Source organism: Tardiphaga sp. 813_E8_N1_3 (genome assembly GCF_051811025.1).
GTDB lineage: Bacteria > Pseudomonadota > Alphaproteobacteria > Rhizobiales > Xanthobacteraceae > Tardiphaga.
Window position 1 is genome coordinate 4,884,022 of sequence record NZ_JBPWQE010000001.1, and the last position, 57,188, is coordinate 4,941,209.

Annotated in this window: 53 protein-coding genes and 1 pseudogene (2 of these 54 only partly in view); 21 read left to right on the forward strand and 33 right to left on the reverse strand. The window is 61.8% G+C overall.

Going from position 1 to position 57,188, the window contains the following annotated elements:
- From AB8A33_RS23175 to AB8A33_RS23195, 5 genes are all read left to right on the forward strand, one after another.
- Positions 1–338 carry the end of a lytic murein transglycosylase gene (locus AB8A33_RS23175; protein ID WP_439094902.1) on the forward strand. 895 nt of this gene lie to the left of the window's left edge, so the window shows 338 of its 1,233 coding nt (coding positions 896–1,233); the start codon falls outside the window, past its left edge; the stop codon is at positions 336–338.
- 122 nt (positions 339–460) lie between these two features.
- Positions 461–964, forward strand: a complete 504-nt coding sequence (locus tag AB8A33_RS23180; RefSeq protein WP_439094903.1) for a DUF1993 domain-containing protein — start codon at positions 461–463, stop codon at positions 962–964.
- A 179-nt stretch (positions 965–1,143) separates the two neighbouring features.
- Entirely contained in the window at positions 1,144–2,235 is a 1,092-nt protein-coding gene (locus AB8A33_RS23185; RefSeq protein ID WP_439094904.1) for an alkene reductase, read from the forward strand.
- A gap of 64 nt (positions 2,236–2,299) precedes the next feature.
- Positions 2,300–3,481, forward strand: a complete 1,182-nt coding sequence (locus tag AB8A33_RS23190; protein ID WP_439094905.1) for an NAD(P)H-quinone oxidoreductase — start codon at positions 2,300–2,302, stop codon at positions 3,479–3,481.
- Positions 3,482–3,711: 230 nt separating this feature from the next.
- Complete coding sequence (locus tag AB8A33_RS23195) at positions 3,712–4,251, forward strand: hypothetical protein (RefSeq protein WP_439094906.1); 540 nt, start codon at positions 3,712–3,714, stop codon at positions 4,249–4,251.
- 219 nt (positions 4,252–4,470) lie between these two features.
- Here AB8A33_RS23195 and AB8A33_RS23200 read toward each other — a convergent pair whose 3' ends face one another.
- The 20 genes from AB8A33_RS23200 to AB8A33_RS23295 form a co-directional block, all read right to left on the reverse strand.
- Complete coding sequence (locus tag AB8A33_RS23200; protein WP_439094907.1) at positions 4,471–6,261, reverse strand: ABC transporter substrate-binding protein; 1,791 nt, start codon at positions 6,259–6,261, stop codon at positions 4,471–4,473.
- Positions 6,262–6,322: 61 nt separating this feature from the next.
- The gene (locus AB8A33_RS23205) at positions 6,323–6,652 is read right to left on the reverse strand and encodes a DUF2160 domain-containing protein (RefSeq protein WP_089262582.1); all 330 of its coding nucleotides are present in this window, start codon (positions 6,650–6,652) and stop codon (positions 6,323–6,325) included.
- Positions 6,653–6,661: 9 nt separating this feature from the next.
- Entirely contained in the window at positions 6,662–7,468 is an 807-nt protein-coding gene (locus AB8A33_RS23210) for a carbohydrate ABC transporter permease (protein WP_120288339.1), read from the reverse strand.
- The gene (locus AB8A33_RS23215) at positions 7,468–8,370 is read right to left on the reverse strand and encodes a carbohydrate ABC transporter permease (protein WP_439094908.1); all 903 of its coding nucleotides are present in this window, start codon (positions 8,368–8,370) and stop codon (positions 7,468–7,470) included. Before AB8A33_RS23215 ends, AB8A33_RS23210 begins: the two co-directional genes overlap by 1 nt.
- A complete protein-coding gene (locus tag AB8A33_RS23220; protein WP_439094909.1) occupies positions 8,370–9,455 on the reverse strand; it encodes an ABC transporter ATP-binding protein in 1,086 nt (361 codons plus the stop codon). Before AB8A33_RS23220 ends, AB8A33_RS23215 begins: the two co-directional genes overlap by 1 nt.
- A 1-nt stretch (position 9,456) precedes the next feature.
- Positions 9,457–10,545, reverse strand: a complete 1,089-nt coding sequence (locus AB8A33_RS23225; protein WP_439094910.1) for an ABC transporter ATP-binding protein — start codon at positions 10,543–10,545, stop codon at positions 9,457–9,459.
- Complete coding sequence (gene glpD, locus AB8A33_RS23230) at positions 10,542–12,086, reverse strand: glycerol-3-phosphate dehydrogenase (protein WP_439094911.1); 1,545 nt, start codon at positions 12,084–12,086, stop codon at positions 10,542–10,544. Before glpD ends, AB8A33_RS23225 begins: the two co-directional genes overlap by 4 nt.
- Positions 12,087–12,224: 138 nt before the next feature.
- Positions 12,225–13,043 carry a DeoR/GlpR family DNA-binding transcription regulator gene (locus AB8A33_RS23235; RefSeq protein ID WP_439094912.1) on the reverse strand — a complete coding sequence of 273 codons (819 nt, stop codon included), beginning with the start codon at positions 13,041–13,043 and terminating at the stop codon, positions 12,225–12,227.
- A gap of 115 nt (positions 13,044–13,158) precedes the next feature.
- Positions 13,159–13,353 (reverse strand): hypothetical protein, encoded by a 195-nt coding sequence (locus tag AB8A33_RS23240; protein ID WP_093759633.1) that lies wholly within the window; start codon positions 13,351–13,353, stop codon positions 13,159–13,161.
- A gap of 86 nt (positions 13,354–13,439) precedes the next feature.
- Complete coding sequence (locus AB8A33_RS23245) at positions 13,440–13,871, reverse strand: acyl-CoA thioesterase (RefSeq protein WP_439094913.1); 432 nt, start codon at positions 13,869–13,871, stop codon at positions 13,440–13,442.
- 27 nt (positions 13,872–13,898) lie between these two features.
- Positions 13,899–15,995: a 3-hydroxyacyl-CoA dehydrogenase NAD-binding domain-containing protein gene (locus AB8A33_RS23250; RefSeq protein WP_439094914.1), complete on the reverse strand. Its 2,097-nt coding sequence runs from the start codon at positions 15,993–15,995 to the stop codon at positions 13,899–13,901.
- A gap of 7 nt (positions 15,996–16,002) precedes the next feature.
- A complete protein-coding gene (locus AB8A33_RS23255) occupies positions 16,003–17,286 on the reverse strand; it encodes an acetyl-CoA C-acetyltransferase (protein WP_439094915.1) in 1,284 nt (427 codons plus the stop codon).
- A gap of 13 nt (positions 17,287–17,299) precedes the next feature.
- Complete coding sequence (locus AB8A33_RS23260) at positions 17,300–19,576, reverse strand: acyl-CoA dehydrogenase (RefSeq protein ID WP_439094916.1); 2,277 nt, start codon at positions 19,574–19,576, stop codon at positions 17,300–17,302.
- Positions 19,577–19,812: 236 nt separating this feature from the next.
- Positions 19,813–20,436 (reverse strand): flavin reductase family protein, encoded by a 624-nt coding sequence (locus AB8A33_RS23265; protein WP_439094917.1) that lies wholly within the window; start codon positions 20,434–20,436, stop codon positions 19,813–19,815.
- A gap of 36 nt (positions 20,437–20,472) precedes the next feature.
- Complete coding sequence (locus AB8A33_RS23270; RefSeq protein WP_092139748.1) at positions 20,473–21,072, reverse strand: TetR/AcrR family transcriptional regulator; 600 nt, start codon at positions 21,070–21,072, stop codon at positions 20,473–20,475.
- A gap of 19 nt (positions 21,073–21,091) precedes the next feature.
- A complete protein-coding gene (locus tag AB8A33_RS23275) occupies positions 21,092–24,232 on the reverse strand; it encodes an efflux RND transporter permease subunit (RefSeq protein WP_439094918.1) in 3,141 nt (1,046 codons plus the stop codon).
- Between the two features lie 27 nt (positions 24,233–24,259).
- Positions 24,260–25,366: an efflux RND transporter periplasmic adaptor subunit gene (locus AB8A33_RS23280; RefSeq protein ID WP_439094919.1), complete on the reverse strand. Its 1,107-nt coding sequence runs from the start codon at positions 25,364–25,366 to the stop codon at positions 24,260–24,262.
- Positions 25,367–25,479: 113 nt separating this feature from the next.
- On the reverse strand, positions 25,480–26,826 hold the full coding sequence (locus AB8A33_RS23285) for an MFS transporter (protein WP_439094920.1): 1,347 nt from the start codon (positions 26,824–26,826) through the stop codon (positions 25,480–25,482).
- A gap of 115 nt (positions 26,827–26,941) precedes the next feature.
- Complete coding sequence (locus tag AB8A33_RS23290) at positions 26,942–27,523, reverse strand: TetR family transcriptional regulator C-terminal domain-containing protein (protein ID WP_439094921.1); 582 nt, start codon at positions 27,521–27,523, stop codon at positions 26,942–26,944.
- A gap of 80 nt (positions 27,524–27,603) precedes the next feature.
- Entirely contained in the window at positions 27,604–28,854 is a 1,251-nt protein-coding gene (locus AB8A33_RS23295; RefSeq protein WP_439094922.1) for an Hsp70 family protein, read from the reverse strand.
- A 247-nt stretch (positions 28,855–29,101) separates the two neighbouring features.
- On the opposite strand from AB8A33_RS23295, the gene AB8A33_RS23300 reads away from it, so the two are divergent.
- The gene (locus AB8A33_RS23300; RefSeq protein ID WP_439094923.1) at positions 29,102–31,444 is read left to right on the forward strand and encodes a Tex family protein; all 2,343 of its coding nucleotides are present in this window, start codon (positions 29,102–29,104) and stop codon (positions 31,442–31,444) included.
- Between the two features lie 54 nt (positions 31,445–31,498).
- Here AB8A33_RS23300 and AB8A33_RS23305 read toward each other — a convergent pair whose 3' ends face one another.
- Positions 31,499–32,674, reverse strand: coding sequence for an amidase (locus tag AB8A33_RS23305; RefSeq protein WP_439094924.1), 1,176 nt, complete (start codon positions 32,672–32,674; stop codon positions 31,499–31,501).
- 33 nt (positions 32,675–32,707) lie between these two features.
- A complete protein-coding gene (locus tag AB8A33_RS23310) occupies positions 32,708–33,943 on the reverse strand; it encodes an amidohydrolase family protein (RefSeq protein ID WP_439094925.1) in 1,236 nt (411 codons plus the stop codon).
- A 261-nt stretch (positions 33,944–34,204) separates the two neighbouring features.
- On the opposite strand from AB8A33_RS23310, the gene AB8A33_RS23315 reads away from it, so the two are divergent.
- The 6 genes from AB8A33_RS23315 (at position 34,205) to AB8A33_RS23340 (ending at position 39,193) form a co-directional block, all read left to right on the forward strand.
- A complete protein-coding gene (locus AB8A33_RS23315; protein WP_439094926.1) occupies positions 34,205–34,636 on the forward strand; it encodes a nuclear transport factor 2 family protein in 432 nt (143 codons plus the stop codon).
- 109 nt (positions 34,637–34,745) lie between these two features.
- Entirely contained in the window at positions 34,746–35,906 is a 1,161-nt protein-coding gene (locus AB8A33_RS23320) for an ABC transporter substrate-binding protein (RefSeq protein ID WP_439094927.1), read from the forward strand.
- A 6-nt stretch (positions 35,907–35,912) separates the two neighbouring features.
- A complete protein-coding gene (locus tag AB8A33_RS23325; RefSeq protein WP_439094928.1) occupies positions 35,913–36,779 on the forward strand; it encodes a branched-chain amino acid ABC transporter permease in 867 nt (288 codons plus the stop codon).
- Complete coding sequence (locus AB8A33_RS23330; RefSeq protein WP_439094929.1) at positions 36,776–37,714, forward strand: branched-chain amino acid ABC transporter permease; 939 nt, start codon at positions 36,776–36,778, stop codon at positions 37,712–37,714. Before AB8A33_RS23325 ends, AB8A33_RS23330 begins: the two co-directional genes overlap by 4 nt.
- A complete protein-coding gene (locus tag AB8A33_RS23335; protein ID WP_439094930.1) occupies positions 37,711–38,490 on the forward strand; it encodes an ABC transporter ATP-binding protein in 780 nt (259 codons plus the stop codon). The genes AB8A33_RS23330 and AB8A33_RS23335 overlap by 4 nt, the downstream gene beginning before the upstream one ends.
- Positions 38,483–39,193 (forward strand): ABC transporter ATP-binding protein, encoded by a 711-nt coding sequence (locus tag AB8A33_RS23340; protein ID WP_439094931.1) that lies wholly within the window; start codon positions 38,483–38,485, stop codon positions 39,191–39,193. Before AB8A33_RS23335 ends, AB8A33_RS23340 begins: the two co-directional genes overlap by 8 nt.
- A 42-nt stretch (positions 39,194–39,235) precedes the next feature.
- Here AB8A33_RS23340 and AB8A33_RS23345 read toward each other — a convergent pair whose 3' ends face one another.
- The 5 genes from AB8A33_RS23345 to AB8A33_RS23365 form a co-directional block, all read right to left on the reverse strand.
- Positions 39,236–40,192 (reverse strand): Bug family tripartite tricarboxylate transporter substrate binding protein, encoded by a 957-nt coding sequence (locus tag AB8A33_RS23345; RefSeq protein WP_439094932.1) that lies wholly within the window; start codon positions 40,190–40,192, stop codon positions 39,236–39,238.
- 139 nt (positions 40,193–40,331) lie between these two features.
- Positions 40,332–41,294: a Bug family tripartite tricarboxylate transporter substrate binding protein gene (locus tag AB8A33_RS23350; protein WP_439094933.1), complete on the reverse strand. Its 963-nt coding sequence runs from the start codon at positions 41,292–41,294 to the stop codon at positions 40,332–40,334.
- An 80-nt stretch (positions 41,295–41,374) separates the two neighbouring features.
- Positions 41,375–42,724: a hemolysin family protein gene (locus AB8A33_RS23355; RefSeq protein ID WP_439094934.1), complete on the reverse strand. Its 1,350-nt coding sequence runs from the start codon at positions 42,722–42,724 to the stop codon at positions 41,375–41,377.
- 55 nt (positions 42,725–42,779) lie between these two features.
- Positions 42,780–43,922 carry a 3-dehydroquinate synthase gene (aroB, locus tag AB8A33_RS23360; RefSeq protein ID WP_439094935.1) on the reverse strand — a complete coding sequence of 381 codons (1,143 nt, stop codon included), beginning with the start codon at positions 43,920–43,922 and terminating at the stop codon, positions 42,780–42,782.
- Positions 43,919–44,560: a shikimate kinase gene (locus AB8A33_RS23365; protein WP_439094936.1), complete on the reverse strand. Its 642-nt coding sequence runs from the start codon at positions 44,558–44,560 to the stop codon at positions 43,919–43,921. The genes aroB and AB8A33_RS23365 overlap by 4 nt, the downstream gene beginning before the upstream one ends.
- A 175-nt stretch (positions 44,561–44,735) precedes the next feature.
- Here AB8A33_RS23365 and AB8A33_RS23370 point away from each other — a divergent pair, with 175 nt between their 5' ends.
- Positions 44,736–44,882, forward strand: a complete 147-nt coding sequence (locus AB8A33_RS23370; RefSeq protein WP_089262632.1) for a histidine kinase — start codon at positions 44,736–44,738, stop codon at positions 44,880–44,882.
- Here AB8A33_RS23370 and AB8A33_RS23375 read toward each other — a convergent pair.
- Complete coding sequence (locus tag AB8A33_RS23375) at positions 44,872–45,450, reverse strand: TetR/AcrR family transcriptional regulator (protein WP_439094937.1); 579 nt, start codon at positions 45,448–45,450, stop codon at positions 44,872–44,874. The two genes, AB8A33_RS23370 and AB8A33_RS23375, sit on opposite strands and share 11 nt — an antisense overlap.
- A 100-nt stretch (positions 45,451–45,550) precedes the next feature.
- On the opposite strand from AB8A33_RS23375, the gene AB8A33_RS23380 reads away from it, so the two are divergent.
- From AB8A33_RS23380 to xerD, 3 genes are all read left to right on the forward strand, one after another.
- Complete coding sequence (locus tag AB8A33_RS23380) at positions 45,551–46,591, forward strand: SDR family oxidoreductase (protein WP_439094938.1); 1,041 nt, start codon at positions 45,551–45,553, stop codon at positions 46,589–46,591.
- A 32-nt stretch (positions 46,592–46,623) separates the two neighbouring features.
- The gene (locus AB8A33_RS23385) at positions 46,624–47,034 is read left to right on the forward strand and encodes a nuclear transport factor 2 family protein (protein ID WP_439094939.1); all 411 of its coding nucleotides are present in this window, start codon (positions 46,624–46,626) and stop codon (positions 47,032–47,034) included.
- Positions 47,035–47,118: 84 nt separating this feature from the next.
- Positions 47,119–48,072 carry a site-specific tyrosine recombinase XerD gene (gene xerD / locus AB8A33_RS23390; RefSeq protein ID WP_439094940.1) on the forward strand — a complete coding sequence of 318 codons (954 nt, stop codon included), beginning with the start codon at positions 47,119–47,121 and terminating at the stop codon, positions 48,070–48,072.
- A gap of 3 nt (positions 48,073–48,075) precedes the next feature.
- Here xerD and AB8A33_RS23395 read toward each other — a convergent pair whose 3' ends face one another.
- Positions 48,076–48,858, reverse strand: a complete 783-nt coding sequence (locus AB8A33_RS23395) for a class I SAM-dependent methyltransferase (RefSeq protein ID WP_439057078.1) — start codon at positions 48,856–48,858, stop codon at positions 48,076–48,078.
- Between the two features lie 180 nt (positions 48,859–49,038).
- On the opposite strand from AB8A33_RS23395, the gene AB8A33_RS23400 reads away from it, so the two are divergent.
- The 3 genes from AB8A33_RS23400 (at position 49,039) to AB8A33_RS23410 (ending at position 50,675) form a co-directional block, all read left to right on the forward strand.
- Positions 49,039–49,389 (forward strand): MliC family protein, encoded by a 351-nt coding sequence (locus tag AB8A33_RS23400; RefSeq protein ID WP_439094941.1) that lies wholly within the window; start codon positions 49,039–49,041, stop codon positions 49,387–49,389.
- A gap of 84 nt (positions 49,390–49,473) precedes the next feature.
- Positions 49,474–50,241 (forward strand): hydroxyacylglutathione hydrolase, encoded by a 768-nt coding sequence (gene gloB / locus AB8A33_RS23405; RefSeq protein WP_439094942.1) that lies wholly within the window; start codon positions 49,474–49,476, stop codon positions 50,239–50,241.
- Positions 50,241–50,675 carry a cupin domain-containing protein gene (locus AB8A33_RS23410; protein WP_439094943.1) on the forward strand — a complete coding sequence of 145 codons (435 nt, stop codon included), beginning with the start codon at positions 50,241–50,243 and terminating at the stop codon, positions 50,673–50,675. The genes gloB and AB8A33_RS23410 overlap by 1 nt, the downstream gene beginning before the upstream one ends.
- On the opposite strand, the pseudogene AB8A33_RS23415 reads toward AB8A33_RS23410, so the two are convergent.
- The 3 genes and pseudogenes from AB8A33_RS23415 to AB8A33_RS23425 form a co-directional block, all read right to left on the reverse strand.
- A pseudogene (locus AB8A33_RS23415) lies at positions 50,672–50,896 on the reverse strand (EamA family transporter); the annotation flags it as partial. The gene AB8A33_RS23410 and the pseudogene AB8A33_RS23415 sit on opposite strands and share 4 nt — an antisense overlap.
- A 44-nt stretch (positions 50,897–50,940) precedes the next feature.
- A complete protein-coding gene (phbB, locus tag AB8A33_RS23420) occupies positions 50,941–51,666 on the reverse strand; it encodes an acetoacetyl-CoA reductase (protein ID WP_439094944.1) in 726 nt (241 codons plus the stop codon).
- A 182-nt stretch (positions 51,667–51,848) separates the two neighbouring features.
- Positions 51,849–53,027 carry an acetyl-CoA C-acetyltransferase gene (locus tag AB8A33_RS23425; RefSeq protein ID WP_068732966.1) on the reverse strand — a complete coding sequence of 393 codons (1,179 nt, stop codon included), beginning with the start codon at positions 53,025–53,027 and terminating at the stop codon, positions 51,849–51,851.
- 307 nt (positions 53,028–53,334) lie between these two features.
- Between AB8A33_RS23425 and phaR the strand changes: the two genes are divergently transcribed.
- Together phaR and AB8A33_RS23435 are read left to right on the forward strand one after the other, a co-directional pair.
- Positions 53,335–53,934 (forward strand): polyhydroxyalkanoate synthesis repressor PhaR, encoded by a 600-nt coding sequence (phaR, locus tag AB8A33_RS23430; protein WP_089262652.1) that lies wholly within the window; start codon positions 53,335–53,337, stop codon positions 53,932–53,934.
- A gap of 88 nt (positions 53,935–54,022) precedes the next feature.
- On the forward strand, positions 54,023–54,544 hold the full coding sequence (locus tag AB8A33_RS23435; RefSeq protein WP_439094945.1) for a methylated-DNA--[protein]-cysteine S-methyltransferase: 522 nt from the start codon (positions 54,023–54,025) through the stop codon (positions 54,542–54,544).
- Here AB8A33_RS23435 and AB8A33_RS23440 read toward each other — a convergent pair whose 3' ends face one another.
- A protein-coding gene (locus AB8A33_RS23440; RefSeq protein WP_439094946.1) for a [protein-PII] uridylyltransferase crosses the window boundary here: on the reverse strand, positions 54,545–57,188 show its 3' portion. 152 nt of this gene lie beyond the right edge of the window; 2,644 of the gene's 2,796 nt are visible here — the last part of the coding sequence; its start codon lies off the right edge, out of view — the gene reads right to left on this strand; its stop codon occupies positions 54,545–54,547. It abuts the gene before it with no gap.

Below are 57,188 nucleotides of genomic sequence, written 5' to 3' on the forward strand. Positions count from 1 at the left end.
GGCACGGCCCCGCGTTCCTCGCTTACGCGAATTTCGCCGCCTATACCGAATGGAATAATTCGCTGATCTATTCGACCACCGCGGCCTATCTCGCCACCCGCATCAATGGCGCGTCCAAGATGCGGCAGCCCTCCGCCCCTGTCGCGCAGCTGTCACATCCTGAATTGCGCGAGCTGCAGCAACTGCTGGTGAAGCGCGGCTTCAATGTCGGCAAGATCGATGGCATCCTCGGTCAGCAGAGCCGCACGGCGGTGAAGGCCATGCAGGTCAAGTTCGGCCTGCCCGCGGATTCCTGGCCGACGGCCGAATTATTCGCAGCATTGAAATCCGGGCGCTAAATTTCTTCTCTTTTGTACCGTTGGGGCGGTTGAATTCGGCCAGCCGCGCCCCAAGTCCATGCAACAGCATCTTTCTCCGCCTCGCCGCTGTGCTTTGACCCGCATCACAAAAGAGCATCCTTATGCCGTTCTATGATTCCGTCGTACCCGCTTATCTGCAAATGCTTGGCAGTCTGTCCGCCGGCCTGAAAAAGGCCGAAGCCTATGCTGCCGCAAAGAAGATCGAGCCCGGCATCCTGCTCGGCACACGGCTGTTTCCCGACATGCTGCCGCTGAGCCGGCAGGTCCAGCTCGCCTGCGATTTCGCCACCAAGGGCAGCGCGCGCCTGTCCGGCAGCGAAGTGCCGGCGGTGCCGGATACCGAAACCAATTTCGAGGAATTGCAGGCGCGCATCACAAAGACCGTCGAGTACCTGAAGACCTACAAGCCCGCCCAATTCGACGGCGGCGAGACCCGGGAGATCACCTTCCCCACCGGCCCGGGCAAGACCACGACCATGTCAGGCCAGGAATTCCTCACCAGCTTCTCGCTGCCGAGTTTCTATTTCCACGTCACCACCGCCCACGGCATCCTGCGGATGTGCGGCCTCGATGTCGGCAAGCGCGACTTCCTCGGCGCGCAGTAATCCCCGCGGTCACCAAAGGATATTCAACTGCACGCAGGCCGATGGAGAGATCATGATCATTCTATTCGCCATCGCTGCGACTGCTTTATCCTGAACAAAAGACACGCAGCGCAAAGGCATTGCCAAGGTGCTGCGTGATGCCCAACTCGATCTCATCCTTTATCGAATGGAACATTCCCATGAGCACGTCCAAACTCTTCGAACCCTATAAGCTTGGTGCCATCACCCTGACGAATCGCACGGTGATGGCACCGCTGACGCGCAACCGCGCATTGCCGGGCAATGTGCCGAACCCGCTGGCGGTCGAATATTATGGCCAGCGTGCCAGCGCTGGCCTTCTGGTGACCGAAGGCACACCCGTCTCGCAGCAGGGCCAAGGCTATCAGGACGTCCCGGGCATCTATACCAATGAGCAGATCGCCGGCTGGAAGAAGGTGACCGAGGCCGTGCATGCCAAGGGCGGTCATATCTATATGCAGATCTGGCACGTCGGCCGCATCTCGCATGTCAGCCTGCAGCCGAATGGCGGCGCGCCGGTGGCGCCTTCCGCGATCCGCGCTAACACCAAGACATTCGTCAGCAATACCTTCACGGACGTCTCGGAGCCGCGCGCGCTGGAGCTTGGTGAAATTCCGGGCATCATCGACAGCTTCGCGCGCGGCGCCGCCAATGCCGTCGAAGCCGGCTTCGACGGCGTCGAGATCCATGGCGCCAATGGTTATCTGCTCGAGCAATTCGCGCGTGATAGCACCAACAAGCGCACCGACGCATATGGCGGGTCGCTCGAGAACCGCGCCAAGCTGATGCTGGAAGTGGCCGCGGCAGTTGCCAAGGAAATCGGCGGCGACAGAACCGGCATCCGCATCTCGCCGGTGACGCCGGCCAATGACGCCGCCATCGACAGCGACGCGCAAAAACTGTTCGATTACATCACCGACGGGCTCAGCGCCGAGAAGCTGGTCTATCTCCACGTCGTCGAGGGCGCGACCGGCGGCCCGCGTGACAACGCACCGTTCGATTACGCCGGCCTGCGCAAACGCTTCAAGGGCGCCTATATCGCCAATAATGGCTTCGACCTCGCGCTGGCCAACAAGGTGCTCGCGGCCGATGCCGCCGACTTGATCGCCTTCGGCAAGCCGTTCATCTCGAACCCGGATCTGGTCGAGCGCCTGAAGTCCGGCGCACCGCTGAACGAAGCCGACAAGGCGACGTTCTATGGCGGCGGCGCCAAGGGCTACACGGATTATCCGTCGCTGGCTGCTGCAAAGTAAGCGGCGGAGTAAGTCCTGTCATTCCGGGATGCGCGTTCTTCACGCGCAGACCCGGAATCCCGAAGTGTTCAACCATCCCAAGATTCCGGGTTTGCGCGCTAGGCGCCCCGGAAGGACAGAAAGAAGAAAGGCCGGGATCACTCCCGGCCTTTCTGGTATCTGCGCATTCGCGACACGCTTCGTAATTTTGTTTTCACCCGCTGCAGCACGCGGCGACATCTCAGCCAGGTTCGACATGACGCAAAACAAATATCCCGCTTCCATGAAGGCCGTTGCCTTTGACGACTTCGGTGGGCCGGAGGTCTTGCGATATGTTGAGGCGCCATCACCCTCGGTGAGGCCGAACGATCTGATCGTGCGTGCCGCAGCTGCCGGGATCAACCGGGCAGACATCAATTATCGGCAGGGCAAGTACGGCAAGGAGCCGAACTTCGGCGATTCCGACCTGACAGGTTTTGAAATTGCGGGAACGGTGATCGATGTCGGCGATTCCGTCACACAATTCCAACCGGGCGACCGCGTCATGGGCATCACGGGCGGTGGCGGCTATGCCGAGCTTGCCCGCATGGATGCCGGGCTGGCGATTCCGGTCCCGGCATGGATGACGGATGTCGAAGCTGCAGCCATTCCCGAGGCCTTCGTCACGGCCCACCAGGCACTCTTTCATCTTGGGCAGCTCCAAGAGGGTGAGCGGGTTCTGATTCACGGCGCTGGCGGTGGCGTCGGCTCGGCGGCGGTGCAACTGGCGCTGCTGTCCGGAGCGGGCTTCGTCATCACCACGAGCAGCGCCGAGAAGCGTGCGCGGCTACTGGCGCTGGGCGTTCATCTGGCGATTGATTATCGCGCCGAGCAGTTCGACGAGGTCATCGCACGATTGTCGCCCGAACCGGGAGCCGATGTGATCATCGACTTCGTGGGCGGCCCCTATCTCGAGCGCAATATTCGCTCGCTCCGGCCGGGCGGACGCCTGATCCAAATCGGTATCTCCGGCGGATCTCAGGCGACACTTCCGCTCGATCTCGTTCTCTTCCGAAGGTTGCGGATCGAGGGAACGGTCATGAAATCCGTGTCCCTTGCGGAGAAGCGCAATATGGTCGGGCGCTTTGCGGAGCGATGGATGCCGGCGCTCGCAAAAGGTGAATTGAAACCGATCATCGACCGGACGTTCGCTCTGTGCGATGCCGGTGAGGCGCAGCGGCATTTCGAGCGAGCCGAACACTTCGGCAAGATTCTTTTGACTCCCTAGAGCCTGACGCAGCAATCAACTGCGTCTTGGATATTTCTGCGCTTTTTCATCCAGGACGCACATACGTTCGTTGCTCTTGCGCAAACGCAGGGATGTGCATGGCAAGCTGTCGCGTGATGGAGGCGCGCGCAAAGGACTGCCAGAACAGTGGCGTCGTTCCCGTAACGGAACGTCAGATGCAATGCAGTCCGGATCCTGGATTGCCTGCCTGCCACTGCAAACGACATAGCATGAAGATTCTCCTTGATCAGATACTCTCTCAATCGACCTATTCGAGCGAGATCGACGTTCCCATCGACAAGATCGATATCGCCGACTGGCTGTTCAACCTGCCGGAAGCCGAATATCAGCGCTGCTGCCCGCCCGACCACATCTCGGCCGGAACGACCAGCACAGACGATGGACGCCGGATGTTGATCAATGTCGAGCAGATCGGGCCTGGTCTGGTGATCCAGCACTATGTGGCCGAAGAAGCGACACCGACATATTGCCGGATGAATTCGCTGTCGGACGTTTTCACGCCAAGCGGGCGCACGCAGGTCAATGTTATCTGGGAATTGATCGCGGAACCGCTGGATGCCGGCCGTACGCGCTATACCAATCGCGTCACCTGCCATCCGACCGACGCCTTCATGGCGTTCATCGCCGAGCACGGCCAGACATTCGAGCAGGCGGCCACAGCGCGTCAGGCTGCGGGCGGCGACCATAACAGCCGAGAGACGCCGCTGTTTGCAGCGAGTATCGCGCGCAAGGCGTTGGCCAGAAAGTAAGGTGCATCGAACTCTGACTATCATCGCCGCCTAACGCACCGAGGGTGCGCGCGGAGAGGGGATCCAGTAGATACCAGTCGCCGTGCTTGAGCACAGACACTTGCGTCTACTCGATCACCCGCTTTCGTGGGTGATGACAAGTGAGAGTGAGGCGGTTGGTTCACCACAAATGAAAAGGCCGGGATCGCTCCCGGCCTCCTATTTGATCAGGGAGTTCGCTTAGTTCGACGCGCGCTTCTGCGGCGGGGTTGCGGGCCACGACTTGATCAGCGTGTCGTAGTCCACCGTCTCGCCCTTCGGCTTCTCGTTGGCCAGCTTGCGCTGGGGCGCGATGTTGCCGTCCTTCGCAGACTTGTTGTACCAGAACTCGGCGGTTTCCTTCTTGTTCAGCTTCGGTCCGCATTCGCCCTGAACCTTGGATCGTTCAAGACGTTCGAGCACCGAATCCTGAGCTGCGGCCAGTGAGTCCATCGCCTGCTGCGGAGTCTTCGCACCGGACGACGCATCGCCGATATTCTGCCACCACAACTGTGCCAGCTTCGGATAGTCCGGGATGTTGTTGCCGGTCGGCGACCACTGCACGCGGGCAGGCGAGCGATAGAACTCGACCAGACCGCCAAGCTTCGGCGCGCGTTCGGTGAACGACTTGTCCCAGATATCGCTCTCACGGATGAAGGTGAGACCGACATGGCTCTTCTTCAGCGACACCGTCTTCGAGGTGATGAACTGCAGATAGAGCCAGGCTGCCTTGCGGCGATCGGCGGGCGTCGACTTGAGCAGCGTGCCCGAACCGACGTCCTGATAGCCGAGCTTCATGCCTTCTTTCCAGTAGGAGCCATGCGGCGACGGGGCCATGCGCCACTTCGGCGTTCCGTCGGCATTCATGACCGCGAGACCCGGCTTCACCATGTCGGCGGTGAAGGCGGTGTACCAGAACATCTGCTGGGCGATATTGCCCTGTGCCGGCACGGGCCCCGACTCGGAGAAGGTCATGCCCTGCGCCTGCGGCGGGGCATATTTCTTCATCCAGTCGAGATATTTCGCGATCGAATACACGGCGGCCGGACCGTTGGTATCGCCGCCGCGCTCGACGGAGGAGCCGACCGGACGGCAGCCTTCCATGCGAATGCCCCATTCATCGACGGGCAGACCGTTCGGAAGCCCCCTGTCGCCGTTGCCGGCCATCGACAGCCAGGCGTCGGTGAAACGCCAGCCGAGCGACGGGTCCTTCTTGCCGTAGTCCATGTGGCCATAGACCTTGACGCCGTTGATCTCCTTGATGTCGTTGGTGAAGAACTCGGCGATGTCCTCATAGGCCGACCAGTTCACGGGCACGCCGAGATCGTAGCCATACTTGGCCTTGAACTTGGCCTTGTAGTCGGGATTGGTGAACCAGTCGTACCGGAACCAGTAAAGGTTGGCGAACTGCTGGTCGGGCAGTTGATACATCTTCTTGTCCGGCGCGGTGGTGAAGGACGTGCCGATGAAGTCCTTGACGTCGAGCGTCGGGCTGGTGACGTCCTTGCCTTCCGCGGTCATGTAGTCCGACAGCGCGATGGTCTGGCCGTAGCGGAAATGCGTGCCGATCAGATCCGAGTCGTTGATCCAGCCGTCATAGACGTTCTTGCCGGACTGCATCTGGGTCTGCAGCTTCTCGACCACGTCGCCTTCCTGGATCAGGTCGTGCTTCAACTTGATGCCGGTGATTTCGGAGAATGCCTTCGCCAGCGTGCGCGATTCATATTCGTGCGTGGTGATGGTTTCGGAGACGATGTTGATCTCCATGCCTTTGAACGGCTGAGCAGCCTTCTCGTACCACTGCAGTTCTTTGAGCTGCTCTGCCTTCGACAGCGTTGATGGCTGGAATTCGCCGTCGATCCACTTCTGAATGGTGGCGTCGTCGGCCTTGGCCGGCGCGGCGAGCAATGCAGTCGCCGTGATCAACGCAGCAGCGCTGGTCATCATGATATGGCGCGTCGGGCGACGTGCCTGTGTCGTCAGGTGCCTCATAGCTTCCTCCCTCACTTCTGTTTCAGGCCCGGGTTCATCCCGGGACTGCAGTCCATGCCGGTCAGACGGTGCGAAAAATTGCCACCGCCGAGACCAGCGAAATCAATGTCCCGAACCACAGGTTCGAGATTTCAACTCCCTCCTCGCCGATCGGCAGCGTCGCGATCGGATCGGAACCGACGAAGCCGATCCACAACAGGTGGATGACGGCCGCCGCGATCAGCGACAGGAACAGCCGGTCGCCGCGCGTAGTGGGGATGCGCAGAATGCCGATGCGCTCGGCTTCGGGATAAGCGACTGCGAGCCATGTCATGGTGCCGAGTGTAAGCGCCAGCAGGCCGAAGAAGATCGCCGTCGGCGGCGTCCAGGCCATCCACGCGATATTTTCCATGACGACCTCCTAAACTCGGCCAAGCGCGAAACCGCGCGCGATGTAATTGCGGACGAACCAGATGACGAGGGCGCCGGGGATGATGGTCAGCACGCCGGCTGCGGCGAGCAGGCCCCAATCCATGCCAGAGGCCGATACAGTGCGCGTCATGACCGCCGAGATCGGCTTGGCATTCACTGAGGTCAGCGTGCGCGCGAGCAAAAGTTCGACCCAGGAGAACATGAAACAGAAGAACGCGGCGACGCCGATGCCCGATGCAATCAGCGGCACGAGAATCTTCACGAAGAACTTCGGGAACGAGTAGCCATCGAGAAACGCCGTCTCGTCGATCTCGCGCGGCACACCTGACACAAAGCCTTCGAGGATCCACACCGCCAGCGGCACGTTGAACAGGCAATGTGCCAGTGCCACCGCCCAAGGCGTATCGAACAGGCCGATGGCTGAATAGAGATTGAAGAACGGGAGCGCGAATACCGCAGGCGGCGCCATCCGGTTCGACAGCAGCCAGAAGAACAAGTGCTTGTCGCCGAGAAAACGATAGCGCGAGAACGCGTAAGCTGCCGGCAGCGCGAAGGAGATCGACAGGATGGTGTTGATGATGACGTATTTCAGCGAATTGATATAGCCGGAATACCAGCTCTCATCGGTGAAGATGCGCGTGTAATTCTCCAGCGTCGGCTGGTGCGGCCACAGAGTCATGGTCGAGACGATCTCGCCATTGGTCTTGAAGCTCATATTCACGAGCCAGTAGATCGGCAGCAGCAAGAACACCAAAAACAGTAACAGGATAATGCGACGCCCAGGGATCGTATGCATCAGACCGCTCCCTCGCGCTTGGTGTGATCGACGCCGGCATTGGTCATCACGGTGTAGAATATCCAGCACACGATCAGCACGATGATGTTGTAGACCAGCGACAGCGCCGCGGCTTTGCCGAGATCGAACTGGCCGAGCGCGATCTTGACGAGCTCGATGGAGACGAAGGTGGTCGAATTGCCAGGGCCGCCGCCGGTGACGACGAAGGGCTCGGTATAGATCATGAAACTGTCCATGAAGCGCAGCAGCACGCCGATCAACAGCACGCGATTGAGCTTGGGTAGCTGGATCGCGCGAAACACCGCCCAGCGCGACGCGCCGTCGATTTGCGCAGCCTGATAATAGGCGTCGGGAATCGACTTCAGGCCGGCGTAACACAACAGCGCGACGAGGCTGGTCCAGTGCCAGACATCCATCACGATGACGGTGGCCCACGCATCAAACTCGTTCGACACGTAATTGTAGTCGATGCCCATATGATTGAGCGTGTAGCCGAGCAGGCCAATGTCGGGACGCCCGAAGATCTGCCAGATGGTGCCGACCACGTTCCATGGAATCAGCAACGGCAGCGCGAGGATCACGAGACACACCGCAACGCGCCAGCCGTCGCGCGGCATCGACAATGCGACGAGAATGCCGAGCGGTACTTGAATGGCGAGGATGATCGCCGAGAACGCGAGATTACGCGCGAGCGAGGCGAAGAAGCGCCCGCCAAGATCGCTGGAGGGATCCAGCAGTTCCTTGAACCAGCCGACGCCGTTCCAGAAGAACTGGTTGTTGCCGAAGGTGTCCTGCACCGAATAGTTCACCACCGTCATCAGCGGCAGCACCGCTGAGAACGCCACGATAAGAAACACCGGCAGGACGAGGAACCAGGCTTTTTGATTGACGGTCTTGTCCATCACGCAACCCCTTCGACAAGGCGGCTGTCGGCATAAACGTGCACCCGCGACGGGTCGAACACCAGCCCGACATCGCTACCCGGGACCGAAAATCCATGGGGTACGCGCGCAGCGAATTTGACGCCGCCGATGCGGACGCGCGCAAAACTGACGCGGCCGAGATCGTCGACGCGTTCGACCTGCGCCAGCAGCAAGCCCGGCGCGGGCGTCGCAACATGGACGAATTCGGGGCGAACGCCGATTTCGATTGTGGCACCTGTTGGCAACTTGTCGTAGCTGCGCTGCAACGCGATGACGTGCCCCCCAATGCGCGCTTCGCGACCGCTCACTTCGGCGGGTACAATATTCATGCCGGGCGAGCCGATGAAATAGCCGACGAATGTATGCGCGGGCTTGTCGAACAGCTCTTGCGGCGTACCGGACTGCACGACACGGCCGTCATGCATCACCACCACCGTATCGGCGAAGGTCAGAGCCTCGGTCTGGTCGTGGGTCACGTAGATCATCGTGAGGTCAAGCGCGCGGTGCAGCGCCTTGAGCTTCGAGCGCAATTCCCATTTCAGCGCGGGATCGATCACCGTCAACGGCTCGTCGAACAGCACCGCAGCAACATCGGAACGCACCAAGCCGCGGCCAAGTGAAATCTTCTGCTTGGCATCAGGCGTCAGCCGCGTCGCCTTGCGGTTGAGATAGGGCGTGAGATCGAGCAACTTGCCGATCTCGGCCACGCGTGCGTCGATCTGCGCCTTCGGCACGCCGCGATTCTTCAATGGGAATGCAAGATTCTCGCCCACGGTCATCGTGTCGTAGATGACTGGAAACTGGAACACCTGCGCGATGTTGCGCTTCTGCGTCGACAGCGGCGTGATATCCTTGCCGTCGAACAGGATCTGGCCACGCGTCGGCGTGACAATGCCGGAGATCAGGTTCAGGAGGGTGGTCTTGCCGCAGCCGGATGGTCCGAGCAGCGCATAGGCTCCTCCCTGGCGCCAGGTCATGGAGATGGGCTTGAGCGCGAATGATTCCGGGTCGGCATCATTGCCGCTATAGGACTGCGCGAGATCGACGAGATCAATGCGGGCCATGTTACGCTCCCTGCGTCTGGTTGGGAGCGGCAACCAGACGGTCGCTGCCATCGAAAACGAACAGATTGGCGGGGTCGAGCACAGCGTCGAGCATGTGCCCGGGCAGGAATTCGTGCACGCCCTGCAGAACTGCGACCCAGTTCGACGCATCGCGCTTCAGATGGACGAAGCTTTCCGAACCGGTGATTTCGGTCACAGTCACTTCGGCTGGAAACGCATGCCGTCCGGCGAGGCCATGAGCAACTTCGAGCTGATGCGCGCGGAAGCCAACGCGATAGCTGCCGTCGGCGAGGTCTGCATAGAGCCCGCTGGCGGGCGCCGTCGCGCCGCCGGCATAGTGCACATTGCCGTTCTTCTTCTCGATCGCCACCAGATTGAGCGGCGGATCGGAGAACACTTCGGCGGCCTTGAGAGTCTCGGGATGGCGATAGACTTTGGAGGTCTGGCCGACCTGCAAAACCTGGCCTTCCCACAGACACACGGTGCTGCCGCCCAACAAAAGCGCTTCGGAAGGCTCCGTCGTCGCATAGACGAAGATCGCGCCGGAGGCCTCGAATATCTTCGGCAATTCGGTGCGCAATTCCTCGCGCAGCTTGTAGTCGAGATTGGCGAGCGGCTCGTCGAGCAGCACGAGATCGGCGCCCTTGACCAGCGCGCGGGCAATCGCCGTGCGTTGCTGCTGGCCGCCGGAGAGTTGCAACGGCATGCGCTTCAGATAGGGCTCAAGCTTGAGCAAGGCCGCGGCCTCGTGCACGCGGGTTTCGATCTCCGCTTTCGGCTTGCCCTGCACGCGCAGCGGCGAGGCGATATTCTCATAGACCGTCAGCGAGGGGTAATTGATGAACTGCTGATAGACCATCGCCACCGAGCGCTTGCGGATATCGACGCCGGTGACGTCCTTGCCATCGACCAGCACACGACCTTGCGTCGGCTTGTCGAGACCGGCCAGCAGCCGCATGATCGAGGTCTTGCCGGCCAGCGTTGGTCCGAGCAGCACGTTCAGTGTGCCCCTTTCCAGCGTCAGCGAGACGTCACGGATCGTCGTGACGCCGTCCATCATCTGCGAGACGTGATCGAGCGCAACGCTCATGACCGCGCTCCTGCCTGCTGGACGGCTGGTGCCGGTTGGCTGCGATTGGCGTCGAGCCACGTATCCAGCGCCGCGATCTCACCCTTGGAGAGACGCAGGCCGAGCTTGGAACGGCGCCAGACAATATCTTCCGCACTCACGGCCCATTCATTAGCCATGAGATAGCGCACTTCGCGCTCGGTTAGCGTTGCCCCAAAGGCCTGACCGAGATCGGCCGGCGATTTCGCAGTGCCCAGCATCTTGGCTGCGCGCGTGCCATAGGCATGCGCCAGACGGTTGGCATGGGCCGGCGTCAGGAACGGATAGTCGCGCAACAGCTCTGCGATGAGCGCCTCGACGGCAGAGACGTCGAAATCGCCACCAGGCAGCGTGGCATGGGCCGTCCAGCCTTCCTTCGCCTTGGTGCCCTTCAGATACGGCGCAAGCTTCTGCAAGGCTTCTTCGGCAAGGCGGCGATAAGTCGTGATCTTGCCGCCATAGATCGATAGCAACGGCAGGCCTCCAGGCAGATCGAGTTCGAACACATAATCGCGCGTCGCCGCCTTGGCCTCGTTGGCGCCGTCGTCATAGAGCGGACGCACGCCGGAATAGGTCCACACCACGTCTTCGGCCAGCACAGGCCGTGCGAGATATTCGCTGACAGATTTGCAGAGATAGTTGATTTCGTCGGCCGAGATTTTCACATCGGCGGGATCGCCATGATAATCGATATCGGTGGTGCCGATCAGGGTGAAATCGCCCTGATAGGGAATCGCAAACACGATACGACCATCGGCATTTTGGAAGATGTAGGCACGGTCGTGATTGTAGAGCTTTGGCACCACGATATGCGAGCCCTGCACAAGGCGGACTTTCGCCTTAGCATTCACGCCGGCACCGACCGCCAGAACATTCTCGACCCACGGACCACCGGCATTGACCAGCGTGCGCGCGCTGATGGTCGAGCGGTCGCCTGTCGCCGTATCCTGCACCGTGACCTGCCACATCCCGTCGGCCTGCCTAATCTCGGTTGCGCGCGTGCGCGTGCGGATCTCAGCCCCCCGGTCGGCGGCATCACGCGCGGTGAGCACGACAAGGCGCGCATCATCTACCGAGCAGTCGGAATATTCAAAGCCACGCTTGAACCGGCCGGGCGCCAGCGGCTTGCCGGTCTCGTCGCGGGTGAGGTCGAGCGTGCGCGTCGGGGGCAGAAGTTTACGGCCTCCGATATAGTCGTAGAGGAACAAGCCCAAGCGCAGCAGCCAGGCGGGCCGCAGACCGGCGTGATGCGGCAGCACAAAACGCAGGGGGCGGATGATATGCGGCGCGATCTGCCAGAGAACTTCGCGTTCCAGCAGCGCGTGGCGCACCAGCTTGAAGTCGTAATATTCGAGGTATCGCAACCCGCCATGGATCAGCTTGGTCGACCAGGACGAGGTGCCGCTGGCCAGATCGTTCATCTCGCAAAGGAACACCGAATTGCCGCGGCCGACGGCGTCGCGGGCGATGCCGCAGCCGTTCACACCGCCGCCAATGATTGCGAGGTCGTAGATCTGACCCACCCCGTCTCCCCTCCTGCGCCAATCGTCTGGCGCCTTCCTTCGGACGCGCCATCTTCGCTTTCAGCGATTTTACTTTCGCTTTCGATTAAAGCACAACCAAAAACGAAAGCAACTGGCCTTTTGGGGTCTGAACAGGCTCTAAAGTGGGGGCGGTTCGGGTTCCAGATCGTCAGAATCGTCCGCGGACCCCGGCAAGGCCGCGATGACCTGCACGCCCCGGCTCCGGCAGATCTCCTGCAAAGAGGGCGGCAGAGGGACGTCGGTCACGAAGGTCTGGATCTGGCTGATATGGGCGATGCGGACGGCCGCGCTGCGCCGGAGCTTGGTCGAATCGCAGACCAGCATGACGCTGCGGGCATTGGCGATGATCGCCTGCGCCGCCTGCACCTCGCGATAATCGAAGTCGAGCAGCGCGCCCTCCTCGTCGATCGCCGAGGCGCCGATGATGGCGTAATCGACCTTGAATTGACCGATCAGCTTGATCGCCGTGGAGCCGATCACCGCGCCATCGGAGCGGCGCACGGTGCCACCGGCCACGATCACCTCGATATGCGGATGCCGGTACAGCATCATCGCCACATTGAGGTTGTTGGTGATGACCAGCAGATTCTCGTGATTGATGAGTGCGCTTGCGACTTCTTCCGTAGTGGTGCCGATATTGATGAACAGCGACGAGCCATTGGGAATCTGCGCCGCGGCAGCAACGCCAATCGCCTTCTTCTCCTCGGCGGCCACGAATCGCCGCGCTTCATAAGCGAGGTTTTCAACGCCGGAAGCGACGATGGCGCCGCCGTGGATACGCGTCAGCAGGCGCTGGTCGCAGAGATCGTTGAGATCCTTGCGGATGGTCTGTGCGGACACCTCGAAGCGCCGCACCAGGTCGTCGACCATCACGCGGCCAAAGGCGCGCGCGTGATTCAAGATTTCGGATTGGCGATGGGTCAGGCTAGCAGTCACAACAACACCTCGGATGAAGTGTTTCCATGGTGCGGGTGTTGGCGGCAATGGTCAACGCATCACCAGCGCAGACGCTATGCGCTTCGGCGCCGCCATGTCGTCGGATCATCGCCCGCTAGGGCGTCACAGCGGCCTGGATACCCTGCGCGAACTGGAAAGCCGCGCGTTCAGCTTCGCGCGCATTGCGAAACAACTGGCCTTCCATGGGGTTGAAACGGTGAGACGCGGCGAAGAACCTGTACCCACCGGGATCGCGAACCACGATGCCGGCAGCCTGCGATGAGACTTCGATGATGTAAGTGTCTGACATGGCGGCCCCCTACGCGATAGGCGATGCATATTCCGGGCCACCAACTCGAATGGGAGTATTTCGTTCCAGCCAGTGTTTAGAATCGCTCAGGTCGAGATCGTCGCATCCGGACGCTTGATCGCCTGCGGACGGCCATCCTCGTCAATGGACACAAAGGTGAAATTGCCGTCGGTCACCAGGATCGGGGCGTTTTCGTTGCGGCGAAGCACCCAGGCTTCGATATGCACGGTGAGTGACGTGCGGCCCATCCGCACCAGTTCCGCATGCACGGACACGACGTCACCGACATGAACGGCCTTGCGGAATGTCATCGCCTCGATGGCGACGGTGACCGTGCGCGTCTTCGCCACCTTGGCGGCAAAGATGCCGCCGCCGAGATCCATCTGGCTGAGCAGCCAGCCGCCAAAAATATCGCCATTGGCATTGGTATCCGCCGGCATCGCCACCGTGCGAATGGTGAGATCGCCGGTCGGTTCCGCATCCAGCCCCGTCACTGGCTGCGTCTTTGATTCAGTCATGTGCAAAGCCTGCCGCAAATAGAGTCATCACTTGAACGAGTCCCACCCGGCATCGGGCGCGAATCGATCGCCAAACTTAGCAGCGAGAGTCCGCAGCGTCGCAGTGACGTTCTCGGCACCGCGGGTCCGCGCATAGTTCAGCGGGCCTCCGCGGAACGGCGCATAACCCGTTCCAAAAATCATTGCGCCATCGACCACATCGGGATTATCGACGATGCCTTCGCGCAGACAGGCGACGCAGACATTCGACATCGGCAGCACCAGGCGATCGATCATCTCCTGCGTCGGACGGGCCGTCGCGACCGCGCTGGAACTCTTCTCGGCCTTGCCGTCACGCCATGTATAGAAGCCGCGGCCGGTCTTCTTGCCAAGCTCGCCCTTGTTGACCTTCTCGCGGAGCCAGGCCGGCGTCGGTGGCAGCAGGTCGCCGAACTTCGAGCGCAGCATGTCGCCGACGGCCAGGCAGATATCGAGCCCGACCTGATCGGCCAGCTCGATCGGACCCATCGGCATGCCGAACTGTTCGGCCGCGGCGTCGATGGTTTCCTTGTCGACCTTCTCCTCCATCAGCATCATCGCCTCGAGCATGTAGGGCGTGAGCGCGCGGTTGACGAGGAAGCCCGGCGAGCTCTTCACCGGCAGCGGCAGACGATCGATCGCGCCGACGAAGGCCGTGGCCTTCTTCAGCATGTCCTGGTCCACGCCATCATGACTGACGACCTCGACCAGCTGCAGGCGCGAGACCGGGTTGAAGAAATGCAATCCCAGCAGCCGCTCCGGCCGCGCCAGTGTGCTGCGCAGATCCTGCAGGGGAATGCTCGACGTGTTGGTGGCGAGGATCGCATCCGGCTTCATGCGCGGTTCGATGCCCGCATAGACCTTCTGCTTCAGTTCGAGCTTTTCCGACACGGCCTCGATGATCAGGTCGGCATTGCGCACGCCCTCGCCATCCATGTCAGGAATCAGGCGATCCAGCGTGTCGCGCTGATCGGTGCGCTTGCGGATGACCTTGCTGTAAAGATCGGCGGCGCGCTTCATGGCGCCCGCGATCGGTTCGGGCTTCATGTCGGCCAGCGTGACGCGGATGTCCTGATGCGCGCACCACGCCGCGATGTCGCCGCCCATGGCGCCGGCGCCGATGACATGGACATGCTTGATCGTGTTGCCGTCACCGGCGAGCTTCTTCATCTGCTCGCGCAGAAAGAAGACACGGATCAGGTTCTGCGCCGTCGGCGTCACCATCAGCCGGGCGAAGGACGCCTTTTCGGCATTGAGCATCGCCGCGCGATCGCCGCCGTGCTTCTCCCACAGCTCGATCAGTGCATAAGGCGCGGGATAGTGCTCGCGCGGCGCCGCCTTGCTGGCCTCGGCGACCATGCGCGATGCGAGAATCCCGCGCACCGGCGAGAAGTTCATGATCGGGATCAACGCACTCGGCTTGGCGCGCTTGAGCTTGCCGAATACTGCGTCCCTCGCGGCGTTGCGGACATGGCGTTCCTCGGTCACCGCATCGACAAGACCGATCGCCTTCGCCTTGCGTGCGTCGATAGTCTTGCCGGTCAGCATCAGCGGCATGGCCTGCATGGGACCCACCAGATGCGTGAAGCGCGCGGTGCCGCCCAAACCTGGATGCAGGCCGAGCATGACTTCCGGAAAACCGAACCGCGCACCGTCAATGGCGATACGCATCTGGCAGGCCAGTGCCACTTCGAGGCCTCCGCCCAGGCAGAAACCGTGAATGACGGCCACCGTCGGGATCTTCAGCGCCTCGAAGCGATCGATCACGGCGTGAGCGCGGCTGATCTGCGTTTCCACTTCCAATGGGTCGCTGGCGCCGCGAAATTCATTGACGTCGGCGCCGGCAATGAAGCCGGAGCTCTTGGCCGAACGAACCACGATGCCGGTCGGGCGCTGAGCTTCCAGCGCGTTCAGCACCTGATCGAATTCTTCCAGCACCACAGCTGACAGCGTATTGGCGCTCGCATCGGCGCGGTCAAACAACAGCCACGCGATGCCATCGGCATCGCGCGTCAGCTTGAAGTGGCGATAGGCGCCTGATGTGTCAGGAGCCGGCCCGAGTTCGAGCACGCGATCCTTGAGAACGTCCATGATCTTGCTATCCATGACGCCCTCACACCGTCTCGATCAACATCGCACCACCGAGGCCGCCGCCGATACATTCGGTCGCGATTCCCCTTTTGGTGCCGAGCCGCTTCATTGCGTTGACGAGATGCAGCACGATGCGGTTACCGGACGTGCCGACGGGATGGCCGAGGCTGATCGCACCGCCATCGACATTGAGCCTGGCGCGATCGATCTCGCCGGCGGCGCCAGCGAGGCCGAGCACCTCGCGGCAGAATTTTTCGTCTTTCCAGGCGGCAAGACAGCCGAGGACCTGCGTGGCGAAGGCTTCATTCAACTCCCAGGTCTCGATATCCTGAATCGTCATGTTGTTGCGCTTCAACAGATCGTTCGACGACAACACCGGACCGAGCCCCATGATCGACGGATCGAGCGCAGACCACTGGCTGTCGACGATCACAGCCTTCGGCGTGAGGCCATGTTTCGCCACCGCGTCTTCGGACGCAAGGATCGTCCATGACGCGCCATCGGTGATCTGCGAGGAATTGCCGGCGGTGACCTGCCCCCACGGACGTTCGAATACCGGCTTCAGTGTCGCGAGCTTGTCGACCGATGAATCCGCGCGGACGCCGTCATCGTGGTCGTAGAAATTGCCCTTGCGATCGAAGGCGGTCTCGACCTCGCCTTTCAGCCAGCCCTGTTCCTGCGCATGCGCAAGGCGCTTGTGGCTTTCGACGGCATAGGCATCGGCCTGCGCGCGCGTGATGCCGAACAGATGCCCGACTTTCTCGGCAGTCTGCCCCATATTGAGTTCGGTGATCGGATCGGTGAGACCGCGCTCGAGGCCGATGATCGGCTTGAAGTAAGCGGGGCGCGCCTTGGCGATTGCGGCCACCTTGCCGAGCACGCCCTTGGCCATGGCCAGCCCGGCGAACCACCGCACGCCGTTCTGCGGCCAGACCAGCGGCGCGTGGCTGAGCGCTTCGGCACCACCGGCGAGGATCAGATCGGCATTCCCCTCGCGGATGTAGCGATAGCCGGTGTCGATCGACTGCATGCCGGAGCCGCAATTGATCTGCACGGTGAAGGCCACCATCGCCTCGCCCATGCCGAGCCGAAGTGCTGCGACGCGCGCGGGATTCATCTCGTCGGCGATGACATTGACGCAACCGAGGATCACCTGATCGAAGGCATCGGGCGCAAATGGCTGCCGCGCCAGCAGCGGGCGACCGCATTGAACGGCAAGATCGACAGGGGTGAACGGACCGGGACCGCTGCGCGCCTTCAGGAACGGCGTCCGGCTGCCGTCGACGATATAGACTGGTCTTGTCATGAAAGTCTTGCCATCAGCCTGCTGCCCGCTGCTCACCAAGGTCCTGGAAGAATTGATGCACGTTATCGGACTTTTTATAGCCGGGCGACAGCTCCTCCGGCGCGAAGTGATCGACCTCGATCACCAGCTTGACCGCTTCCTGCGCGGCGGCGAGCTTTTCGCCCTCGGCCTGAGTGATGACGCCCTGTGCCACTGCATCCTTCCAGTTATTGAGCTTCGCCGTACGGATGCGCTTGGCAATATCGTCACTCGATGTCACCAGTTTGAACGCTTTCTCCAGCCGCGCCAGACCGCGGTCATCATCCACATGCGACAGATCCGGCGTCAGGCGATCGCGCGTCGCCGACGGCTCCAGGATCATCTGCGCGCAGCGATGCACCACGCGATCCGAAGGCCCGAGCACCGATGCACCATATGGCTGCACGATGAATTTGAGGATGCCGGCGACAAAGCGGTTCGGCAGGTTGGCCAAAATCTCCGCAAAGCGGTTCTCGATGGTCTTGAAGCCGGACGCCATACACCATTCAAGTGCCGGCAGGTCCTCCTGCTGACGGCCTTCGTCCTCCCAGCGCTTCAGCACTGCCGAGAGCAGATAAAGCTCGGAGAGAATATCGCCGAACCGCGCCGACAGCATTTCCTTGCGCTTCAACGCTCCGCCCAGCGTCAGCAACGCCATGTCGGCGCACAATGCGAAGGCCGAGGAATAACGCGAGAGCTGGCGATAGAACTGTGTGGCATCGCCGGCATCCGGCGCCGGCGCAAATATCCCGCCGGTCCAGCAGCGGCCCCAGGCGCGGAAAAGCGTGGTGACGCTGTGGCCGATATGTTTCCAGAACGCGGCGTCGAAGGCGTCGAGGCCCTTCGCCTTGTCGGAATCGCCGAGCGCATTCATTTCCTGAAGCAAATAGGGATGCGCGCGGATGGCACCCTGCCCGAACACGATGAGATTGCGCGTCAGGATGTTGGCGCCCTCAACCGTGATGCCCACCGGCACCGCGCGATACAGATTGCCCATATAATTCTGCGGCCCGTCGATCACGGCCTTGCCGCCATGGATGTCCATGGCATCGTCGATGGCGACGCGCATGCGCTCGGTGGCATGCAGCTTCATGATGCCAGAGATGACCGCGGGATGATGGCCCAGATTGAGCGCCGCCGAGGTCAGGCGTCGTGCGGCATCGAGCAGATAGGCCGTGCCGGCGATGCGCGCCAACGGCTCTTCGATGCCCTCGAATTTGCTGATCGAAATGTTGAACTGCTCGCGGATGCGCGCATAAGCGCCGGTGGTGCGCGCTGCATAGGCGGCACCGGCCGCCGACAGCGACGGCAATGAGATGCCACGACCGGCGGCGAGCGCCGACATCAGCATCTTCCAGCCCTGCCCCAAGCGCTCCTGACCGCCGATAATGTAATCGAGCGGGATGAAGACGTCGCGGCCCCAGTTCGGGCCGTTCTGGAACACCTGCATCGACGGCAGGTGGCGCTGGCCGATCTCGACGCCCGGCAGGTCGTGCGGGACCAGCGCGACGGTAATGCCAAGCTCGTCCTGATTGCCGACCAGATGATCGGGGTCATAGGCCTTGAAGGCCAAACCGATCAGCGTCGCGACGGGGCCGAGCGTGATATAGCGCTTGTGCCAGTTGAGGCGCAGGCCGAGCACTTCCTTGCCCTCGAATGTGCCCTTGCAGATGATGCCGCTGTCGATCATCGACGCGGCGTCGGAGCCCGCTTCAGGGCTGGTCAAGCCGAAACAGGGAATGTCGCTTCCATTGGCGAGACGCGGCAGCCAGCGCTGGCGCTGCGCGTCGGTGCCGAACTTCATCAGCAGTTCACCGGGACCCAATGAATTGGGCACCATCACGGTCACGGCGGCGACCACCGAGCGCGACGAGATCTTCCTGACAACTTCCGAATGGGCATAGGGCGAGAAACCGAGACCGCCATATTCCTTCGGGATGATCATGCCGAAGAACTTTTCGCGCTTGATGAACTCCCAGACGTCCGGCGGCAGATCGCGCAATTCCCAATTGATCTTCCAGTCGTCGATCATCTCGCAGAGACGATCCACCGGCCCGGTCATGAAGGCCTGTTCTTCGTCCGTCAGTGTTGCCGGTTTCACCGCCAGCAGCTTGGCCCAGTCCGGATTGCCGGTAAACAGGTCCGCATCCCACCAGACGTCGCCAGCCTCAAGCGCCTCGCGCTCGGTGTCCGACATCTTCGGCAGCACGCCCTTGGCCCAACCGAAGATCGGCTTGGTGAGGTAATCGCGGCGCAAGCTGGACGAGCTCATGGAGGCTTCCTCTCGATCGAGGCAACCGGCAGTCCGGGCGGACAGCGGGCGCCAAAAGGCAGACGCTCTTAGCAGGACGGTGTTGGTGTCACCTTAGCTTTCGCATTGATATTCAAGCGAAATTTCACAACATCGAGCCATGATTAACGGCAGGATACCGCAACGGTTCCCAAAATGCGATTTCTCGCCGCGTGACCAGTGGTCGCGCAACCGAAGCGCCGAAAGAATAGCCAGCCTCAGTCCGGGCGGGCCATCTCGAACATGGCGTCCTGCTTGATGTGGAAGTAATCGCCGCGGCGACCGGCGCGCAGGATCGGGCCGGCCAATGCAGTCTGGTACACGCCATCCACAATCAGGGTCTTGTCGATATGGACGGCGACGACCTCGCCCATGGTGAGGAAGGCATTGGCCGGGGCACCGTTCGCGCCCTTGAGCTCGATGATCTGGGTCACTTTGCATTCGAAAGCGACGCGGGCTTCGCCGACCCGTGGCACATTGACAAACTTGCTCGGCACCGGCGTCAGACCGGCAAGCTCGAATTCATCCACTTCCGGGCCAACACTCGCGGCCGTCGCATTCATCTGCTTGGCCAGATCCATGGTGGCCAAATTCCAGACGAATTCCTTCGTCGCCTGCATGTTGCGGGCAGAGTCCTTGATCCCGATGCTGGAGAAGCCGATCAGCGGCGGGGTGTAATTGAAGGCATTGAAGAAGCTGTACGGCGCCAGATTGACGTGGCCATTGGCATCCCGAGAGGAGACCCACCCGATCGGACGCGGACCGATGATGGCATTGAAAGGATCGTGCTTGAGGCCGTGGCCGTTGACGGGCTCGTAGGTATGCAGATCGAATGCGGTCACGCGGAAGATCCCCTGAATTGACGTCAGGGGAATCGTCTAGCCCCGCGGGGCCAACCCGGCAAGAACGAAGTCGATCATCTGGTCCAAGGTCGGGCCAGGCTTCGTCGCGCATTGGGCGATCATCTGCGGGTGAAAGAACCGCATCATGGCGGTGCAGGCGCACATGGCCGCCAGTTCGACATCCGGGGCATGAAACTCGCCCTTGGCAGCGCCGTCCGCGATGACGCCACCTATGGTAACGGTGATCCGCTCCATATGAGCGGTGCAGACATCCCAACTCTCTTCCATGGCGATAGCGACCATCTCATGCAGCTTGGCATCGCCAACATAGCGTTCGGCATTCATCTCATGGATCGACGTCAGCAGTTCGCGGAGCCGCGCGGCGGCTGGCTGCGGATTTTCAGCAATCGCTCCAGCGGCCTCTTCAACTTCCCCCATCAGCCGCTGCGCCACGGCCGAGATGATCGACTTCTTCGAATCGAAGAAGCGATAGACGTTGGCCGGCGACATCCGCAGCACCTTCGCGATGTCGGCGACGGTGGTCTTCTGGTAGCCGATTTCGCGAAACAGCTTTTCCGCGACCACAACGATGCGGCCTCGCATATCGGCTTCGACGTGTTCAGAAATCAGAGTCATCTGAGATAACAGTCTTCAGCTATTCGGCAGCAAGCGGAAAGGCCTGCTTCTTGTCGTGATGGTGCGGTGCGTGATGATCCACATCCTCACCCGATCCGCGTTCATCCAGGCTCTTGCGAAACCATAGGGCATAGAGACCCGGGAGATACAACAACGTCAAGAACGTCGCCACAAACAATCCACCCATGATGGTGACCGCCATCGGGCCCCAGAAGGCCGAACGCGACAGGGGGATCATCGCCAGAATGGCCGCCAGCGCCGTCAGGATGACCGGACGCGCACGGCGCACGGTCGCCTCGACGATGGCTTCGCGGCGGGTCAGGCCGTGCTGCACGTCGGTTTCGATCTGATCCACCAGAATGACGGCGTTACGCATGATCATGCCCGCCAGCGCGATCAGGCCGAGCAGCGCCACGAAGCCGAATGGCTTGTTGGCGACGTTCAGGGCCAGCGAGGCGCCGACGATGCCGAGCGGCGCCGTCAGGAACACCAGGATCAGTCGCGAGAAGCTCTGCAACTGCACCATCAGCAGCGTCAGCATGATGATCATCATCAGCGGAAACAGCACGGCAATCGAGGCATTGCCCTTGCTGGATTCTTCCACCGCGCCGCCAATCTCGATGCGATAGGCGGGCTCCAGGCTGTCGCGGATCTGCTGAAGTTGCGGCCAGATCTGGTTGGTGACATCCGGCGGCTGCACGCCATCGACAACGTCGCCGCGCACTGTGATCGCCATGTCGCGGTTGCGGCGCCAGAGGATCGGCTCCTCATGGGCGTATTCGATCTTCGCCACCTGCGACAACGGCACCGGAACGCCGTTGCGCGAGATGATGGTAAGATCGCCCACACGGCCGAGATCGAGGCGTTCCGACGGAACGGCACGGGCGACGACACCAACTTTCTCGATGCCGTCACGCACGGTCGTGACCGATGCGCCGGAGATCAGCATCGCCAGGGATTGTGACAACTCCTGCGGCGTCAGGCCGAGCGCGCGGGCGCGGTCCTGGTCGACCACCAGCTTGAGGGACGGCGTCTGCTCGTTCCAGTCGAGCTGCGGATCGACCATGTTCTTGTTGGCGCGCATCACTTCGCGCACTCTGTAGGCGATGTCGCGCACGGTCGCCGTGTCCGGCCCAATGACGCGGAACTGGACGGGGAAGCCAACCGGCGGACCGAAGTTGAACCGATCGACGCGCACGCGGGCTTCCGGCAACTGACCATCCGCCACGGCCTTCTCGATCTTGGCCTTGATGCGCTCACGTGCCTCGACATCCTTCGACACGATCACGATCTCGGCGAAAGCTTCATTCGGGAGCTGTGGATTAAGGCCGAGCCAGAAGCGCGGCGACCCGCGGCCCACATAGGCCGTGTAAGTGGAGATGTCCTTGTCATCCTTGAGCAGCTTCTCGGCGTCCTTGACGGCCTTTTCGGTGACGCCGAACGCCGTGCCTTCCGGCAGGCGAAGCTGAAAGAACAGTTCGGGGCGTTCCGACAGCGGGAAGAACTGCTGCTGGACGTGACCGAAGCCGACGATGGCGACGATGAAGATACCGACGGTGGCAGCCACCACCTTGATGCGATGCGTGACGCACCACTGCACGACGCTGCGCAGACCGCGATAGATGCGCGTCTCATAGACTGCATGCGGATCGTGATTGGCCTTGCCGTGGGCAGCAAAATTCGGCAGCAGCTTGACGCCGATATAGGGCGTGAAGATCACCGCGACGAACCATGAGGCGATCAGCGCAATCGCGACCACCCAGAAAATGCCACCGGCATATTCGCCGACGGCGGAATTGGCAAAGCCGATCGGCAGGAAGCCGACGGCCGTGATCAGCGTGCCGGTGAGCATCGGAAACGCCGTGGACTCCCAGGCAAAAGACGCCGCGCGCACGCGGTCCCAGCCCTGCTCCATTTTTACTACCATCATCTCAACCGCAATGATCGCGTCGTCGACCAGGAGGCCGAGCGCGATGATCAGCGCGCCGAGCGTAATACGGTGCAGGTCCATGCCCATCGCGTTCATGACCATGAAGACGATACCGAGCACCAGCGGCACCGACAGTGCGACTACGATGCCGGTACGCCATCCGAGCGCCAGAAAGCTCACGAACAGCACGATCCCCAGCGCCTCGATGAATGAGTGCGTGAATTCGCCGACGGCGTGTTCCACCACCAGCGGCTGGTCGGCGATCTGCTCGACATTGATGCCCTGCGGGACGGCGACCATGAACGCGTTCTTGGCCTTTTCGACGTCCTTTCCTAGTTCGAGAATATTGGCGCCGTTGGCCGTCACCACGCCGATGCCGAGTGCGTATTGGCCCTTCTGCCGGACCTTGAAATCCGGCGGATCGACGAAGCCGTGGCTCACCGTCGCGATATCGCCGAGGCGGAACGTCCGCCCGTTGCTCTCCACTGGAGTTTCCGCGACGGTCTTCACGCCGTCAAGCGCACCGGTGACGCGCAGCGGCACGCGCTGCGACGAGGTTTCCACCGTACCGGCCGGCTGGATCGCATTCTGCTTGGCGAGCGAGTCGAACAGCGTCTGCGGCGTGAGGCCGAGCGTCGCCAGCTTGGCGTGGGAAAATTCGACGAAGATGCGTTCGTCCTGGGTGCCGTAGAGATTGACCTTGGTGACACCCTTCACCTTCAACAGGCGCTGGCGCAGGCCTTCGGCAACCTTCTTCAACTGCGCGAAGTCCGCGCCATCGCCGGTCATCATGTAGAGAATGGAATCGACGTCGCTGAACTCGTCATTGACCGTTGGCCCAACCAGATTGGCAGGCAGACTGCCCTGCACGTCGGCGAGCTTCTTGCGCAGCAGATAGAACAGGAACGGCACGTCCTTGGCCGGCGCGTTGTCCTTGAACGTGACCTGCAGTGCAGTGAAGTTCGGCTTCGAATAGGTCTGCACCTTGTCGAAGTAAGGCAGCTCCTGCATCTTTTTCTCGATGGGATCTGCAACCTGCTCCTGCATTTCCTTGGCCGTCGCGCCCGGCCAGATCGCCGTGACGTTGACGACCTTCACCGTGAAGGACGGATCTTCAGCGCGGCCAAGCTTCTCGTAAGAGATGAAGCCGCCAACACCGAGCGCGATGATCAGAAACAGGATCAGCGCGGGATGAGCGACGGCCCAGGCGGAGAGGTTGAAGCGATGCATCGGCTTCGTCCTTTGAATGCGAGTGTCTTAAAACGACAATGCGGAGACGACGTGGACCTTCAGCGCCGGGTCGAGCTTCTGCACGCCCAGCGTCACCACCTTGGCGCCTTCATCGACGCCGCCTGAGATGATGACATCGTTGCTCTCATAGGACTTCACCTTGACGGGCTGCAGCGCGACCTCGCCCGATGCGCTCACCACGTAAAGCGACGGGGTGTTGCCCTGGCTGAACAGCGCCGAGAGCGGCACGCGCGCAACGCGCTCGGTGGCGGGATCGGAGAGCGTCAGCGTGGCGGTCATGCCGAGCGACACCTTGTCGTCGGCCTCAGGCAGCGAGAACTTGGCGAGATAAGTGCGCGTCGCGGTGTCGGCATTGGGTGCGAGTTCACGCAGCTTGGCAGCATATTGCTTGCCGGGCTCGGACCACAGCGTCACGCTGGCTTTGCCTTCCTTGGCGCGGCCGACCAGCGTTTCCGGAATTGAAACCACCGCCTCCTTCTCGCCAAAACGCGCGACACGGATGGCGGCCTGGCCGGCAGCCACAACCTGACCGGCATCAACCAGTGTCGACGTGACAACGCCGCGGGTGTCCGCGATCAGGGTCGCATAAGACAGGCTGTTCTTGGTGAGCTCGACCGAGCGCTCGGCACGATTGAGGCGGGCACGGGCCTCGTCACCGGACGCCTTGGCCTGATCGAGCTGCGCCTGAGTAGACCAGCCCTTGCTGCGCAACTCGGTGGCGCGGCCTTCGGCGGCGCTGGCATTGGCCAGCACGCCGGTGGATGCATTGAGTTCGGCAACGGCCTGCTCGGCCTGCAGCTTCAGATCGACCTCATCGAGGGTGGCCAGCGGCTGGCCAATCTCGACCGTCTGGCCAACCTCCACGAGACGTTTGGCGACCTTGCCGGTGACCCGGAAGCCCATATCGGTCTCGATCCGCGGGCGGATAGTGCCGACGAAGCTGCGCTGCGGCGATTCCGGCTCGTAATGCACGGTCGCGACCAGAACGGGCCGCGTCGGCTTGGCTTCAGCCTCGGTTTTCTTGCCGCAGCCGGCCAGAGCAAGCGCCGGGATCAGCAAAAGCGCGGCAGCGAGTGGCTTGCGGAAAGCGCTGACATGGGTATGGCCGGGCATCGCGAGGCATCCTTCGAATGACTGTTCGAAGGAAACTTAGGCCTGACCACTGACGAATGTCAATATTCGTCAGTGGTCACGATTTCGCTAGATTGCTGCACCGCATCGCGGCCTTATTTCGCCCGTGCAGGTTTGCCGGTAGCCGCGAACTCCGTTGCCGTCCCGTGATTACCGACGAGCACGAGGATACCAGCCACCAGCGGCATGGCCGCCAGAACCAGAAGCCCGGTCGAGGTGCTACCCGTCAGCTCCTTGACCCAGCCGATCAGATAGGGACCGCCGAAGCCGGCGAGATTGCCGATCGAATTGATCAGCGCGATGGCGCCGGCAGCGGCGGTACCGCTCAGCCACGCCGTCGGCAGCGTCCAGAACAAAGCAAACGTGCAGAACACGCCGATTGCCGCGACCGTCAGCGCGACCATGGTCAGCGTCGGATTGGTGGAGATGCCGGACAGCGCGAGCGCCACGGCGGTCAGCAGCAGCGGCAGACCGACATGCCAAACGCGCTCGCGGGTCTTGTCGGAATGCTGGGCCCACAGCACCATCGCGATGGAGCCGAACAGATAGGGAATTGCAGTGACGAAGCCGGTCTGCAGATTGGTGAAGCCGAACGCCTTCACGATCTGCGGCAGCCAGAACTGCATGCCATAGAGTGCGCCAACGAAACCGAAATAGATCACGCTCAACATCAGCACCTTAGGCGACGACAGCGCCTGCCCCAGCGTCATGCCATGGGCGCTTTCCTTGGCGAGACGCTCGCCTTCGAGCTTGTCGGACAGCCACATTTTCTGGTCGGGCGTCAGCCATTCGGCCTTTTCAGGCTTGTCGGTGAGATAGAACCAGGTGACGACCCCAAGAATGACCGACGGAATACCTTCGATGATGAACAGCCACTGCCAGCCCTTGAGGCCCATGACACCGTCGAGCCCCAGCAGCATGCCGGAGATCGGCGCGCCGATCACCGTGGACACCGGGACCGCAATCGCAAAGGCCGCAAGGAAGCGCGCACGATATTCGGCCGGAAACCAGTAAGTGAGATAGAGGATGATACCGGGGAAGAAGCCGGCCTCGGCGACACCGAGCAGGAAGCGCAGCGTGTAGAAGCTCCCCGGGCCGCTGACGAGCGCCATCAGCGCGGAGATGATGCCCCAGCTCACCATAATGCGCGCGATCCAGCGGCTGGCGCCGAATTTCTCCAGTGCGATGTTGCTGGGAACCTCAAAGATAAAATAACCGACGAAGAAGATGCCTGCGCCCCAGGCGAACACCGTCGGCGAGAAATTCAGTTCGGCGTTCATGGTGAGTGCTGCGAAGCCGAGATTGACCCGATCGAGATAGGCGAGGAAATAAGCCAGCACCAGAAACGGGATCAACCGCCACGAAATGGCGCGGATGGTCGAGGTTTCGATGTCAGATTTCGCGCTGCGCACGGCGCGCGCGCCGACGGCGGTCTGGCTCATGGTTCACTCCCGGTCGTTTGTTGTCGGCAACGGCCTCTATGGGCCGCGCTGTCATGTCGCACGGTTTAGCGAAAGACCCGGGGAGCGGCAATGTCTGTGCAGAGCAGCAATCAGCTCAGCGCAGCACCTGCGTGAACAGTATCTGCGCAAAGCGCTCGATCGGCGCCGGGCTGCGTTCGGCTTTCGACAGCAGGTTTGCGCCCTGCAGCGAGGAGACGATGAAACCCGCAACCTCCGCGCATTTGAAGTCGGTCGGCAGCTCGCCGGCTTTCACCGCGGAGGTCAGGCATTCGGCGATGCTCTGCTGAACATCGGCGAAGATCGTCAGCAGCCGGTCGCGAATGAGGTCGCTGTGGTCGCTGGCCTCGGCCGTGAAGTTGCCGAACAGGCAACCATTGCACATCCGGTCTTCGCTCAGCCGGACGACATTGGCATCGATATAGGCGCGCAGCCGCGCCAACGGCGACAGGCCCTCATTTCGCAGGGTCTGCGCCATCAATTCACGGCCTTTCGCAAAATAGAGATCGATAATCTCGAGGCCGAATTCTTCCTTGGAGGTGAAGTGATTGGTGAAGGTGCCCTGCGGCACGCCGGCGGCATGCACGATGTCGCGAACGCTGGCCCCCGCATAGCCGCGCGCATGCACGACCGCGAGGCCTGCGGTGAGAATCCTGTCGCGATTCGAGAGCTTCGCCATGGGCTTAATATGGCTGCGCCGGGCGCCGGATCAAGCGACGGCCGCGCATAGATACAAGGCGTTCTGAGCCTTATTGGGTCCTATACGCCGTAGCGCCGGGCCGCCTCGACGGTCAGGCCCTTGCCGACGGCCCCGAAGGTGTCGCCATCGATGGCGCGGGCGGCCGGCAGCGCCGCCGTGATCGCCTTGCGGACATGGGCGAGCTGGACCGAACCGCCGGTCAGGAACACCGCATCGATCGCTTCGGGCTTCAGCCCGGCCTGGGTCAGGCAGATCTTGATCCGCGCGGTAATCCGATCGGCGAGCAACTGGGTATGGCTGACGAGTTCCTTGCGGGCGACGCCGGCGGCCAGACCCGGCTCGATCCAGTCCAGCGCGATGCTCGACTTCGGCTTGTCGGACAGGCCGATCTTGGCACCCTCGACTTCCATCGCCAGCGTATGGCCGCGCTGTTCGTCCAGTACACGCACGAGACGGTCCAGCAGCTCCGGCTGCTGCGCCTCGTAACGCACCTGCTTCACCTCATTCATGACCTTGGAATCGTACATCCGGTTGATGCTCGACCAGGTCGCCAGATCGTGGAAATAGCCCGACGGCACATCGAGCCCGGCGCGCTTCATCGCCGAACGATAGCCGAGCAGCGGCATAATCACGCCGAGACTGAGATGCCGGTCGAAATCGGTACCGCCAATCCGCACGCCGTCATTGGCGAGAATGTCATCCTTGCGATCGGCATGGCGATGTCGTTCGGGCGACAGCCGTACGATGGAGAAGTCCGACGTGCCCCCGCCGATATCGGCGATCAGCGCGATCTCCTCCGAATTGATCTGGCGCTCGTAATCCAGTGCCGCGGCAATCGGCTCGAACTGGAATGTGACATCCTCGAAGCCGACATCTTTCGCGATCGCGCGCAATGTGTCTTCGGCCTTGGCATCACCGGCCGGATTGTCATCGACGAAATGCACGGGCCGGCCGTGCACGACCTTCCGGAGTTCCAGCCCCGTCGCCTGTTCTGCGCGTCGCTTCACCGCACCGAGATAATAGGCGATGACATTGCGGAAGCTGACGCGCTCGCGACCAACGCGCGTCGTCTCATCGATCAGCGACGTGCCAAGTACGGATTTAAGGCTGCGCATCAGGCGGCCAGGCGCGCCCTCGACATAGGCTTCGATCGCCTTGCGGCCGATGAAGGCGCCGGTATCGGCCTTGTAGAAGATCGCACTCGGGATGGTGAGATGATGGTCTTCGAGCGCCGCCAGCACCGGACCATCATTGATGACCGTGCCGAGCGTCGTGTTCGACGTTCCAAAATCCAGACCACAAACCGACATTGCCGCTCCCGAAAGGAACGTCCGTCTACACAGTTCGCAGGTCGCGATCTAGCATTATATTTTTGCACAGCCGCACTGTCCTGAAGCGCTTCAAACCCTGGAATTTTCGAAGCAAAACAACGTGATCCACAGAACATTCGACTGAGGTCGGCGGGGTTGATGAATCGTGTGGCATCGGTCCATAAGCGTTTTGCGACGGCGGTATGACCCGCCGCAGAATTTCGCGAAATTTCGAAGGACTCCACGCGTGGCAAACATCAATCAGAAGATCGCCGACGAACTTGGCGTACGCGAGCAACAGGTCACGGCGACCGTCGAGTTGCTGGACGGCGGCGCGACGGTGCCGTTCGTTGCGCGCTACCGCAAGGAAATCACCGGCGGTCTCGATGACGCACAATTGCGCACGCTGGAAGAGCGCCTGACCTATCTGCGCGAGCTTGAAGACCGCCGCAAGGTGATCCTGGAATCGGTGCGCGAACAGGGCAAGCTCGACGCGACGCTCGAAGCCGCCATCATGAGCGCCGACAGCAAGGGCCGCCTCGAAGACATCTATCTGCCCTATAAGCCGAAGCGCCGCACCAAGGCGGAGATCGCCAAGGAGGCCGGGCTCGAACCGCTATCGGAACTGCTGCTCACCGAGCCGCAGAACGATCCGAAGAAGGTGGCGGAAGCTTTCGTCAATGCCGAGAAGAACGTCGCCGATGTCGCCGCTGCACTTGACGGCGCGCGGGCCATTCTTGTCGAGCGCTTCGCCGAAGACGCCGATCTGATCGGGGCACTGCGCGAGCAGATGTGGGCGAACGGTCTGATGGCCTCGACCGTGCGCACTGGCAAGAAGACCGAAGGCGAGAAGTTCAAGGACTATTTCGAATTCAGCGAACCGCTGCACAAGCTGCCGTCGCACAGAATTCTGGCCCTGTTCCGCGGCGAGAAAGAAGAAATCCTCGATCTCGCGATGCAGCCCGAGCCGGTGCCGGCCACGCCCCCTTCAATCACGACACCCAGCTCCTATGAGCTGAAGATCATGCAGCGTTTCGCGATCTCCGATCAGGGCCGCCCCGGCGACAAGTGGCTGACCGAGACCACGCGCTGGGCCTGGCGCACCAAGATCCAGGTGCATCTCAACATCGATCTCCGCATGCGGCTGTGGACTGCGGCGGAAGAAGAGGGCGTCCGCGTGTTCGCATCAAACCTGCGCGATCTCTTGCTCGCCGCGCCTGCCGGCGCGCGCGTTACCATGGGGCTCGATCCCGGTTTCCGTTCGGGTGTGAAGACCGCGATTATCGACGCTACTGGCAAGGTGGTGGCCACGACGACGATCTATCCGCATGAGCCGCAGCGCCAGTGGGATGCGTCGCTCGCCGTGCTTGGCAAGCTCGCGGTCCAGCACAAGGTCGACCTGATCGCCATCGGCAACGGCACGGCTTCGCGCGAAACCGACAAAATGGCGATGGAGCTGGTCAAGCTGCTGCCGGATCTCAAGATGTCGAAGATCGTGGTGTCGGAAGCCGGCGCATCGGTTTATTCGGCCTCGGCCTTTGCCTCGGAAGAACTGCCCGAGCTCGACGTGACACTGCGCGGCGCGGTCTCGATCGCACGCCGCCTGCAGGATCCGCTGGCCGAACTGGTGAAGATCGATCCGAAGGCGATCGGCGTTGGCCAGTACCAGCACGATCTCGGTGAGAGCAAACTGGCAAAGTCGCTCGATGCCGTGGTCGAAGACTGCGTGAACGGCGTCGGCGTCGATGTGAATACCGCGTCGGCCCCCTTGTTGGCGCGCGTGTCGGGCATCGGCACGGGTCTGGCACAAAGCATCGTGCAACACCGCGATGCCAATGGCCCGTTCAAGTCACGCAAGGCGCTGAAGGAAGTGCCGCGATTGGGACCGAAGGCGTTCGAGCAGTGCGCGGGCTTCCTGCGCATCAATGACAGCGAAGATCCGCTCGACAAGTCCGGCGTTCATCCGGAAGCCTATCCGCTAGTGCGCAAGATCCTCGAAGCCACCAAGAGCGACATCAAGGCGCTGATCGGCAATGCCGAGATCCTGCGCAAGGTGCAGCCGAAGACCTTTGTCGATGACACATTCGGTCTGCCGACCGTCACCGACATCCTGAGAGAACTCGAAAAGCCCGGCCGCGATCCCCGCCCCGCCTTCAAGGCTGCGGTGTTCATGGAAGGCGTCGAAAAGCTCAGCGATCTCAAGCCCGGCATGGTTCTCGAAGGCACCGTCACCAACGTTGCGGCCTTCGGCGCCTTTGTCGATATCGGCGTGCATCAGGATGGCCTCGTCCACATCTCGGCGATGTCGAAGACTTTCATCAAGGATCCGCGCGAGGTCGTGAAGTCAGGCGACATCGTCAAGGTGAAGGTGCTGGAGGTCGAGGTCGCCCGCAAGCGCATCGCACTGAGCCTGCGCATGGACGACCCGGTCGGCGCCAAGGCCGACCGCCCGCAAGCCGATCGCGGCCCGCGCTTCAACGAGCGCCAGATGACGTCGCGCGGACCGGCCAAACAGGAAAGCAGCGGCGGCGGTGCGTTTGCAGAAGCATTGCGCCGCGCGGCTGAAAAGGGCGCGGGGAAAGCGAAGTAACTTCCTTAACCTCTCCCCGCGCAGAGCGGGGAGAGCGAGTGCCCGGCCGGCGCGTTACTTCCCCAACTCCACCGCCAACTGCAAAATAACCTCATCGCAATCGCGCGCGCCCATGATCGACAGACCGATCGGGCAATCGTCGAGCTTGGCCACAGGCAGTGAGACCTGCGGCATTCCGGCATGGCCGGACACGCACAGCAGTTCGATCGCGCGGGCTCGGAACACGTCGAGCATCGCATCCGGCGTGTTGCGCAGCGGCGCAATGCCTGGCGCGGTCGGCAACAGCATGACCGTGTCAGGGGCCAGCAGCGAGAGCACGCGTTCAACGATGGTCTTACGCATCGCGCGTGCGGCGGCGATCTCGGCGGGATCCAAAACTGCAGCAGCCGCGAAGCGTTCCTTCACGCCGGGGCCGAGCTTCGGCTGTGTCGCCTTGATCCATTCGCCCTGCGCTGCCCAGGCTTCTTCCGACTGGACTACACGGAAGGTGTTGCGCCAGGCGTTGAGTTCACCGCTTGCGACATCCACCTCCTCGCTCGCGCCAACCAGCCCCTTGATGCGATCGACCGACGGCTGCAGCAGGTTGCGAACCTTCTCATCGACGGCGCCAAACAGGTCGCTTGCGATCAGAACCTTCTTCACCCGACGCGGAGCACGCGCCTTATCCAGCAACACCTTGCCGACCTCGACCATCAATTCCGGCGTGCGCGCGAACCAGCCGACGGTGTCGTAGCTCGGCGCCAGCGGCACGGCGCCATCGAGTGGGATGCGACCATGCGTGGTGCGGATGCCATAGATGCCGCAATAGCTGGCTGGCAAACGCACCGAGCCACCGGTGTCGGAGCCGATGGCGAAATCGACGAGCGCACCAGCGGTCGCCGCGGCCGAGCCGCTGGACGATCCGCCGGGAATGCGGCCGGGTGCAGCCGGATTGATCGGCGTGCCGTAGTGAGCATTCTCGCCGTTGAGGCTCCAGGCCAGTTCATCGGTATGCGTCTTGCCAACGAGCCTGGCGCCGGCGCCGAGCAGGCGATCGACAATCGGCGTGGATTTGGTTGGCACCGGATGCGTCGCCAGCCATTCCGGGCTGCCGGCACCGGTCGGCACATTGGCGAGGTCGAAGAAATCCTTCAGCGCAAAGGTGAAACCTGCGAGAGGCCCCTCTGTCGTGGTTTGCACTTCGATGTGGCCGTGATCCACAAAGGCATTGAGCGTGTCATTGATCGGCATCGAAGTCTCCGTACGTAAATAGGGAAGCCCGCTTCAGACGGGCTTGAGCAGACTCGCAGCAGGCCTGATGAAAGTCCTGATCCCGTTCTTGAATCCGAACAGCGGCTGCGCGATCTCGCATACCGCCTCTGCTTTGGTCTCGCAATCGAGCACCACGAGATCGGCGGGATCGCCGACGGCAATGCCGTAATACTTCAGGTTGAGTAGTCTGGCGGATGCCGATGTCACCAGGTCAAGACATCCGGCGAGATCGTCGAGAGCGCCGACCTGCAGCACATTGGCATAGAGATTGACCATGCGGATCAGCGAGACATCGCCGAATGGCGTGAATGGATTCAGCACGTTGTTGGTGGAGATATTGGCGTTCACGCCCAATGCGCGCAGCCCGTGTGCCGACGTCACGCCGCGCGGCACGTTGTGATCGCTGTCGCGCCCAGTGAGGAACAGGTCGGTCGCAGGCAACACGGTCACCGCGACGCCTGCATTGGCGAGCCGTTTCGCCGCCGCCGCGAAGTCCACAGGCGGCATCGCCGATAGTTTCGTCGCATGGCCGATAGCCACGCGCCCGCCCCAGCCGGTCGCCTCGGTCATGCGGCAGACTTCTTGGTAGTCGGAACGCGAGGGATCGAGATCGAAGTCGAGATGGAAATCGATATCGACGCCGAACTCCTGCGCAATGCCGAAGATTTTTGCGATCTGACCGTTAGCATCCTTGTCAATGTAAGGCACGCCGCCGATCAGATCGGCGCCCTCCCGCATCGCCTGCAGCAACACGTCTTCGCAGCCGGGATCATCGAGCAATCCTTCCTGCGGAAATACGCAGAGCTGCAGATCGATCGCCCAGGCGTAATCCTGCTTCAGCTTTTTCAGCGCGCGAAAACTGGTGAGGCCGATGCGCGGATCGACCTCCACATGGGTGCGCATACGGTTGGTGCCGTGCGTGATCGCCTTTTCGAGCGTCTGCGATGCGCGCGCATAGACATCTTCTTCGGTGAAGTCGCGCTTGGCCCTGGCGACTTCGCCGATCACTTCCTCCAGCGTACCGTTCGCGCAATTGCAGCGGCCAAGCAGACAGGACTTGTCAAGATGGATATGCGTCTCGACGAAACCCGGCACCAGCAGGCGTCCATGCAGGTTCTGCTCTGGTGCACCGTCTTTCGGCAGCCCGATCTCGATGGCCTCGAACCGCCCGCCGCGAATGCCGATATCCACCGGACCACCCGGCCGGTCGGCAATGCGCGCGTTGCGCAGGATGAGGTCAAAACTCATGGGAAGGCTCCTGGAGATGTCGCGTCGCGGCGTAGCGAAAGTCTATTCACAGGCAAGCAAGGCATATGCCAAGACGCATGCGATCTTGTATCCGATCAAGTGTTTGAAAATACGTAAATATCGTCAAATCTCGTCGCCAGGAATGCCTAATATTCAGTCGCCGCGCGCAAGAAATGTATACGATCTGAAGCTTCACTCGAATACAATCCTGGCACCGGATTTGCTATGATCACGCCGGCATTTGCCTTCAGGAGAAACCCGATGTCGCAATCCCCCGCCGCGCTCGCGCCCGTCACCGATGAAACCGCCAAGGCTGCCGATCTCGTCGAGCGCTTTCTCGTCGCCTCCATGGTACCGGACCCGGAAACCGCCGGCACCTTCATGTCCGCAGATGTTGCGATCACCTTCACAGGCGGCCGCAAGTTCAAGCATCCGCGCGATGCGACCGCGTTCAACGCGATGCGCTACAAGTGGGTGAAGAAGAAGATGGAGCGCACCGACGTATCGCCGGGGAATGGCGAAACCATCGTCTACAATACCGGCACGCTCTATGGCGAATGGCATGACGGCACGGCGTTCGAAGGCAATCGCTATGTCGATCGCTTCGTCGTGCGGGATGGCAAGATCGTGAAGATGGATGTCTGGAACGACAGCGCCGAACGCATTCTCGTGCGCATGGATATCGAAGCGTAGCGCGAACACGGCGGCTTAATCGCCGCGCGCGTCCAGCATCTCGACATGTCGACGATCTGGCACCCGGCTTGCATACAGAATGCAAGCTGAGTGTAACCAGGGAACGTCGATGTTGCAGGGATTATCCAGGACGATGATGACGGGCGCGGCGCTGCTGTGCCTGATCGGTTTCACCAATACGGCCAAGGCCGATGCAGCTGCCTGTCCGGCGATGATTCCGTTCGGCCTGACCACGCCGCTGACGGGTAACCTTGCGTTGCTCGGCACCCAAGCCCGCAACGGCGCTGAATTCGCCGTCGAGGAAATCAACGCCGCCGGCGGCATCGCCGGCAAGAAAATCGCGCTCACCACCGAAGACACCGGCGCCTCGTCGACCGACGCTCTGAATGCGATGAATCGCATCATCGAGAGCAAACCGCTGGTCATCATGTCGTCGATGATCTCGCCGCATGTGTTTGCGCAGACCGACAGCGTCAACAAATCCGAGACCCCGTTCATCGTCGGCGCCACCAACGCGAAAGTCACCGCCCAAGGCTCGAAATGGCTGTTCCGCACCCATGCCCATGACGGCCAGCTCGCCGACCTGATCCCCGAATATCTCGTGAAGTCGCTGAAGAAGACCAAACCCGGCATTCTCGTCGTTGCCGACGATTACGGCCTCGGCGCATCGAAGGGCATTCAGGCTGCCCTCAGTAAGCTCAATGTTACGCCGGTCGCGATGGCGTCATATGCGCCATCTGACAAGGACATGACCGCGCAGCTTCTGGAGATCAAGGACAAGGGCGCGGACAGCCTGATCTTGTTCGGTCGTCCGTCGGACATCACGCTGGTGCTGAAGCAGATGGGTGATCTCGGCATCAAGCTGACCACCATCGGCAATACCAGCATCGTCGCCCAGACCATGCTGAACAATCTCTCCGCGGCCGAAGCCGATGGCAATTATGCGATCGGCGGCATGATCCCGCAGACCTCGACCGATCCGAAGATTCTGGATTGGGCGAAGCGCGTGCAGGACAAATACAAGGTGCCGGCCGACAACTTCACCGTCTCCTATTACGACTCGGTCTACATGCTGAAGTCGATCATCGAGAAAGTCGGCTGCGACAAGCCAGCGATCCGTGATGCGCTGGCTGCCACCAAGGACTTCAAGGGCATGCTGATTTCCTATCAGGCGGATGCCAATGGCGACCTCACCCATACGCTCGGCATCTACCGTAACAAGGGCAAGACCCCGGAATTCACCGGACCGATCAAAGAGAGCGGGTTCTAAGACTTCATGGGCCAGCTCGTCGTCAACGGCCTGGCGCTCGGGAGCATCTATGCTCTCGTGGCGCTCGGTCTGCTGCTGATCTTCAACACCGTCCAGATCGTCAATTTCGCGCAGGGACAGTTGTTGATGCTCGGTGCCTTCATCGGCATTTCGGGTGCGGTGACGCATGAGCTGCCGATGGCGCTGGCCTGGGCCTCTACCATGCTGGCGATGGCGCTGATCGGCATCGTCTTCATGGTGCTGGTCTACTTCCCCTTGCGCGGGCGGCCCCCCTTCCTTGTGATCCTCACCACCATCGCGATGGGCATCGTGCTGGAGAATATCGCGCTGATCATCTGGGGGCCGCTGCCGGTGTCGCTGCCCTCCCCGGTCCGCGGCCCACCGCTGCGTTTTGCCGGTGTCGTCATCTCGATGCACCAGCTCTTCATCTTCTGTACGCTGGCGGTGACCCTGTTGCTGCAATATCTGATGCTCACCAAGACGCGCTTCGGCATCCTGATGCAGGCCACTGCGCAGGACCTGCAGACCGCGCGACTGGTCGGCATTCCCGTCAACCGCACCATCGCCGTCGCTTTCGCCTTTGGTGCGATCTTGTCGGGCATCGCCGGCCTGCTGGTGGCGCCAATTTTCCTGGCTGAGCCGACCATGGGCGGCAGCCTCGGCCTGAAAGGCTTCGTCGTCAGTGTGATCGGCGGCTTCGGCAATCTGCCCGGCGCAGTGATCGGTGGCTTATTTCTCGGCCTGATCGAAACCTTTGGCGCGCGCTACATCTCGTCGAATTTCCGCGACGCCTATGCCTTCATCGTGATGATCGCTGTGCTCGTGGCCTGGCCGCGCGGACTGTTCGGCGAGAAGAGCAGCGAGAAGGTGTGACAGTGAAACACTGGCTTCCACTCGCGCTTGGCGCTGTCGTGGCGCTGCTGATCCCAGCAGTGACCCATGACAACTATGTCATCCAGCTCCTCAACATTGCCATCCTCAACGCCATTGTCGTGCTCGGCCTGAACTTCGCCACCGGCTGGGTCGGCCAGATCAATTTCGGCCAAGCGGCGTTCTACGGCCTCGGCGCCTACACCACAGGCATCGCCACCAAGGCTGGATTGCCCTGGATCACAACACCCTTCCTGTCGGTCATCATCGTCATGGCTGCAAGCCTTGTGCTTGGCCTGCCGACGTTACGGCTGCGCACCTATTATCTTGCGATGACCACGATCGGCTTCGGCGAGATTGTCCGGTTGATCATCGTGCATTGGGAACCGGTGACCGGCGGCACCTCCGGTCTGCGCGCGATCCCGGGTATCAGCGTGTTCGGCATCGGCCCGCAAGGGCAGGTTCAACATTACTATTTGCTGATCGCAGTGCTGGCGATTGCGGCCCTCGTCGCCGCGCGAATTCGGCAATCGTCGCTCGGCCGCGCCATGATCGCCACCAAGGATTCCGAGATCGCCGCCGAACAGAGCGGCGTTGACACCACGCGCACCAAGCTGATCGCCTTCATGATCGGCGCGGTCTATGCCGGCCTCGCGGGTTGCCTCTATGCCTCCTCGATCCGCTTCATCAGCCCGGACAGCTTCTCGGGCACCCAGGCCATCCTGCTGATGACCATGCTGATCGTCGGTGGCATGGGCTCGATCCCCGGCTGCATAATCGGCGCCGTGGGGCTAACCGTTTTACCGGAGGCGCTACGTTTCCTCGGGCAATGGTACCTCGTGCTTTATGGCCTCGGCGTCATCGCCGTGATCGTGCTGACGCCCGGCGGCCTCGCATCGCTGGCATCACGGCTACCACTCTGGGCAGGTGCGCGATGACGGATCAAGCGATCATCACCGCGCGCGGCGTGACGCGCCGTTTCGGCGGCCTTGTCGCGCTCGACGGCGTCGATCTCGACGTCCCCAAGGGGATCGTGCAGGCGATCATCGGCCCCAACGGCTCAGGCAAAACCACGCTGCTGAATGCTCTGTCCGGCGCCTCCCATGCCGATGCCGGCTCGATCCGCATCGACGACAAGGAGATCTTCCGCCTCAGGCCCAACCGCATCGCGCGACTCGGGCTGGCGCGCACGTTCCAGAACATCCGGGTGTTTTCCAATCTCACCGTGCTGGAAAATGTGAAAGTCGCCGCTGCCTGCAACACGCCCATGTCGATGATCAACATCATGTTGTCGAACGCGACACAGCGGCAGCGCGAGGCGGAGATCGAGAGCACGGCGCGTGAGGCACTGGACATCGTCGGCCTCGCCGGGCGCGCGGGCGACCGTCCGACCCAACTGCCTTATGCGCAGCAGCGCCTGCTGGAAATCGCACGCGCACTGGCTTCAAAGCCCGGCGTGCTGCTGCTGGACGAGCCCGCTGCCGGCATGAACATGACCGAGAGCATGGCCCTGCTCGACACCATCGCGAAACTGAAAAGCAAGGGCATCACCGTGCTGCTGGTCGAACACAATGTGCGGCTGGTGATGGGGATCAGCGACCGCGTTGCCGTCCTCGACTTCGGCAAGAAGATCGCCGATGGCGCGCCGTCCGAGGTGCAGCGCAACCCGTTGGTGATCGAGGCCTATCTCGGCAGGCGGCATCGCCATGCTTAAGATCGACAATCTTCGGGTCTCCTACGGCCACATCGAAGTGCTGAAGGGTATTTCCCTGAGCGTCGAGATGGGCGAGATCGTCGCCTTGATCGGCGGCAACGGCGCCGGCAAGACCACGACGCTCAGCACCATCTCCGGCCTGCTGCGACCAACATCCGGCACGATCTCGTGGAAAGGCGAAAACATTCATGGCACGGCCGTCGAAGCCATTGTCGGGGCCGGCCTCGCACACTGCCCCGAAGGCCGCCGAATTTTTCCGGGCCTTACCGTGCGCGAGAATCTGATCACAGGGACAGCGTCGCGCGCCTACAAGAAGGCCGAGGTCGAGGACGACCTGACGCTGGTATTCGAACTGTTTCCGCGGCTGAAAGAACGTATCAAGCAGGGTGGATGGTCGCTCTCCGGCGGCGAACAGCAGATGCTGGCGATCGGCCGAGCGCTGATGTCACGGCCGAGCCTTCTGATGCTGGATGAGCCCTCGCTGGGGCTCGCGCCCATCGTGATCGAGCAGGTGTTCGACAAGATCGTCGAGCTAAACAAACGCACCGGGCTTGGCGTATTGCTCGTGGAGCAGAATTCGGCGATGGCACTCGAAGTGGCGGCGCGTGCATTCGTGCTGGAGACCGGATCGATCACACTATCCGGCCCGGCTTCCGTGCTCGCCGACGACCCGCGGATCCGCGAGGCATATCTGGGCGGGTAGCTGTTGGTCTCTCCTCGACTTAGAAGCGAGGCCAACGTTCTGTCACTTCACATTCTTCAGCAGCGCGATATTCGCGGCGACCTCCTTCGCCACGAGATCGTCCATGGCCTTCGGCTCCATCGGCATCGGTTCGACGCCGATCTTCGTCAGCGCAGCCTGCATCTCCGGCTTGGCCAGCACCTTGAGGCCGGCATCGCGCATCTTGTCGACGATCTCGCGCGGCGTCTTCGACGGCACGAATACGCCAATCCAGCTGTTACTGACGCCGTCCTTCAGTCCGACCTCGGCTAGCGACGGCACGTCGGGCAGTTCCGGAGTCCGCTTTTCGGTGGAGACGACGAGCGCACGCACCTGCCCTTCCCGGATCAGCGGCAAAGCCGTCGCCGCCGGGCAGAAGTAGAAATCGATACGGCCACCAAGAATGTCAGCAATCACTTCAGGCCCACCGCGATAAGGGATGTGCGTCGCCTCAAAGCCGCCGGCCATCCGGAATTTCTCGGCGCTGATATGCACGGCGCTGCCGATGCCGACCGAGCCGAAATTGATCGACGATCCCTTGGCTTTCGCATCCCTCAGGAAATCATCAACGGTCTTCCAGGGACGCTCCTTCGGCACGATCATGATCTGCGGGCTTACGCCGATCATGATCACCGACGACAGGTCCTTCGACGTGTCGTAGGGCAGGCTTGCATTGATCGCCGGGGTGATCGTCAGCGCCGAGGAATGCGCCAGCACGCTATAGCCATCCGGATCCGCCTTCGCGACTGCCGCAGTGCCCACCGCACCGCCGCCGCCAACACGGTTCTCTACTACGATGGTCTGGCCGAGTTCCGGACCAAGGCGCTCAAAGAAGATGCGCGGCACGACGTCCGTCGCGCTGCCTGGGCCGAACGGAATGGTGGCCTTGATCAACCGGGTCGGCCAGGTGGTGTCCGCATGCGCCGCCGTGCACAGCAACAGACCTGCAACAACGCCAGACCACCGCACAAACTTGTTCATACCTTGCTCCAAATATACCAGCCGCTATCAGCGGCGCCCGACAACCGGGTCCATAGAGGCAAACGAAGCAAGATCTGGACCGCTTGACCTCTCAAAAGGCGCGCCGGGTCCACCTTGGAAAGGCGGCCCGGCACAATTGTTACTTGGCCGCTTCGCTCTTGAGTAGCACCTTGTTGGCCGCGATTTCCTTGACGAGCAGCGCATCCATCTCTGTCGACGTCATCGGCATCGGCTCGACGCCGAGCTTCTTGAGACTGGCCTGCGTCTCTGGTGCACCCAACACCTTGTTGCTGGCCGTGTAGAGCTTCGCAACGATGTCGAGCGGCGTCTTGGCTGGCACGAACACACCGAACCAGATCGAGCTGTCAGCATCCTTGAGGCCGGCATCGATCGGCGTCGGTACGTCAGGCAGATCGCGCACGCGGGTCGGCGTCGACACCACCAGCGCACGGACCTGCCCCTCGCGGATCAGCGGCAGCGCCGTGGCCAGCGGGCAGAAATAGAAATCGATGCGGCCGCCAATGATGTCGGTGATGACTTCAGAGCCGCCGCGATACGGGATGTGCGTGGCCTCGAAGCCAGCAGCGGCGCGGAATTTTTCCGAGCTGATATGCACGGCGCTGCCGACGCCCACCGAGCCGTAATTGATCACCGTGCCCTTGGTCTTTGCTGCAGCGAGGAAATCCTGCACTGTCTTCCATGGTCGTTCGTTCGGCACGATCATCACATTCGCCGCATAACCGATCATCACCACCGAGGACAGCTCCTTGGTCGTGTCGTAGTTGAGATTCGGGAAGATCGCCGGCGCAATGGAGATCGCATTGGTCTGCGACAGCAGCGTGTAGCCATCCGGATCGCTTTTCGCGACTGCGCCCGTGCCGAGCGAGCCACCGGCGCCGACGCGATTTTCGATCACGATCGGCTGTCCCAGCTCCGTGCTCAGTTTCTCGAAGAAGAGACGCGGCACCACGTCGCCAGCACTGCCGGCGCCGAACGGATTGACGGCCTTGATCGGCTTCGACGGCCAGTTGGTGTTGGCCTGCGCCGCACCGGACATCAGCACGGCGGCAAGCACGCACGACAATTGCCAGAACTTGTTCATCGCTCGCTCCAGTTGCGCCATTCGATGCGAATGGCAGCTCATGAAGGAAAGCAAAAGCAAGAACCGGACCGGCTGAGAGCCTAGAACGACGTCCCGGCCCGCGGCTTTTTCTCCGGCACTTCAGGCTCTGTCGGCACAGGCCCGATGCGCAGCGCGGTGATGCGGTTGCGCTCACGACGCAATACGCGGAAGCGGAAGTTGTAGAAGGTGAAGCTCTGGCCGCGCTCGGGGATGGAGCGTGCCTCGTGAATGACGAGGCCCGCCACCGTGGTCGCCTCATCATCCGGCAGATGCCAATCCATCGCGCGATTGAGGTCACGGATCGGCACCGAACCATCGACCACCACCGAGCCATCGGCCTGAGCGCGCACGCCGGCAACGACCACGTCATGTTCATCCGCGATGTCGCCGACGATTTCTTCGAGGATGTCTTCCAGCGTCACCATGCCTTCGACCTCGCCATACTCGTCAACGACGAGCGCGAAGTGGGTCTTGCGGCGGCGGAACGCTTTCAACTGATCCGACAGCGGACGCATCTCCGGCACGAACCACGGCGGCAGCGCGATGCTGGCGACGTCGATCTTCGACGTGTCGCCATCCACCGCGCGGATGGCGCGCAACAGATCCTTGGCGTGCAGCACGCCGATGATGTTTTCAGGTTTCTCGCGCCAGAGGGGAATGCGGGTGTATTCGGTGGCCAGCACCTCGCGCACCAGTTCTTCGGACGGAAGATCCGCATTCAGCGTCACCATCGCCGTGCGATGGACCATGACGTCCGACACCGCGAGATCGCCGAAGCGAAACACATTCTGGATATATTCGGCCTCGCCTGACGCGATGCCGCCATGTTCGGCGGACTCGCCGACCAGGCCTTCGATCTCCACACCGGTGAGAATTTCATGCGGCGACGCTTCCTGCACGCCGAGCAGCGCCAGGGTGCCACGTGAGGCAGCGTTGAGTAACCAGTTCAACGGATAGAACAGGATGTAGGACGCATAGAGCGGATATGCGATCCACTGCGACACCGGCTCCGGCTGCCGGATAGCCAGCGTCTTCGGGACCTGCTCACCGATCACGATATGCAGCGACGAGAAGACGAGGAAGCCGGTGATGAACGAGGTGAAATGCAGCGCGGACTCCGACATCCCGAGCGGAATCAGGACCGGCTGCAGCAAGGCCGCGACCGTCGGCTCGCCGACCCAGCCGAGCCCCAGCGACGCCATGGTGATGCCGAGCTGGCAGCAGGCCAAATAGGCTTCGACGTCGCCCATCATCCGCTGCACCATGCGCGCGCCAAAGCGGTTGCGCTCGACCATCGTCTTGACGCGAAAGCCGCGGCTCTTCACCAACGCGAATTCCGCCGCCACGTAGAACGCGTTGGCAGCGAGCAGGAAGATCGCAATCAGCAGATTGACGGTAATCGAATTCATGAAAGTCCTGCGACGGCTCCGGCTTTGGTGCTTCCCAAACCGGCCACCATCAGTTCTATCCCGTCAGCTTCTGATGCAGAAAGGCGCGAACCGTCGCGGGATCGACATCGCCAGCGATGACGGCCTTGCCAACGGCTTCCAGCAAAATAAAGGTGAGCTTGCCGCGTTTCACCTTCTTGTCCTGCGCCATCAGCGCCATCAGCGTATCCGCCTCCGCGAGGCCTTCCTGCGCGAAGCCGGCAATGTCCTGCAGCTTCGTGGGCAGACCAACATCGGCGAGATGATGCTGCACGCGGGTCGCATCGCTCTCAGCGATCATGCCGAGCTGCGCCGACAATTGCGCAGCCAGCACCATGCCGACCGACACGCCCTCGCCATGGAACAGCCGATCCGAGAAGCCGGTCACCGCTTCCAGCGCATGGCCGAAGGTATGACCGAGATTGAGCAGTGCGCGTTCGCCATTCTCACGCTCGTCGCGCGACACGACGCCGGCCTTGGCGCGGCACGAGGTGGCGATGGCGTGTTCGCGCGCTGCACCCCCGCGCATGATGTCAGCGTGGTTGGCTTCGAGCCAGGTGAAGAACGCGACATCGCCGAGCACGCCATATTTGGCGACTTCCGCATAGCCCGAACGAAATTGCCGCGGCGACAGCGTATCGAGGACCGCCGTGTCGGCCACAACAAGTACTGGCTGGTGGAAGGCACCGAGCAGGTTCTTACCCTGCGGCGAGTTGATGCCGGTCTTGCCGCCGACGGAGGAGTCGACCTGCGCCAGCAGCGAGGTCGGCACCTGCACGAAATCGACGCCACGGCGGATGATCGCTGCGGCAAAGCCCGCGAGATCGCCGACCACACCGCCACCGAGCGCGACGACGAGATCGTTGCGTTCGATCTTCGCCGCGATCAGTGCTTCGGAAACTTTCTCCAGGCCCGCATAGCTCTTCGACCCCTCGCCTTCCTCAACAATGATATGCGAGGTCGGAATGCCAGCTTCCGCCAGCGAGGCTTCCGTTGCAGCCAGCCAATGCTTGGCAACGGTCCTGTCGGTCACTATCGCCGTGCGCACGCCCGGCCGCAGTCTGGCGATCCGCGCACCAAGCGACGGCAGTACATTGCGGCCGATGACGATGTCATAGGCGCGCTCAGCGAGCGCGACGTCCACGATGATCGGATCGGAATGTTTCAGCGGGGCGGTCATAGTTGAGAACTCAAGGGATCGCCTGTCGGTTCGGAAATGGCGGAAGCTGCGTGGGGGCGGAACAGATGCTCATGCAGCGCGATGATGCCTTCCTCAACGATCTTCTCATGCGGCACGTCGCGCGAGTCGATCGTTATATCGGTCTGCTCATAGAACGGATGGCGCGCCTCAATGAGCCGCGCAATGGTCGCGGCGGGATCGGCGGTCTTCAGCAGCGGGCGATTTTCCCTGCGCCGAACCCGACGCAGGATCACGTCCGCATCGGCTTTCAGCCACAGCGAGATCGCCTTGTCGCGGATCTTCTGGCGAGTGTCCTCGCGCAGGAAGGCACCGCCGCCGGTCGCCAGCAGGATCGGTCCGCTGTCCAGCAGCCGGGCGATCACCCGTGCCTCGCCGTCGCGGAAATGCGGTTCGCCGTGGACTTCAAAAATGTCCGGGATCGACATCCCGGCCGCCGCCTCGATCTCGTTGTCCGCATCGACAAAGGGCAGCCGTAGCCGCGTCGCCATGCGCCGGCCGATGGTCGATTTGCCCGCCCCCATCATGCCCACCAGCACGACCGAGCGCTTTCCCAGCGCCGCGACGATGGCGGCCTCCTGGGGTGCGCTGGCAATGGCCGGCAAGATGGTCTCGGACATCAAAAACACCTGCAAAATCAGTGAGCGACAAGGGATCGCAGAGGTTTGCCGCATTCCGGTCACCTATACTACCCCCAGCGCCAGCGTTGCCAGCACCTCTTGCAGTCTGTATCCGGACAAGGTGGCCGCCTCAGGCGGAACGAATCGCCCCATTTCGCCGCCGAGTTCCCTGATCATGCCCAGCCTGTTCCGCTTTTTGACGGTCGTCGCGGTGATCGTTGGCGTGGTCTATGGCGTCATCTTCGCGCTGGCCAATTTCGTCAACCCGAAGCCACGGGACATGACGGTTACCATCCAGCCGGACAAGTTTCTCAAGAAATAGCTGCACGCAGTAGCCGCAAGAACAGCTGCATCTGCTCTTCGAATTGCGGGCCGGCGCCCTCAGCATGCTTGATCCCATCCATCGCAGCGACGACGACGCTCGCCACCTCGGCCGGCCGGGCTTGCAATGAGCCGAGGCTAATCATGCCCGCGGTTTCAGTATCGCTCAGCGCCTGAGCCAGAAGGGCGATCAACCTGGCCCGCGCAGCAAGCGTGATATCTTTGGCCAGAGCCATATTGGCGTCGAACAGCTCCATTGCATCCGGACTGCCCGCGAAAGGCGCGATGAGTTCGCGCTGAAACACAGCCATTGCCGTCTCGATGCGACCGAACACATCGCCATCGCCTGACAGCGCCGCCTCGACATCGCGCATGGTCCGCGCATGGGCGCGCGTCGAGCCCGCCCGGAACAGATCTTCCTTGCTGTTGAAGCTCAGATAGAGCGACGCCCGCGAAATTCCTGCCGCGCGCGCGATGTCGGCCATGGACGCCTTGCGAAAACCGTGGCGGACGAACACCGGGAGTGCGGCATCCAGAATGTGATCGGTTTTGGCATCTCGTTCGCTCATTCAGACAGATTGACAGTTCGTGCCCAAAGCGTCAAAAGACAACTAGACAATAATAGTCCAATTGTCTAATCTACGCATTCCACGTGGGGCAGGAGCGAACATGCATTCAGGATCGGTCGGCAATCGAGAGATCATTGTTCTTGTCACGGGCATCGGCGGCTTTCTGGGCGGACATATCGCCCGGCAGTTGCTGGCCAAGGGCTACGCTGTCCGCGGTAGCGTTCGTCGCATGAGCGGCTGCGACCGGATCGCGAAGCAGATCTGTGCGACGCCAACCGACTCGCACTCGCTCAGTTTCGTCGAAGCCGACCTCTGCTCCGACATCGGATGGGATGCCGCCGTCACAGGCTGCAGCTATGTGATCCACACGGCATCGCCGTTTCCGGCAGGCCTTCCGAAGGATGAAAATGAATTGATCCAACCAGCGCGGGACGGCGCGTTACGGGTACTACGTGCCGCGCATCGCGCAGGCGTGACGCGGGTTGTGCTGACGTCCTCGATCGCGGCTACCAATCACGGAGGCGGCAAGGCGCCGTATACCGAAGAAAACTGGACCGATCCGACAGGCAAACGGGCAACGCCCTACTATAAATCCAAGACGCTGGCCGAACGGGCGGCATGGACCTTTGCTGCGGAAACCGGACTGGATCTCGCCGTCATCAATCCCGGCATCATTTTTGGACCCCTGTTGGGTCCGGATTACGGCACGTCGATCGGGCTGGTTCAGCAGATGATGAGCGGCAAGCTCAAACGTGTGCCGCGCTTCGGCATCGCGGTGGTCGATGTCCGCGATGTGGCTGACGCGCATATCAGGGCGATGACCCATCCGGATGCGTCAGGTCAGCGCTTCATTGCGGCCGGGCAGTTTCTATGGATGCGCGACATCGCGGCCGTACTGGCGCAGTCATTTCCGAATTATGCGCCGGCTCTGCCCTCGGGCGAAGTGCCAAACTGGATGATCAAAGCAATGGCGCCGTTCAGCGCACGGTCGCGCATGATCGTCCACGAACTCGACGTCGATCTGAGTGTCAGTGCCGCGAAGGCGCAGCGAATGCTGGATTGGCAGCCAAGGTCCGCCGACGAAGCCATTCGCGCCAGTGCACAAAGCCTGATCGACCACGACCTGCTCGCGACCTGCTGAATTCCCACACCTCACAATAACGGAACCAACCCATGACCTCATCAATAGTCGATCCGAAAGAGCATCCGGAGGCGGAAGCCATCCGAGGCATCGAACGCGCGCGGCTTCGTGCGCTTGTGAGCGCCGACATGGCAGCGGCCGAGCCGCTGCACGCCGCAGACTTCCAGCTGATCACGCCGATCGGCGCGGCACTGTCAAAAGCCGAATATCTTGGCGCCGTCGCAGGCGGCCACATCAAGTATCTGACCTGGATGCCTGGTGAAATCGCCGTCCGGCTGTATGGCACGAGTGCCGTGATCCGATATCGCGCCCGCATTGAGGTGGTGTTCGGGGGCCACAAGGTGCCGCCAGGCGACTATTGGCACACCGATGCTTATGAAATGCGTGACCGGCAGTGGATGGTGGTCTGGTCGCAAGCCACATCGATCAGCCCGCTCGCCTGATCTTTGTGAGACCTGCATTCGCGCCGGGTTGCTGCAGCCGGTGAAAACCGCTGCTGCAGCCCGGATCATGGGTTATGATGGCGCATGACCACTTCCTCAGACGCCAAGCTCTCCAATCTGTTCCTCGACATGCTTGCTGCCGAACAAGGCGCCGGCGTGAACACGCTCGACGCCTATCGGCGCGACCTGGAAGATTTCTCCGAATTCGCTGCCGGGGCGAAATCCAGCTTAGCCGGTGCCGACACCCAGTTGCTGCGCGATTACCTGGAAGACCTCGACGAGCGCGGCTTTAAATCGACCACCGTGGCGCGGCGGCTGTCCGCCATACGGCATCTGTTTCGCTTTCTGCTCAGCGAAAAAATCCGTGCCGACGATCCAGCAGCCATCCTGTCCGGCCCCAAGCGTGGCCGCAGTCTGCCCAAGGTGCTGTCGATCGCCGATGTTGACCGCATGCTGGCACAGGCGCGGACGCAGGCGCAGAATGCGGAAGCATCGGCGCAGCAGCGGCTGCGCGATGCCCGGCTCTATTGTCTGCTCGAAGTGCTTTACGCCACCGGGCTTCGTGTGTCCGAACTGGTCTCGCTACCGCTCACCGCGGCGCGCCGCGATGCCCGCATGATCGTGGTGCGCGGCAAGGGCAACAAGGAGCGGCTGGTACCGCTCAATGAAACCGCCAAACAGGCGATGGCGGAATATCTCGCCGCGATGGCCGAGTTGCAGAAATCTCAACCAAAAAAGAGTGCCGCCTCGAAGTGGCTGTTTCCGTCTTTTGGCGAGAGCGGCCACCTCACCCGGCAGCATTTCGCGCGCGACCTGAAAGAACTCGCCGCCGCATCCGGCATTGCGCCGCGGCTGGTGTCGCCGCACGTGCTGCGTCACGCCTTTGCCAGCCATCTGCTGCATAACGGCGCCGATCTTCGCATCGTGCAGACGCTGCTCGGTCATACCGATATTTCCACGACGCAGATCTACACCCATGTGGTGGAAGAGCGGCTCAAGAGCCTGGTCCGCGACCTGCATCCGCTCGCGGAAAAATAGCGCTCAGCGCGAGTGCGGCTCGGCCTCGCCAAGATGATCCGCCTCATCGTCGCGCCGCATCCCGGAGGTCGGCACCAGCACCGGCTGCAGCGCAGGAATCAGCCGCGTGCGTTCGCGCTTGGCGGGGATCGCCCGATAGACCTGTTTGGTGGCTTCGACGATATGCACGCCGGCGAACGGCATCGACAACGCCGCGCCGATCCGCTCCCAGGCCATCGCCGAGCGCAGAAACCAGCCCATTCCGACCGGCGGCATGAACAGCGCCTCGCTCCACGCCGTCGGCGTAAACCAGGTCTGTCGCAGCAACTGCGTGATCTGCGAGCGTGAATAGGGCCGGCCGTGACCGAACGGCGTCGAGTCGGTGCGGGTCCAGACGCCCCGGCGATTCGGAATCACCGCCATCAACCGGCCGGACGGCGCGAGCACCCGCCAAACCTCGCGGAGCAAACCTTCGGGATCGTCGGACATTTCCAGGGCGTGCACCAGGATGATGCGATCGACGGCGGCATCCGGCAGCGGCAGCGAGAATTCGTCGACCAGCGTGGCCAGCGCCGGCTTCGCCGTCGGCCATTTCAGCACCCCCTGCGCCGCCGGCATGAACGCGATGCACCGTTCGGAATTCTCCCGGAAAAGACCGAGATACGGTGTGGGGTACCCCAGACCGAGCACACGCTGGCCTTCGGCATCCGGCCAATGCGCCTGAATACCGCGATTGATCAGCCGCCGAGCCACGATACCGAGGCGGCGCGAATAGAAATCCCGGAGATCGATCACATCGATGGTCATGGTGACTTTCTAACACGTTGCGGCGGCGCACGATCCCCCGAATCGCGCATTGCCGGGGCAGCGTTAACGCCACATATCCAGGCCATCGCGGGCGGTGAGTTGCACCAATTGACAAGGCCGGCCCGGCTGCGGCCTAGTCGGAGAAACAGGCGCCGCGACATCGTTGCAGGAGAGACAAAAATGCTGTCACGCCGAGGTCAAACGATCACAAGGACGGCGGCGATAACCGCAAGTCTGGCCGTGATGGCTTCACTGGCGCCATTCGGCGCCTATGCCAATCCCGCGACGGTCGATTACACATGCACTCCTGCATTGTCGGGCGGCAACAAGATCTCCGTCGATTACAATTCCGGTGGCAAGTCGATCACCCTGTTCTATCCCAATGGCGAAACGCTCCGCATGCCGATCCAGCGATCAGGCTCGGGCTTCCGCTACGGCGAAGGCAATGTCGGGATTGCCGGCAAGGGCCAGACCACCATCACGCTGCAGATTGCCGGCCAGCCCTCGCGCCAATGTGTGACGCCGCGCTGACCGTCATGCATCGCCCATACTCACCCCCATCAATTTGCCGCACGTACGTGCGAGCGCATCACGACGTGATCCAACGGAGTTATCATGGCTGCTGAAATTCGCGTATTCCCCTGCCTGTCCGACAATTTCGGCTACCTGATTCATGATCCACAGAGCCTGAAAACCGCCGCCATCGACGCGCCGGAGGCCGGCCCGATCATGAAGGTACTGCAGCGCGAAGGCTGGAAACTCACGGATATTCTGGTGACTCATCACCACGCCGACCATGTCGGCGGCATCTCGGAGCTGAAGAAAACCTATGGCTGCAAGGTCACAGCGCCGCACGATCAGGGCACGCCAATTCCTGAAGTCGACGTCCGCGTCGGCGAGGGCGATACCGTGCAGGTCGGCGCGCTCACCGCACGGGTGTTCGAGACCCCCGGCCATACGCTCGACCATATCTGCTACGTGTTCGACAGCGAGCTCGCGCTGTTCTCGGCCGACACGCTGTTTTCGGGCGGCTGCGGGCGGGTGTTCGAAGGCACCTATCCGATGATGTGGCAATCGCTGAAGAAGCTGCGCACATTGCCGGACGACTACCGTGTCTATTGCGGTCACGAATACACCGCGGCCAACGTCAGGTTCTGCCTTGGCATCGATGCCAATAACGAGGCGCTGAAGAAGCGCTCCGAAGAGGTGGCGCAGCTGCGCGCTGTCGGCAAGCCGACCATCCCGGTGCTGCTCGGGCTCGAGAAGAAGACCAACGTCTTCCTGCGCGCCGACGATCCGGCTATCGCCGCCGCCGTCCGCCTCAAGGGATTCAGCGAGGACGACGTGTTCGGCGAACTCCGTGAACGCAAGAACAAGTCCTGATGGCAGGCTACACGCCAACTGCAGCCGAGATCATCGCGACGCTCGGCTTGCAGCCGCATCCCGAAGGCGGCCACTACCGCGAGACGTTTCGCGACAGTCGCGTGGATACCGGCGGGCGGGCCGCATCAACGGCGATCTACTTCCTGCTGGCATCACGCGAACGCTCGCACTGGCATCGCATTGATGCCGTCGAGATATGGCACTATCATGCGGGCGCTCCGCTCACGCTGGAAATCGCCAACGACGCCGGCCAGCGCACGATCACGCTCGGGCCGGACGTCGCCGCTGGACAAGAGCCGCAAGGCATTGTCCCACCGCATGCTTGGCAGGCCGCCTCCACCACTGGCGACTGGACACTGGTCGGCTGCACCGTGGCACCAGGTTTCGATTTCGCGACGTTTGAGTTGGCCCCGAAGGGCTGGAAGCCCGACTAGCTCGGCTTCCAGATCATATCCTTCGCTGCGATCAAGCCACCACCTGCGATCAACGCTGCTGCGACAGCAATATTCGCGCTCGCCTGCGCGAATCCGGCCAGAATCAGGAACGCCGTCGACAGCAGCGGCGTTGCATAAGAGGCGGCACCGAGCACGCGGATGTCGCCGCGCTTCATGCCGATGTCCCAGGCGAAGAATGCGGCGCCGACCTTCGAGACGCCCGCAAGAGCGGGCTCCTCAGGATGAGGCTGCCCCTTGTAACATCTTACGCGTGATACTGCCCGCCATTGATGGTCATGGTCGAGCCGGTCACGAAGCCGGAATCGTCGGAGGCGAGGAACACCACAGCGCGCGCGATTTCCTCGGGCTCGCCCAAGCGATTCACCGGGATCTGCGGCAGGATGTTTTTCTCAAGTACGTCCTTCGGCACCGCCTGCACCATTTCGGTGTTAATGTAGCCGGGGCAGATCACATTCACCGTGATGCCGAGCTTGGCATTTTCCAGCGCCAGCGCCTTGGTGAAGCCGATGTCGCCGGCCTTGGCTGCGGAATAGTTGACCTGACCAAACTGGCCCTTCTGGCCGTTGATCGATGAAATGTTGATGACACGTCCGAACTTGCGCGACCGCATGCCTTCGATCACCTGACGCGTGACATTGAACAGTGAGCCGAGATTGGTGTTGACCACCTTGTTCCACTGATCGGGTGTCATCTTGTGGAAGGCGCCGTCCATGGTGATGCCGGCATTGTTGACCAGCACATCGACCGGACCAAGTTCGGCCTCGACCTTCTTCACGCCCTCGGCGCTGGCCTCGAAGGAACTGACGTCCCATTTGAAAACGGGAATGCCGGTCTCGCTCTTAAATTTTTCGGCGGCGGCATCGTTACCGGCATAGCTCGCCGCGACCTTGTAGCCCGCAGTCTTCAACGCTTTGCTGATCGCAGCGCCAATCCCTCGTGTTCCCCCGGTCACCAATGCAACGCGCGCCATGATCGATCCCTCCACAAATCTCTTTTGTATTTATAGCTACGAATTAATCCGGCGATACAACGAACATCAAGCAGAATTGGACCATCAAGCAAAAATGCCCGACGCAAAGCGCCGGGCATTTTGTGTAGCAGTGTGTGCAGTGCACACGCGAGCCGATGTTTTCGGCACGCGGCGCGTAAGGATTAGTCGCGTGCGATGCACATCGCGATGCCCATGCCACCGCCGATGCACAGCGTGGCAAGGCCTTTCTTCGCGTCGCGCTTTTCCATCTCGTGCAGCAACGTGACCAGCACGCGTGCACCGGATGCGCCCACCGGATGACCGATCGCGATCGCGCCACCGTTGACGTTAACCTTCGACGTATCCCAGCCGAGGTCCTTGTTCACGGCGCAAGCCTGCGCAGCAAAAGCTTCATTGGCTTCGATCAGGTCGAGATCGTTGATGGTCCAGCCGGCCTTCTTCAGCGCGGCGCGCGATGCCGGGATCGGGCCAGTGCCCATGATCTTCGGATCAACGCCGGCCTGTCCCCACGACACGATGCGGGCGAGCGGCTTGAGGCCTTCCTTGGCGGCCTGCTTGGCGGTCATCAGCACCACGGCGGCGGCGCCGTCATTGATGCCCGATGCCGAGCCGGCGGTGACGGTACCATCCTTCTCGAAGGCCGGACGCAGCTTAGCCATGGCTTCGATAGTGGCGCCGTGGCGCGGATATTCGTCGCTGTCGACCACGGTGTCGCCCTTGCGGCCCTTGATGGTGACTGGAACGATCTCGTCCTTGAACTTGCCGGCCTTCTGCGCAGCTTCCGCTTTCTGCTGCGATGCAACAGCGAACTCGTCCTGCTGCTGGCGCGTGATCTGGTACTGCTTTGCCACGTTCTCGGCGGTGTTACCCATGTGATAGCCGTTGAAGGCATCCCACAAACCGTCCTTGATCATGGTGTCGACGAATTCCACCGGTCCCATTTTCACGCCGCCGCGCAGATATTGCGCATGCGGGGCCATGCTCATGGATTCCTGACCGCCGGCAACGACGATTTCCGAATCACCATTGAGCAGCGCCTGATAGCCGAGCGCGACCGTGCGCAGGCCGGAGCCGCACAGCATGTTGACGCCCCAGGCCGAAGTTTCCACCGGCAGGCCGGCAGCAATCGAGGCCTGACGCGCGGGGTTCTGGCCCTGCGCAGCAGTGAGTATCTGTCCCATGATGACTTCGGAGACGCGGGCCGGATCGATCTTGCCGCGCTCAAGCGCCGCCTTGATGGCGATCGCGCCGAGATCATGCGCCGGCATGGTGGCGAAAGCGCCGTTGAAGCTGCCGACCGGGGTGCGGGCAGCGCTGACGATGACGACATCGTCTGACATGGACATCTCCTGTGTTGAGGTTTTTTCGACGGTCAGAGCCAGGATGGCGGGGGCCGCGTTGCAAACTATCCTGTTAACTGAGGGTTGGACTGTCAATTGGCCAGACGCCAAATTACGGCCGCAACGCACGCAAAATGGCACGGATGTCGCTTTGCATAGCACAAGACTGCTGCCATTTTAACCGTGACGCACAAAACGGTAGCCGAGCCCCTTTGAAAGTGCTTACTTTATTGCATTGCGTTGTTCGACAACCTTATGGCGCGCTGCCGTAAGGTTCCCTGTCCTCGGTCCGTATGTGTGAGCCCCCATGGCGAAATCAGATCAACCCACGACAATCAAAAAATATGCGAACCGCCGGCTTTATAATACCGGAACAAGCACTTACGTGACGCTTGAGGACCTCGCTGCGATGGTGAAGGATGGCGAGGATTTTCTCGTTTACGACGCCAAGACCGGTGACGACATCACCCGCTCGGTGCTCGCACAGATCATCTTCGAACAGGAAAACAAGGCTGGCCAGAATCTCCTGCCAACCACTTTCCTGCGCCAGTTGATCCGCTTCTATGGCGACAGCATGCAGATGGTGGTGCCGAAGTATCTCGAGCAGTCCATCGACAGCCTGACGCGCGAGCAGGAGAAATTCCGCAAGCAGATGACGAACACGTTCAGCATGACGCCGTTCGCGCCGCTTGAGGAAACCGTCCGCCGCAACATGGAATTGTTTCAGCAGACCTTCGCGATGTTCAAGCCGTTCGTGCCGCCGCGCGGCGGCGCTGCGTCGCCGGAGCCGGAAAAGGCGCCGGAGCCGACCGCTGAGCCTGCCGACACCATGGATGATCTGCGTCGCCAGATGAAGGAAATGCAGGAACGCCTCGAGCGCATGTCGCACGAGCCGAAGCCGGAATAATTCGCGGCTCACTTATCGGAAATCGGAATGACGCCGGCCGTAGCTTCACCTACGGTCGGCGTTTCCATTTGATGAGCGCAACATCGCCATGGCGAAGCAACCCACCCCACTGACTCTCGACCGGCTCGACACCCCGATCGGCATCGCGCTGCTGGTGACGAACCACGGTGGCGCACTCTGCGCACTCGACTGGATCGATTACGAAGAGCGCTTGCTGACTTTGCTGCGTCGTTACTATGGGGCGGTCGAACTGATCGAGAACTCGGCACCATCCGAAATCCGCAGTGCACTCTCACGCTATTTCGACGGCGACCTCAACCAACTCGATGGCATCACCTGCCACATCCCCGGCACGCCGTTTCAGAACCGTATCTGGACGGCACTGCGAAAAATCCCTGCAGGCAGCACACTCAGCTACGGCACGCTGGCGGCGCAACTCGGCGTGCCCAATGCGATGCGCGCGGTTGGCCATGCCAATGGTGCAAATCCTCTGAGTGTCGTCGTGCCCTGCCACCGCCTGATCGGCGCCAACGGTTCGCTCACCGGCTATGGCGGCGGCATCGCGCGCAAACGCTGGCTGCTGGAGCATGAAGGCGTTGCGGTGAAGTGACTACGCCGCCGGCTTCTCCGCGATATCGCCGTTTGCCAGCAGATGAATCAACGCACGCTTGATCGCAGCCTGACGCGTTGGGGCGTTGATCTGCGCTCCAAGCAAATCGGTCACATAGAACACGTCTCGCGCGCGCTCGCCGAAGGTCGCGACATGCGCCGAAGCAATGTTGAGGTTGAGCTTCGAGATCGCCGTGGTCAGTTGATACAGCAGGCCCGGTCGGTCGAGGCCCGAGACCTCGATCACCGTGTAGCGATCCGACCACTGATTGTTGACTATGACTTCCGGCTCGACGGTGAAAGCCCTGATCTTGCCTTTGGTCGAGGCGCGCTTGGCCACAGTCTCGGGCAGCCGCACCTTGCCTTCGAGCACGTCCTCGATCATATCGCCGATCCGTGTTGCGCGGCGGCCTTCATCGTCGTCGCGATCGTATTCCCGGGAGATCGCGATGGTGTCGAGCGCGCGGCCATCGGTCGTCGTGTAGATCTGTGCGTCGACGATGTTGGCGCCGGCCGCGGCGCATGCGCCGGCGATGATCGACAACAGCCATGGATGATCGACGGCGAGGATCGTCAGTTCGGTAACACCGCGGGCTTCATCGAACCCAACATTGATCGCGAGCTTGTGCCCGGCCTCTTCCGACGCGCGCAGGAAGCGCGCGTGGCGAATTTTGCGGTCGAGCTCGACCTTGAGCCAGTAGGCCGGATAGTGCCGCAAAATATAGGCGTTGAGATCCTGCTCGGGCCACTCGGTGAAGGCACGGCGGAATTCGGCCTGCGCCGATGCGATGCGCTGTGCGCGATTGACCTCGGAGAAACCACCGGTCAGCACCGGCTCGGTTTCGTAATACAGCGTCCGGATCAGCTGCGCCTTCCAGCCGTTCCAGACGCCGGGACCGACGCCGCGGATATCGGCGGTGGTGAGAATCGTCAGCAGCTTCATCTGCTCAACCGACTGCACGACGGCGGCGAAATTCTCGATGGTCTTGCTATCCGACAGGTCGCGCGACTGCGCGACCGTGGACATGGTGAGATGTTCCTCGATCAGCCATGCGACGAGGTCCGTGTCCGCAGCGTTGAATCCGAGCCGCGGGCATAGCCGCCGCGCCACCTTGGCGCCAGCGATGGAGTGATCCTCCGGACGCCCCTTGGCGATGTCATGCAGCAACACCGTGATATAGATCACCGCCCGATGTTCGGGGCGGATCTTGCGCATCAGATCGCTGGCGACAACGAACTCGTCGTTCCCGCCGCGCTCGATCTCCTGAAGGATGCCGACACACCGCAGCAGATGCTCATCCACCGTATAGTGATGATACATGTTGAACTGCATCATCGACACGATGCGGCCGAAGGCACGAATGAAATGGCCGAGCACGCCGGTCTCGTTCATCCGCCGCAACACGACCTCGGCATTGTCCGAGGTCAGGATCTCCATGAACAGCGCGTTGGCTTCGGCGTTCTCGCGGATCTCGGGCGTGATCAGCCGGAGCGAGCGCGTCGCGGTCCGCATCGCATCAGGATGGAATGCCAGATTGTGCTTCTGTGCCAGTCGGAAGAACCGGATCAGGTTGATCGGGTCTTCCTTGAACACGTCAGGCGCAGCAAGGTTGATGCGGTTGTTGTCGATGATGAACGCATCGCTGTCCGGCAGCCGGCGGCGATGCATCTCGGGCCGCAGCTTGGCCATCATGCGCGTCAGCGCCGGCGCCGGCTTGGCCTGCTGGTCTTCGAGCTTGGCGCACAGGATCGCGGTGAGATCGCCGACTTCCTTGGCAATCAGGAAGTAGTGCTTCATGAAGCGCTCGACGTCCTGCATACCGGGATGCGAAGTATAGCCGAGACGGACCGCAATCTCGCGCTGCAGGTCAAAGGACAGCCGCTCTTCCGGCCGTTTGGTCAGGAAGTGGATATTGCAGCGGACCGACCACAGGAAGTCTTCGCAACGCTTGAAGGTGCGGTATTCCTGCGGATCGAACACGCCGCGCGCGACCAGCTCCTTGCTGTCGCGCACCCGATAGACGTATTTCGCGATCCAGAACACGGTGTGCAGATCGCGCAGACCGCCCTTGCCGTCCTTGACGTTGGGCTCGACCAGATAGCGCGACTGGCCGCCGCGGCGATGGCGCTCCTCGCGTTCGGCGAGCTTGGCAGTGACGAATTCCGCGGCTGTGCCCTGCACCACTTCGGCATCGAAGCGCGTGACCAGTTCGTCGTAGAGAGCCTGATCGCCGGTAAGGAAGCGCGTTTCCAGGATCGCGGTGCGGATCGTCATGTCGCCGCGCGCCTGGCGGATCGATTCATCCACCGACCGTGTGGCGTGGCCGACCTTGAGGCCCATGTCCCACAGGCAATAGAGAATGACTTCGGCGACCTGTTCGCCCCAGGCGGTCTGCTTGTAGGGCAGGATGAACAGCAGATCGATGTCGGATTCCGGCGCCATCAGCCCGCGGCCATAGCCGCCGGTTGAGACCACCGCCATGCGTTCGGCACCAGACGGGATTGGCGAATGATACAGATGCTTCGTCGCCGCGGCGAACAACATGCGGATGATTTCATCCTGCACGTGGCAGAGCTGCTCGGCACAGCGTCGGCCGTGACGGTCCTTCAGCAACACGGCCTCGGCGGCTTCACTGGCCTTGAGC

What these genes read in the sequence shown, in the direction of transcription:
- AB8A33_RS23180 (WP_439094903.1), top strand. Translation starts at nt 461, where the DNA reads ATGCCGTTCTATGATTCCGTCGTACCCGCTTATCTGCAAATGCTTGGC.
- AB8A33_RS23185 (WP_439094904.1), top strand. Translation starts at nt 1,144, where the DNA reads ATGAGCACGTCCAAACTCTTCGAACCCTATAAGCTTGGTGCCATCACC.
- AB8A33_RS23195 (WP_439094906.1), top strand. Translation starts at nt 3,712, where the DNA reads ATGAAGATTCTCCTTGATCAGATACTCTCTCAATCGACCTATTCGAGC.
- AB8A33_RS23200 (WP_439094907.1), bottom strand. Translation starts at nt 6,261, where the DNA reads ATGAGGCACCTGACGACACAGGCACGTCGCCCGACGCGCCATATCATG.
- AB8A33_RS23205 (WP_089262582.1), bottom strand. Translation starts at nt 6,652, where the DNA reads ATGGAAAATATCGCGTGGATGGCCTGGACGCCGCCGACGGCGATCTTC.
- AB8A33_RS23210 (WP_120288339.1), bottom strand. Translation starts at nt 7,468, where the DNA reads ATGCATACGATCCCTGGGCGTCGCATTATCCTGTTACTGTTTTTGGTG.
- AB8A33_RS23215 (WP_439094908.1), bottom strand. Translation starts at nt 8,370, where the DNA reads ATGGACAAGACCGTCAATCAAAAAGCCTGGTTCCTCGTCCTGCCGGTG.
- AB8A33_RS23220 (WP_439094909.1), bottom strand. Translation starts at nt 9,455, where the DNA reads ATGGCCCGCATTGATCTCGTCGATCTCGCGCAGTCCTATAGCGGCAAT.
- AB8A33_RS23225 (WP_439094910.1), bottom strand. Translation starts at nt 10,545, where the DNA reads ATGAGCGTTGCGCTCGATCACGTCTCGCAGATGATGGACGGCGTCACG.
- AB8A33_RS23240 (WP_093759633.1), bottom strand. Translation starts at nt 13,353, where the DNA reads ATGTCAGACACTTACATCATCGAAGTCTCATCGCAGGCTGCCGGCATC.
- AB8A33_RS23245 (WP_439094913.1), bottom strand. Translation starts at nt 13,871, where the DNA reads ATGACTGAATCAAAGACGCAGCCAGTGACGGGGCTGGATGCGGAACCG.
- AB8A33_RS23250 (WP_439094914.1), bottom strand. Translation starts at nt 15,995, where the DNA reads ATGGATAGCAAGATCATGGACGTTCTCAAGGATCGCGTGCTCGAACTC.
- AB8A33_RS23255 (WP_439094915.1), bottom strand. Translation starts at nt 17,286, where the DNA reads ATGACAAGACCAGTCTATATCGTCGACGGCAGCCGGACGCCGTTCCTG.
- AB8A33_RS23260 (WP_439094916.1), bottom strand. Translation starts at nt 19,576, where the DNA reads ATGAGCTCGTCCAGCTTGCGCCGCGATTACCTCACCAAGCCGATCTTC.
- AB8A33_RS23270 (WP_092139748.1), bottom strand. Translation starts at nt 21,072, where the DNA reads ATGACTCTGATTTCTGAACACGTCGAAGCCGATATGCGAGGCCGCATC.
- AB8A33_RS23275 (WP_439094918.1), bottom strand. Translation starts at nt 24,232, where the DNA reads ATGCATCGCTTCAACCTCTCCGCCTGGGCCGTCGCTCATCCCGCGCTG.
- AB8A33_RS23280 (WP_439094919.1), bottom strand. Translation starts at nt 25,366, where the DNA reads ATGCCCGGCCATACCCATGTCAGCGCTTTCCGCAAGCCACTCGCTGCC.
- AB8A33_RS23285 (WP_439094920.1), bottom strand. Translation starts at nt 26,826, where the DNA reads ATGAGCCAGACCGCCGTCGGCGCGCGCGCCGTGCGCAGCGCGAAATCT.
- AB8A33_RS23290 (WP_439094921.1), bottom strand. Translation starts at nt 27,523, where the DNA reads ATGGCGAAGCTCTCGAATCGCGACAGGATTCTCACCGCAGGCCTCGCG.
- AB8A33_RS23295 (WP_439094922.1), bottom strand. Translation starts at nt 28,854, where the DNA reads ATGTCGGTTTGTGGTCTGGATTTTGGAACGTCGAACACGACGCTCGGC.
- AB8A33_RS23305 (WP_439094924.1), bottom strand. Translation starts at nt 32,674, where the DNA reads ATGCCGATCAATGACACGCTCAATGCCTTTGTGGATCACGGCCACATC.
- AB8A33_RS23310 (WP_439094925.1), bottom strand. Translation starts at nt 33,943, where the DNA reads ATGAGTTTTGACCTCATCCTGCGCAACGCGCGCATTGCCGACCGGCCG.
- AB8A33_RS23315 (WP_439094926.1), top strand. Translation starts at nt 34,205, where the DNA reads ATGTCGCAATCCCCCGCCGCGCTCGCGCCCGTCACCGATGAAACCGCC.
- AB8A33_RS23320 (WP_439094927.1), top strand. Translation starts at nt 34,746, where the DNA reads ATGTTGCAGGGATTATCCAGGACGATGATGACGGGCGCGGCGCTGCTG.
- AB8A33_RS23325 (WP_439094928.1), top strand. Translation starts at nt 35,913, where the DNA reads ATGGGCCAGCTCGTCGTCAACGGCCTGGCGCTCGGGAGCATCTATGCT.
- AB8A33_RS23335 (WP_439094930.1), top strand. Translation starts at nt 37,711, where the DNA reads ATGACGGATCAAGCGATCATCACCGCGCGCGGCGTGACGCGCCGTTTC.
- AB8A33_RS23340 (WP_439094931.1), top strand. Translation starts at nt 38,483, where the DNA reads ATGCTTAAGATCGACAATCTTCGGGTCTCCTACGGCCACATCGAAGTG.
- AB8A33_RS23345 (WP_439094932.1), bottom strand. Translation starts at nt 40,192, where the DNA reads ATGAACAAGTTTGTGCGGTGGTCTGGCGTTGTTGCAGGTCTGTTGCTG.
- AB8A33_RS23350 (WP_439094933.1), bottom strand. Translation starts at nt 41,294, where the DNA reads ATGAACAAGTTCTGGCAATTGTCGTGCGTGCTTGCCGCCGTGCTGATG.
- AB8A33_RS23355 (WP_439094934.1), bottom strand. Translation starts at nt 42,724, where the DNA reads ATGAATTCGATTACCGTCAATCTGCTGATTGCGATCTTCCTGCTCGCT.
- aroB (WP_439094935.1), bottom strand. Translation starts at nt 43,922, where the DNA reads ATGACCGCCCCGCTGAAACATTCCGATCCGATCATCGTGGACGTCGCG.
- AB8A33_RS23365 (WP_439094936.1), bottom strand. Translation starts at nt 44,560, where the DNA reads ATGTCCGAGACCATCTTGCCGGCCATTGCCAGCGCACCCCAGGAGGCC.
- AB8A33_RS23370 (WP_089262632.1), top strand. Translation starts at nt 44,736, where the DNA reads ATGCCCAGCCTGTTCCGCTTTTTGACGGTCGTCGCGGTGATCGTTGGC.
- AB8A33_RS23375 (WP_439094937.1), bottom strand. Translation starts at nt 45,450, where the DNA reads ATGAGCGAACGAGATGCCAAAACCGATCACATTCTGGATGCCGCACTC.
- AB8A33_RS23380 (WP_439094938.1), top strand. Translation starts at nt 45,551, where the DNA reads ATGCATTCAGGATCGGTCGGCAATCGAGAGATCATTGTTCTTGTCACG.
- AB8A33_RS23385 (WP_439094939.1), top strand. Translation starts at nt 46,624, where the DNA reads ATGACCTCATCAATAGTCGATCCGAAAGAGCATCCGGAGGCGGAAGCC.
- xerD (WP_439094940.1), top strand. Translation starts at nt 47,119, where the DNA reads ATGACCACTTCCTCAGACGCCAAGCTCTCCAATCTGTTCCTCGACATG.
- AB8A33_RS23395 (WP_439057078.1), bottom strand. Translation starts at nt 48,858, where the DNA reads ATGACCATCGATGTGATCGATCTCCGGGATTTCTATTCGCGCCGCCTC.
- AB8A33_RS23400 (WP_439094941.1), top strand. Translation starts at nt 49,039, where the DNA reads ATGCTGTCACGCCGAGGTCAAACGATCACAAGGACGGCGGCGATAACC.
- gloB (WP_439094942.1), top strand. Translation starts at nt 49,474, where the DNA reads ATGGCTGCTGAAATTCGCGTATTCCCCTGCCTGTCCGACAATTTCGGC.
- AB8A33_RS23410 (WP_439094943.1), top strand. Translation starts at nt 50,241, where the DNA reads ATGGCAGGCTACACGCCAACTGCAGCCGAGATCATCGCGACGCTCGGC.
- phbB (WP_439094944.1), bottom strand. Translation starts at nt 51,666, where the DNA reads ATGGCGCGCGTTGCATTGGTGACCGGGGGAACACGAGGGATTGGCGCT.
- AB8A33_RS23425 (WP_068732966.1), bottom strand. Translation starts at nt 53,027, where the DNA reads ATGTCAGACGATGTCGTCATCGTCAGCGCTGCCCGCACCCCGGTCGGC.
- phaR (WP_089262652.1), top strand. Translation starts at nt 53,335, where the DNA reads ATGGCGAAATCAGATCAACCCACGACAATCAAAAAATATGCGAACCGC.
- AB8A33_RS23435 (WP_439094945.1), top strand. Translation starts at nt 54,023, where the DNA reads ATGGCGAAGCAACCCACCCCACTGACTCTCGACCGGCTCGACACCCCG.